This is a genomic window from [Borrelia] turdi (assembly GCF_008828755.2).
In the GTDB taxonomy this organism is placed as follows: domain Bacteria; phylum Spirochaetota; class Spirochaetia; order Borreliales; family Borreliaceae; genus Borreliella; species Borreliella turdi.
The window spans coordinates 461,374-519,044 of sequence record NZ_QBLM01000001.1; the positions used below are offsets into that span (position 1 = coordinate 461,374).

44 protein-coding genes, 2 tRNA genes and 6 rRNA genes (2 of these 52 only partly in view) are annotated in these 57,671 nt (G+C 29.7%); 28 read left to right on the forward strand and 24 right to left on the reverse strand.

From position 1 onward, the window contains the following. Positions 1 to 220 carry the 5' end (the start) of a DNA polymerase III subunit delta gene (gene holA, locus DB318_RS02155; protein ID WP_151074199.1) on the reverse strand. 770 nt of this gene lie to the left of the window's left edge, so the window shows 220 of its 990 coding nt (coding positions 1-220); it begins with the start codon at positions 218 to 220; its stop codon lies beyond the left edge, outside the window. A gap of 56 nt (positions 221 to 276) precedes the next feature. On the opposite strand from holA, the gene DB318_RS02160 reads away from it, so the two are divergent. Beyond that, positions 277 to 1,425 carry a glycosyltransferase gene (locus DB318_RS02160; RefSeq protein ID WP_151073536.1) on the forward strand — a complete coding sequence of 383 codons (1,149 nt, stop codon included), beginning with the start codon at positions 277 to 279 and terminating at the stop codon, positions 1,423 to 1,425. Here the strand turns inward: DB318_RS02160 and DB318_RS02165 are convergent. After that, on the reverse strand, positions 1,419 to 2,264 hold the full coding sequence (locus DB318_RS02165) for a mechanosensitive ion channel family protein (protein ID WP_151074200.1): 846 nt from the start codon (positions 2,262 to 2,264) through the stop codon (positions 1,419 to 1,421). The genes DB318_RS02160 and DB318_RS02165 overlap by 7 nt on opposite strands. Before the next feature lie 209 nt (positions 2,265 to 2,473). Between DB318_RS02165 and DB318_RS02170 the strand changes: the two genes are divergently transcribed. From DB318_RS02170 to aspS, 7 genes are read left to right on the forward strand one after another with little or no spacing between them, the layout of a single operon-like run. Then, positions 2,474 to 3,061 carry a chromate transporter gene (locus DB318_RS02170; protein WP_151073534.1) on the forward strand — a complete coding sequence of 196 codons (588 nt, stop codon included), beginning with the start codon at positions 2,474 to 2,476 and terminating at the stop codon, positions 3,059 to 3,061. A gap of 15 nt (positions 3,062 to 3,076) precedes the next feature. Then, a complete protein-coding gene (locus DB318_RS02175; protein WP_151060103.1) occupies positions 3,077 to 3,610 on the forward strand; it encodes a chromate transporter in 534 nt (177 codons plus the stop codon). Positions 3,611 to 3,612: 2 nt separating this feature from the next. Continuing rightward, positions 3,613 to 4,872, forward strand: coding sequence for an RNA polymerase factor sigma-54 (gene rpoN, locus DB318_RS02180; RefSeq protein WP_151060102.1), 1,260 nt, complete (start codon positions 3,613 to 3,615; stop codon positions 4,870 to 4,872). Beyond that, positions 4,862 to 5,155 carry an HPF/RaiA family ribosome-associated protein gene (locus tag DB318_RS02185; RefSeq protein ID WP_151073532.1) on the forward strand — a complete coding sequence of 98 codons (294 nt, stop codon included), beginning with the start codon at positions 4,862 to 4,864 and terminating at the stop codon, positions 5,153 to 5,155. The genes rpoN and DB318_RS02185 overlap by 11 nt, the downstream gene beginning before the upstream one ends. Positions 5,156 to 5,167: 12 nt before the next feature. Then, complete coding sequence (locus tag DB318_RS02190; RefSeq protein WP_151074201.1) at positions 5,168 to 5,449, forward strand: HPr family phosphocarrier protein; 282 nt, start codon at positions 5,168 to 5,170, stop codon at positions 5,447 to 5,449. After that, complete coding sequence (locus DB318_RS02195) at positions 5,446 to 7,551, forward strand: cation:proton antiporter domain-containing protein (protein ID WP_151074202.1); 2,106 nt, start codon at positions 5,446 to 5,448, stop codon at positions 7,549 to 7,551. The genes DB318_RS02190 and DB318_RS02195 overlap by 4 nt, the downstream gene beginning before the upstream one ends. A gap of 3 nt (positions 7,552 to 7,554) precedes the next feature. Continuing rightward, complete coding sequence (gene aspS / locus DB318_RS02200) at positions 7,555 to 9,315, forward strand: aspartate--tRNA ligase (RefSeq protein WP_151074204.1); 1,761 nt, start codon at positions 7,555 to 7,557, stop codon at positions 9,313 to 9,315. Between the two features lie 292 nt (positions 9,316 to 9,607). On the opposite strand, the gene fbaA is transcribed toward aspS, so the two are convergent. From fbaA to dnaA, 9 genes are all read right to left on the reverse strand, one after another. Continuing rightward, positions 9,608 to 10,687, reverse strand: a complete 1,080-nt coding sequence (gene fbaA, locus DB318_RS02205) for a class II fructose-bisphosphate aldolase (protein ID WP_151060097.1) — start codon at positions 10,685 to 10,687, stop codon at positions 9,608 to 9,610. Between the two features lie 162 nt (positions 10,688 to 10,849). Then, positions 10,850 to 11,917 carry an NAD-dependent epimerase gene (locus tag DB318_RS02210; protein ID WP_151074206.1) on the reverse strand — a complete coding sequence of 356 codons (1,068 nt, stop codon included), beginning with the start codon at positions 11,915 to 11,917 and terminating at the stop codon, positions 10,850 to 10,852. A gap of 44 nt (positions 11,918 to 11,961) precedes the next feature. Beyond that, on the reverse strand, positions 11,962 to 12,690 hold the full coding sequence (gene jag / locus DB318_RS02215; protein ID WP_151073528.1) for an RNA-binding cell elongation regulator Jag/EloR: 729 nt from the start codon (positions 12,688 to 12,690) through the stop codon (positions 11,962 to 11,964). 13 nt (positions 12,691 to 12,703) lie between these two features. Next, on the reverse strand, positions 12,704 to 14,338 hold the full coding sequence (gene yidC / locus DB318_RS02220) for a membrane protein insertase YidC (protein WP_151074207.1): 1,635 nt from the start codon (positions 14,336 to 14,338) through the stop codon (positions 12,704 to 12,706). A gap of 10 nt (positions 14,339 to 14,348) precedes the next feature. Beyond that, on the reverse strand, positions 14,349 to 14,684 hold the full coding sequence (gene rnpA, locus DB318_RS02225) for a ribonuclease P protein component (protein WP_151074208.1): 336 nt from the start codon (positions 14,682 to 14,684) through the stop codon (positions 14,349 to 14,351). Next, positions 14,665 to 14,820 (reverse strand): 50S ribosomal protein L34, encoded by a 156-nt coding sequence (gene rpmH, locus DB318_RS02230; RefSeq protein ID WP_004791483.1) that lies wholly within the window; start codon positions 14,818 to 14,820, stop codon positions 14,665 to 14,667. The genes rnpA and rpmH overlap by 20 nt, the downstream gene beginning before the upstream one ends. Before the next feature lie 91 nt (positions 14,821 to 14,911). After that, the gene (locus DB318_RS02235; RefSeq protein ID WP_151060092.1) at positions 14,912 to 15,211 is read right to left on the reverse strand and encodes a hypothetical protein; all 300 of its coding nucleotides are present in this window, start codon (positions 15,209 to 15,211) and stop codon (positions 14,912 to 14,914) included. Between the two features lie 59 nt (positions 15,212 to 15,270). Next, a complete protein-coding gene (gene dnaN / locus DB318_RS02240; RefSeq protein ID WP_151074210.1) occupies positions 15,271 to 16,428 on the reverse strand; it encodes a DNA polymerase III subunit beta in 1,158 nt (385 codons plus the stop codon). A gap of 237 nt (positions 16,429 to 16,665) precedes the next feature. Next, positions 16,666 to 18,111 carry a chromosomal replication initiator protein DnaA gene (gene dnaA / locus DB318_RS02245; protein WP_151074211.1) on the reverse strand — a complete coding sequence of 482 codons (1,446 nt, stop codon included), beginning with the start codon at positions 18,109 to 18,111 and terminating at the stop codon, positions 16,666 to 16,668. 186 nt (positions 18,112 to 18,297) lie between these two features. Here dnaA and gyrB point away from each other — a divergent pair, with 186 nt between their 5' ends. The 3 genes from gyrB (at position 18,298) to DB318_RS02260 (ending at position 23,549) form a co-directional block, all read left to right on the forward strand. Beyond that, positions 18,298 to 20,202, forward strand: a complete 1,905-nt coding sequence (gene gyrB, locus DB318_RS02250) for a DNA topoisomerase (ATP-hydrolyzing) subunit B (RefSeq protein WP_151074213.1) — start codon at positions 18,298 to 18,300, stop codon at positions 20,200 to 20,202. Positions 20,203 to 20,213: 11 nt separating this feature from the next. Continuing rightward, positions 20,214 to 22,646 carry a DNA topoisomerase (ATP-hydrolyzing) subunit A gene (gyrA, locus tag DB318_RS02255; RefSeq protein ID WP_151073522.1) on the forward strand — a complete coding sequence of 811 codons (2,433 nt, stop codon included), beginning with the start codon at positions 20,214 to 20,216 and terminating at the stop codon, positions 22,644 to 22,646. A gap of 120 nt (positions 22,647 to 22,766) precedes the next feature. Then, complete coding sequence (locus tag DB318_RS02260) at positions 22,767 to 23,549, forward strand: ParB/RepB/Spo0J family partition protein (RefSeq protein WP_151074215.1); 783 nt, start codon at positions 22,767 to 22,769, stop codon at positions 23,547 to 23,549. A 266-nt stretch (positions 23,550 to 23,815) separates the two neighbouring features. Here DB318_RS02260 and DB318_RS02265 read toward each other — a convergent pair whose 3' ends face one another. The 3 genes from DB318_RS02265 to DB318_RS02275 all read right to left on the reverse strand — a co-directional run bounded on the left by DB318_RS02265 (position 23,816) and on the right by DB318_RS02275 (position 25,987). Further along, a complete protein-coding gene (locus tag DB318_RS02265) occupies positions 23,816 to 24,529 on the reverse strand; it encodes a hypothetical protein (protein WP_151074217.1) in 714 nt (237 codons plus the stop codon). A 2-nt stretch (positions 24,530 to 24,531) separates the two neighbouring features. Then, entirely contained in the window at positions 24,532 to 25,284 is a 753-nt protein-coding gene (locus DB318_RS02270; RefSeq protein WP_151074218.1) for a ParA family protein, read from the reverse strand. A gap of 97 nt (positions 25,285 to 25,381) precedes the next feature. Beyond that, positions 25,382 to 25,987 (reverse strand): YigZ family protein, encoded by a 606-nt coding sequence (locus DB318_RS02275; protein ID WP_151074219.1) that lies wholly within the window; start codon positions 25,985 to 25,987, stop codon positions 25,382 to 25,384. 119 nt (positions 25,988 to 26,106) lie between these two features. Here DB318_RS02275 and DB318_RS02280 point away from each other — a divergent pair, with 119 nt between their 5' ends. Next, positions 26,107 to 26,496, forward strand: coding sequence for a DUF1893 domain-containing protein (locus tag DB318_RS02280; RefSeq protein WP_151060084.1), 390 nt, complete (start codon positions 26,107 to 26,109; stop codon positions 26,494 to 26,496). A 29-nt stretch (positions 26,497 to 26,525) separates the two neighbouring features. On the opposite strand, the gene DB318_RS02285 is transcribed toward DB318_RS02280, so the two are convergent. Continuing rightward, positions 26,526 to 26,843, reverse strand: a complete 318-nt coding sequence (locus tag DB318_RS02285; protein ID WP_151074221.1) for a hypothetical protein — start codon at positions 26,841 to 26,843, stop codon at positions 26,526 to 26,528. A gap of 225 nt (positions 26,844 to 27,068) precedes the next feature. Between DB318_RS02285 and rsmI the strand changes: the two genes are divergently transcribed. The 5 genes from rsmI to DB318_RS02310 all read left to right on the forward strand — a co-directional run bounded on the left by rsmI (position 27,069) and on the right by DB318_RS02310 (position 32,022). Beyond that, the gene (gene rsmI / locus DB318_RS02290; RefSeq protein WP_172964367.1) at positions 27,069 to 27,743 is read left to right on the forward strand and encodes a 16S rRNA (cytidine(1402)-2'-O)-methyltransferase; all 675 of its coding nucleotides are present in this window, start codon (positions 27,069 to 27,071) and stop codon (positions 27,741 to 27,743) included. A 93-nt stretch (positions 27,744 to 27,836) separates the two neighbouring features. Next, positions 27,837 to 28,385: a nucleoside 2-deoxyribosyltransferase gene (locus DB318_RS02295; RefSeq protein WP_151060081.1), complete on the forward strand. Its 549-nt coding sequence runs from the start codon at positions 27,837 to 27,839 to the stop codon at positions 28,383 to 28,385. Between the two features lie 214 nt (positions 28,386 to 28,599). Then, positions 28,600 to 30,135 (forward strand): 16S ribosomal RNA (locus DB318_RS02300). Between the two features lie 177 nt (positions 30,136 to 30,312). Next, positions 30,313 to 30,386, forward strand: a tRNA-Ala gene (locus DB318_RS02305). Positions 30,387 to 30,543: 157 nt separating this feature from the next. Further along, positions 30,544 to 32,022 (forward strand): 16S ribosomal RNA (locus tag DB318_RS02310). A gap of 260 nt (positions 32,023 to 32,282) precedes the next feature. On the opposite strand, the gene DB318_RS02315 is transcribed toward DB318_RS02310, so the two are convergent. Next, positions 32,283 to 32,356: transfer RNA gene (locus DB318_RS02315), tRNA-Ile, on the reverse strand. A 691-nt stretch (positions 32,357 to 33,047) separates the two neighbouring features. Between DB318_RS02315 and DB318_RS02320 the strand changes: the two genes are divergently transcribed. From DB318_RS02320 to DB318_RS02355, 8 genes are all read left to right on the forward strand, one after another. Beyond that, positions 33,048 to 33,608: a DNA-3-methyladenine glycosylase gene (locus tag DB318_RS02320; RefSeq protein ID WP_151060080.1), complete on the forward strand. Its 561-nt coding sequence runs from the start codon at positions 33,048 to 33,050 to the stop codon at positions 33,606 to 33,608. Positions 33,609 to 33,741: 133 nt separating this feature from the next. Continuing rightward, a complete protein-coding gene (locus DB318_RS02325) occupies positions 33,742 to 34,584 on the forward strand; it encodes a Cof-type HAD-IIB family hydrolase (RefSeq protein ID WP_151060079.1) in 843 nt (280 codons plus the stop codon). Between the two features lie 168 nt (positions 34,585 to 34,752). Then, a 23S ribosomal RNA gene (locus DB318_RS02330) occupies positions 34,753 to 37,681 on the forward strand. Between the two features lie 23 nt (positions 37,682 to 37,704). Further along, positions 37,705 to 37,815: ribosomal RNA gene (gene rrf / locus DB318_RS02335) — 5S ribosomal RNA — on the forward strand. 177 nt (positions 37,816 to 37,992) lie between these two features. Next, positions 37,993 to 40,921: ribosomal RNA gene (locus DB318_RS02340) — 23S ribosomal RNA — on the forward strand. 23 nt (positions 40,922 to 40,944) lie between these two features. Next, a 5S ribosomal RNA gene (gene rrf, locus DB318_RS02345) occupies positions 40,945 to 41,055 on the forward strand. A 96-nt stretch (positions 41,056 to 41,151) separates the two neighbouring features. Beyond that, positions 41,152 to 45,636: an ATP-binding protein gene (locus DB318_RS02350; RefSeq protein ID WP_151074222.1), complete on the forward strand. Its 4,485-nt coding sequence runs from the start codon at positions 41,152 to 41,154 to the stop codon at positions 45,634 to 45,636. 2 nt (positions 45,637 to 45,638) lie between these two features. Further along, on the forward strand, positions 45,639 to 46,562 hold the full coding sequence (locus DB318_RS02355; protein ID WP_151074224.1) for a response regulator: 924 nt from the start codon (positions 45,639 to 45,641) through the stop codon (positions 46,560 to 46,562). A gap of 19 nt (positions 46,563 to 46,581) precedes the next feature. Here DB318_RS02355 and DB318_RS02360 read toward each other — a convergent pair whose 3' ends face one another. The 5 genes from DB318_RS02360 to DB318_RS02380 are packed head-to-tail and all read right to left on the reverse strand — an operon-like array spanning position 46,582 to position 51,562. Further along, positions 46,582 to 47,607, reverse strand: coding sequence for a hypothetical protein (locus tag DB318_RS02360; RefSeq protein ID WP_151074308.1), 1,026 nt, complete (start codon positions 47,605 to 47,607; stop codon positions 46,582 to 46,584). 24 nt (positions 47,608 to 47,631) lie between these two features. After that, on the reverse strand, positions 47,632 to 48,267 hold the full coding sequence (locus tag DB318_RS02365) for an adenylate kinase (RefSeq protein ID WP_151073516.1): 636 nt from the start codon (positions 48,265 to 48,267) through the stop codon (positions 47,632 to 47,634). A gap of 38 nt (positions 48,268 to 48,305) precedes the next feature. After that, complete coding sequence (locus DB318_RS02370; RefSeq protein ID WP_151060074.1) at positions 48,306 to 49,520, reverse strand: TraB family protein; 1,215 nt, start codon at positions 49,518 to 49,520, stop codon at positions 48,306 to 48,308. A gap of 24 nt (positions 49,521 to 49,544) precedes the next feature. After that, the gene (locus DB318_RS02375; protein WP_151074226.1) at positions 49,545 to 50,672 is read right to left on the reverse strand and encodes a chemotaxis protein CheB; all 1,128 of its coding nucleotides are present in this window, start codon (positions 50,670 to 50,672) and stop codon (positions 49,545 to 49,547) included. Between the two features lie 32 nt (positions 50,673 to 50,704). Next, positions 50,705 to 51,562 carry a protein-glutamate O-methyltransferase gene (locus DB318_RS02380; protein ID WP_151060072.1) on the reverse strand — a complete coding sequence of 286 codons (858 nt, stop codon included), beginning with the start codon at positions 51,560 to 51,562 and terminating at the stop codon, positions 50,705 to 50,707. A gap of 237 nt (positions 51,563 to 51,799) precedes the next feature. Here DB318_RS02380 and DB318_RS02385 point away from each other — a divergent pair, with 237 nt between their 5' ends. After that, positions 51,800 to 52,414 carry a diacylglycerol/polyprenol kinase family protein gene (locus DB318_RS02385; protein WP_151074309.1) on the forward strand — a complete coding sequence of 205 codons (615 nt, stop codon included), beginning with the start codon at positions 51,800 to 51,802 and terminating at the stop codon, positions 52,412 to 52,414. Here the strand turns inward: DB318_RS02385 and DB318_RS02390 are convergent. The 3 genes from DB318_RS02390 to DB318_RS02400 are packed head-to-tail and all read right to left on the reverse strand — an operon-like array spanning position 52,409 to position 54,692. Further along, entirely contained in the window at positions 52,409 to 53,188 is a 780-nt protein-coding gene (locus DB318_RS02390) for a hypothetical protein (RefSeq protein ID WP_151060070.1), read from the reverse strand. The genes DB318_RS02385 and DB318_RS02390 overlap by 6 nt on opposite strands. After that, positions 53,185 to 54,066 (reverse strand): DNA/RNA non-specific endonuclease, encoded by an 882-nt coding sequence (locus tag DB318_RS02395; RefSeq protein WP_151060069.1) that lies wholly within the window; start codon positions 54,064 to 54,066, stop codon positions 53,185 to 53,187. The genes DB318_RS02390 and DB318_RS02395 overlap by 4 nt, the downstream gene beginning before the upstream one ends. Continuing rightward, positions 54,063 to 54,692 (reverse strand): hypothetical protein, encoded by a 630-nt coding sequence (locus DB318_RS02400; RefSeq protein WP_151060068.1) that lies wholly within the window; start codon positions 54,690 to 54,692, stop codon positions 54,063 to 54,065. Before DB318_RS02400 ends, DB318_RS02395 begins: the two co-directional genes overlap by 4 nt. A gap of 170 nt (positions 54,693 to 54,862) precedes the next feature. Between DB318_RS02400 and DB318_RS02405 the strand changes: the two genes are divergently transcribed. Both DB318_RS02405 and manA read left to right on the forward strand, forming a co-directional pair. Then, positions 54,863 to 56,740: a fructose-specific PTS transporter subunit EIIC gene (locus DB318_RS02405; RefSeq protein WP_151060067.1), complete on the forward strand. Its 1,878-nt coding sequence runs from the start codon at positions 54,863 to 54,865 to the stop codon at positions 56,738 to 56,740. Beyond that, positions 56,741 to 57,671 carry the 5' portion of a mannose-6-phosphate isomerase, class I gene (gene manA, locus DB318_RS02410; protein ID WP_151073510.1) on the forward strand. Its footprint extends 185 nt past the window's final position, so 931 of the gene's 1,116 nt are visible here — the first part of the coding sequence; it begins with the start codon at positions 56,741 to 56,743; its stop codon lies off the right edge, out of view.

Sequence of the window (57,671 nt, forward strand, 5' to 3'; positions counted from 1 at the left end):
CTTTTAAAAGTTCAGACTCATAAACAATAAAAATTTCCTTTTTTGAAAAAAAAGAATTGGAAAACAGTTTCTCAACAAATTCAATAGCTGAGAGTTCTGACAAAAAAATTTTAGTAACTGAAACTTCTGATTTAAAAGCATCCATCTTGACTAACAGCTCTTTTAAATAAGCTTCTTTTAGGCCCTGCTCATTACCTAACAATAAATAAACCACTTGCATTAAAGTAAATTATAATCCAAATGACAAATATATTATACTTAAGCTAGGAGGAGAATATGAAAGTTGCAATATTTACAGATACATATATCCCAGAAAAAAATGGAGTGGCAACATCAATAAAGCAAATTAAAGAAGGATTTGAAAAAAATGGCTATGAGGTTTACATATTTTGTCCAAAATCCAAAAAATCTTCAAACGAAAAAAACGTTTACAGATGCCCATCTATTCAAATAAATAAAAAACTTGATGCTGTAATAGCTTTTCCCAGCAAAAGCAAAATATCTAAAATAATAAAAAGCTATAAACCAGACATCATTCATACTCACTCCGAATTTTCTATGGGAAAAATTGGGAAACAAATTGCATTAAAACAAAACATACCAATAGTTCACACAAGCCATACAATGTGGGATTATTATTTACATTACTTAGGAATTTTTAAATATTTTATTAAACCCGATAAAATGATGCAAAAACATTATAATAAAATAAAATATTTTATTTACCCATCAAGTAAAGCAAAAGAAAGGTATTTCCAACTTTCAAATAACTCTAACTATAAAATAATTCCAAATGGAGTTGATAGAAAGCTTTTTATAAAAACTTTAAGCAAAGAAAAAAAAGACGAAATCTTTAAAAAACACAATATAAAACAAAAAGACAAGATAATCATATTTGTTGGAAGAATAAATAAAGAAAAAAACATAAATTTATTAGTAATACATTTAAAAGACCTTTTAATACAAAACAAAAATTACAAGCTTATCATTATTGGCAAAGGAGGCGAAGAAAAGGAAATAAAAAATTTTAGCATCAAGCATGGACTTGAAAAACAAATATTGTTAATAGGAACAATTCCATGGGAAGAAATATGCTATTACTACAAAATTTCCGACATCTTTACTAGTTTATCAAGAAGCGAAGTATATCCAATGACAGTAATAGAAGCATTAACTGCTGGAATACCTGCTATTTTAATAAATGACCATATCTATAAAGACGTAATAAAAGAAGGAATAAATGGATTCTTAATAAAAAAGTATGAAAACTTATCCCAGTATATAGACAAAGTAATAAAAGATGATAAAATACTAAAAACATTTAAACAAAATGCAAAAAAATCCTCTATTAAATTTTCAAGTCATTTTTTTACAAAAAAAATTGAAAGTTATTACTCAGAAATTATTGCAAGACAAAATCATTGATATACCTTATCAAAAGGTATAAAACAAATTGGAAGCTTAATTTTCATATCCAATAAAATATTTTTAATAGATTCTCCAATAAAATATTGAAAATCCCAAAAAACCTCTGTATTAATAAAAAATCGAGCCTGTACAACTATGTAATAGGGAGTATATTTTTTTACAATAAGAGTAGGAGAGCAAACCTCAACATTAAATTTTTTATTATCAAAAATTATTAAATTCTCTATTTTATCTTTTAATAAAGCAATATTCGTATCATAGGGAACTTGAAAAGAAATTACAACTCTTCTTCTAGGATTTGCCGAAAAATTAACAACAAAATTGGAAGTAAGCTTACTGTTTGGAATTTTAATAATCTCTTCGTCAAATGTTTTAAGTGTAGTAAAAAAAATTTGAACATTCTCAACCAAGCCTTCCACATCGCCACATTGAATATGATCTCCACACTTAAAAAACTTAGAATTCAAAACAATAAATCCGCTAACAAAATTAGATAAAATGCCCTGAGCAGCAAGCCCAATAGCAAGCCCTAATGATCCAAATACAGCAATAATAGATGTCGTAGGCACCCCAAGGTATGGCAATATTATTAAAACAATAATAAAATCTGTTAATATTTTAAAAAAAGATTTTAAAAAGTTAAAAACTGTAACTTCTAGCTTCTCCTCTAATCTAGACTTTTCCAAAGTCCTAAATAAAATTTTACCTATTTTCTTAACTATTAACTTTAAAAAATACCATAGGGCTATGGCTATCGAAACTTTCAAACTATAGCCTATCACACTCTCAAGGATATGATTAAAATAATCTTGAAATATAAAAAACTCCTTAAACAAACTAAACTTTCCTTTTAAGCTTAATGTAAATTAATTGAAATTATAGCACAAAAGCAAATAAAATTTTCTAATAGAAAAACTCTAGTAAACACAATAAAGAAATGTTTTAAAGTCACAATAAAGCATGTTTTAATCATCTTTATTCAACAATAAAATACGCATTACAATAATATTTGTGGTAAAATTAGTGCCAAAGGTTTTTACTAAATTTGACAAAACAAATAAATAAAAAGAAACAAAAAAGAATATATGAAATTCTGGACTTGTTTTTACTTGTCTTTAAAACAACAACACTTACAATTGGCGGAGGATTAATAATTATATCTGAGCTTAAAAAAATACTTGTCAAAAAAAGAAAAATAATGTCTGATGACGACTTTAACAAAATACTAGCAACATCAAATGTTATTCCTGGAGTTACAGCGATTAACTTTGTGTTCCTAGTAGGAAAAAAATTTGGAGGTTTCCCATGCGCACTTTTACTTGTTGTTGCTGGAATTTTGCCTTCCATTATTGCAATAATAATAGTTTTCCTTTATCTAAAGTTAGTACCGGGAAATATATATATTGAAAAATTTCTAGAAGGTGCAAAAGTCTCTTCAATTATTATAATGTCAGCAGTTGTTTTAAAATTTTCAAAAAAAATGTTGAATAATTCCATAATAAAATGGACAATATGTTTTCTTGTGGTTTTTGCAATTTTTAAATTAAAAATAAGAATATCATACATACTGCTAATTTTCTTTTTAATATACACATTAAAATATATAGCAATAAAAAAAATATTAACTAAATAAAAAAAAGGATATCGGTTGATTTTAATAAATTTATTCATTACATTTTTAAAAATCGGATTATTTAATTTAGGAGGCGGCAATGGAATTTCGGCGATAATAAACAATGAAATAATTAATAATAAACAGTGGATAACAAAAGAAGAATTTGTCAATATGATTACAATATCAAGAATAACCCCCGGGCCTATTGCCACAAACATAGCAACATACGTTGGAATGAAAATCGCAGGAATTACAGGAGCAATAATTGCAACAGTAGCACTAATAACAGCTCCAATAATAATAATGATTATAATCCTACTAATGCTACATAAAATAAGCTTTTTAAATTATTGTCTAGAAAATCTAAAACCTATTATTGTTGCACTGTGGATAATTACAATAATCATTTTGCTCGAAAGCACATATTTAAAGATAGAGAACGACAAAACAGAATTTTTAAGAACCTTGACTATTGTGGGAATTAATTTTTTTATTTTATTTTTTTATAATAACACAAGCCCCGCATTAGTAATTATACTTAGCGGATTTTTTTATATATTAATATAAATATGATTAAACAAAAGCTAAAATTATCTCAAAATTTAAACTCAATTCAAATACAAACAATAAAAATATTGAGCCTTAGCAAAAAAGAATTAACACGCCTTATACTAGAAGAATACGAAAATAACGAATGCCTAGAAATAGATTCAAATAAAATATTTTTTGAAACATTAAAAACATACAGGTTTAAAAAAAATTTTTATAAAAAAGATGGCATTATAAAAAATCAACATGACATAGCTCTTGAAAAAACACAAACAAATACTTCTTTAAAAGAACACCTTTTGCTACAATTGAGAATTCAAAGAATAGATGAAGATGAACTTAAAATAGGTGAAATATTAATAAACAATCTAAATAATAAAGGTTTTCACATAATAAATCCTTATGATCTTTTTAAAAAGGAAGAAAGAGAAAAAGTAAAAAAAATAATTGAACTTATTCAAAAATTTGATCCGATTGGAATTTGTGTGCCCAATATAATAGAATCGTTAATTTTACAAGCAAAGCATCATAAATTAGAAACCAATATTATTAAAATTCTTGAAAAAGCAGAGCTTCTTGAAAAAACTCAAGAAAAGCTAAAAAAAGAACTCAAAATAAGAAGTAAAGAATTTAACAAGGCTTTAGAAATTATCAGACAAAAACTCAACCCCAACCCAACACTTGAATTTAAAGACCCAGACGATACTAATTTCTATATTGATCCAGATATATTAATAATAAACCACAATAACAAATTTGAAATTAAAATCAAAGAGGTTAACATATTTAAAAAAGAACTTAAAAGAACAACTAAAAATCCCCAAAAACAAAAAAAAGCAAAATGGTTGATCGAATCATTACGCTATAGAGACGAAATACTTGCAAAAATAGGGATAGCTATATACACATTCCAAAAAGAATTCCTAAGAAGGGGTTTTAAAAGCTTAAGGCCAATGAACTTAAACATTTTGTCAGAAAAAATCAGTGTATCAAAATCAACAATATCAAGAGCAATAAAAAATAAATATTTAAAATGCGACTGGGGCACCATATTAATCAAAGAGCTCTTCAGCTCTGTTGGTGGAGCAAAAACAAATGAATTTTCAAAAATAAGCATTAAAGTAACAGTAAAAAAGCTGTTAGAAGTAAATAAAAAGATGTCAGATAAAGCAATTTCTGCTATACTAAAATCCAAAGGAATCTCTATTTCTAGAAGAACAGTAAATAAGTATAGGAATGAATTAAAGTCTGAGAAAGGAAAAACATATTATGGAACCTAAAATCCAAACAGTTAATTATAGCTTAAATGAGGGTGAAAAAATTTTTATTTTCAAAAAACTAGAAAAATTTGACACTCATATCAAAAAACATGTAGAAAATTTAAAAATTACAATCAAAAAAGAACATGAACTTTTTGAATTAGATGCACATGTTCACTTTAATTGGGGGAAAATAATACATATAAGAGAAGATGGGAAAATACTTCTAAGCCTTATTGATAGCACAATAGAAAAACTTTATAAAGCAACAACTAAAGAAAAAGAGAAAAAAAATAACAAATAAAATAAGTAAAAAATGCAAGAAATAGAAATTGAGACAATAAATAAAAACGGAATACATTCAGGGCCAGCAAACATCATTGCTGAATTCACAAATAAACACTCTTCGTGCGATATAGAAATAACAACAAAAGATGGTAAAAAAACTAAAGCAAAATCTATAATAGGAATTATCATATTAGGAATAGTACACAAAGAAAAAGTAAAAATAGCAGTCGTCGGGAAAAAAGAAATACCGGCAATTAAAAATTTGTCAAACTTGATAAAATATAATTTTTCAAAAGAGCTTGAAAAATGAATAAAAAAATTTTTTACATAACAATGTTACTGCATTTTCCCAATCTTCTATTTTCATACTCAATAAAATATGATATTGAAGCAAAAATGTCATATTTTGTCATGAGTCTGGCGATCATTGTAATCTCATCAATTTTACTAGGAAATATAGTAGCAAAATTAGGGATTCCAAAAGTAATAGGACAAATAACGGCAGGAATAATTCTAAGTCCGAATGCCTTTGGGAAAATTCAAATTCCTTTATTATTCCCGTTAGGGATAACTCAAATTGGAGAAAATTATTTAATAGACGAAAAAATATTCGCAATCTCTACCATAGCTTCAATAATATTGCTTTTCACAGCAGGACTTGAAACTGACTTAAAATTGTTTATCAAATTTTTGCCACGTGGAGGAATTATTGGAATAACTGAAGTTGTTGGAACCTTCACAAGTTTTGTACTAATGGCTAGCATAATTTTTAATGTTCCTCTAATAAGTCCAACCTCGCTTTTTATTGGAATAATTGGAACTCCAACATCAGCAGGAATAGCAGCAAGTATACTCTCAGCACAAAAAAAATTGAGCACTTCAGAAGGAGTTACAATAATATCAACTTCAATTATTGATGATGTACTTTCAATGCTTATGCTTACGAGTGTAATAACTATATCAAGATCTATGTCAGATCTTGATATAGCAAGCTCGATTAAAACTATAATTCAAAACATAGTAATTTGGTTATGCTTAACTTTCTCTTTAATATATGTATCAGAAACACTCTCAAGACTGTTAAAAAAATTAAACAGTGTCACCTTGGCAACCGTAATAACGCTCTCGCTAGCCTTTACTATTGCAAGCATTTTCCAAAATCTAGGAATGTCTTTTGTTGTTGGAGCTTATGTATTTGGACTTGCCATGTCAAAAACAGATATTGTATACGTAATTCAAGATAAACTAACAATCTTTGAAAGATTTTTTATCCCAATCTTTTTTACATCAATTGGGCTTATGTCAGATATTAATGAAATACTCTCAAAAGAAGTTCTTATTTTAGGAATAGCAATTAGCACAATAGCAATAATTACAAAAAGTATATTTTGTTTCATTCCCACACTCTTTTTGGGATTTAATAAACTTGGAGCCTTAAAAATTGCAACCGGAATGGTTCCAAGAGGAGAAGTTTCACTTATTATTGCAAATGTTGCATTATCTTCAGGATTTATTAGCCAAAAAATATTTGGAATCATAATAATAATGGTATTTTTGCCAACAATAGTTGCAACACCCATAATAAACTTTTTATTCAAAATAAATAAAAGCGGACTTAAAAAAGAGCTCCCAATAGACCAAAATACACACATATGCGTATCATTTGAATATGATAATTTAGCCAAAATTCTTGTATGGGACTTAAAAAATGAATTAAGAAAAGAAGGGTTTTTCACACAACAAATTAAAAATGATTCTTCACAATATATTAATGCAAGAAAAAACAATATATCCTTCTCAATCAAACGAGAGGGTAGTAAAATCACATTCGAATGCCCAAATAATCACTTAATTATAATACAAGATCTTTTTAGAGAAACAATTTTAAACCTAGAAAAAATAACCAAAGAAGTTGAAACGGTCTCTTTAAGGGCAAAAAAACTAGATTATTCAATAAATTATGATAAAATCCTTAGTAATATAAAACTAAATAAAAGAATAAAAAAAGAAAACATTATTTTAGAATTAAAAGCAAGCAATAAGGCTGATGTACTAAGAGAGCTTCTAAGCGTAATAAACATTGAAATTGACAAAGAAAGAATATTCCAAGATTTAATGGAAAGAGAAAAATTAATTACTACTGCACTAAAAGAGGGCTTTGCTATTCCCCATTTAAAAACAAACTTAATCTCAAAAATACATATTGCAATAGGAATAAGCCATGAGGGGATTGACTTTAATGCTCTTGACAAGAATTTAAGCCATGTTTTTATATTAATACTATGCCCAGCAAAAGATTACGTTAGCTACCCTAGAATTTTAGCATCTGTTGTAGGCAAAGTTGATTTATATAAAAAAGAGATTTTAAATGCAAAAACAGACAAAGAAATTTATAATATAATAGTGAGTTGAATTATGTTTAAGATTATCAAATGTAATGAATTGAATGAAAAACTAATAAACAAAAAAGTTGAAATAAATGCTTGGGTAAAAAAAATTAGGCACCACGGAAAATTTACATTTCTAAACATAAGGGACAGATATGAAAAAGCACAAGTTCTAGTAACCGAAGAAAACCTTTTAAAAATCGTAGAAAAAATAAAACTTGAATATTGCATTAAAATTCAAGGATTATTAATCAAAAGGCCTTACGACATGATAAATTCAAATATGAAAACAGGATGTTTTGAAATATTGGCAAAAAACATTGAAATTATCTCAAAATGTAATGAATTGCCATTTATGATAGAAGATGACAATAATGCAAGTGAAAACTCAAAGCTTGAATATAGATACTTAGATTTAAGAAGAGATTCATTGAAAAATAAAATTATTTTAAGATGCCAAGCTACTCATCTTATTAGAAATTTCTTAGTAAAAAGAAAGTTTTTAGAACTAGAAACTCCAACTTTTGTAAAATCAACTCCAGAAGGCGCAAGATCCTTTGTCATCCCCTCAAGGATTCACAAAGGATCTTTTTATGCCCTACCTCAATCTCCACAACTTTACAAACAACTTATAATGATAGCAGGATTTGATAAATACTTTCAAATAGCCCGTTGCTATAGAGACGAAGATTCAAGAGGAGATAGACAACCAGAGTTCACACAGCTTGATCTTGAAATGAGCTTTATCAAAAAAGAAAATATTTTTAAATTAATAGAAAATATGCTTTTTTCAATATTTAAAAATTGCCTTAATATTAACTTACCTAAAAAATTTAAAAAAATAACATATAAAAAAGCAATGAACAAATATGGAAGCGATAAACCAGATACTAGATTTGAGCTTACATTACAAGATATAAGTCGCAATCTAAAAAATTCAGAATTCAATGTATTCAAAGATACCCTAAAACACAAAGGTTCAATTAAGATTTTAATAGTGAAAGATAAAGCTGATCAGTTCTCAAGAACAAAAATAAATAATTTAGAAGAAATTGCAAATCTTTACAAAACACAAAGGTTTTATTTTACAAAAATTGAAAACAATAAATTTTCTGGAGGAATTGCAAAATTTTTAAAAACAGAAGAACAGCAATTAATAAAAGCCTATTCTCTAGAAAATAACGACATAATTTTCTTTACAGCTAATAACAAATGGGAAACTGCCTGCAAAACAATGGGCCAAATTAGAATAAAAATTGCAAACGATCTTGGACTAATAGACGAAAATAAATTTGAATTTATATGGGTCTATGACTTTCCGCTGTTTGAATATAACGAAAATACAAAAACCTATACACCAGCTCATCATATGTTCTCTCTTCCCAAAAAGCGGTATATTAACAATTTAGAAAAAAATCCAAACAAAACCATAGGCGAAATTTATGATCTTGTTTTAAATGGAGTAGAGCTTGGTTCAGGTTCAATTAGAATACACAATAAAGAACTTCAACAAAGAATTTTTAATATAATAGGATTCCAAAAAGAAAAATCAGAAGATAGGTTTGGATTTTTTCTAAAAGCATTAGAATATGGAGCTCCCAATCATGGTGGAATTGCAATTGGTATTGATAGGCTAATAATGCTAATGACAAAATCAACCTCAATAAAAGATGTAATACTCTTTCCTAAGAATTCTTTTGCAGCAAGTCCTCTTGACGATTCTCCCTCTAAGATCTCAAATGAACAACTCAAAGAGCTGGGAATCAATATTGCTGATGATGATGCTTAAATTCACAATATAATTTATACCACATACCTTTAAAATTATAAAAATCAAACAATCCATATTTCTTGGGATTTTCCAACATTCTACTATTCTTTCAAGAAATTAAATCTCAAAGCTCAAATTTAATTTTTCACAAAAAACATAAAAACCAATCCAAAACAAAATGCTTTTTTAAAATTTAAAAACAATATATTGAATAATCAATAACTTTATAATCCAATATTCTAAAACAGAATAGAACAATAAAGAAGTTATTCAAAAAGCAGTTTGCAAATAAAAATTCACTAATTTTTATTTAATTCCTATTAATATTATTAAGGTTTTTGCATGCAATCTTCACACGGTCTTTCATGGAAATTTCAGCTTCTCTTAACCAAACTCTTGGATCATAAAATTTCTTATTTGGAATATCAATGTCCTTGCCATCTCCTAATTGACTTTGCAGACGACTTTCATTTTTTTTGTAATAATTTAAAACACCCTCCCAAGCAGCCCACTGTGTATCTGTATCAATATTCATCTTTACAACCCCATAAGAAAGTGCCTCATTAATCTCATCAATTGTAGATCCAGATCCCCCATGAAAAACATAAGAAACCGGCTTAGCAACATTTACTCCTGTTTTTGATATAACATAATCTTGACCATCTTTTAACACTTTTGGAGTAAGCTTAACATTACCTGGTTTATATACTCCATGTACATTTCCAAAAGCTGCTGCAATTTGAAAATTTGGGCTAATCTTTAAAAGTTCTGAATATCCATAATAAATATCTTCGGGAGTTGAAAATAATTCATGTGAAGCTCTATCCGAATTGTCAACTCCATCTTCCTCCCCACCCGTAATTCCAAGCTCTATTTCTAAAAACATTTCAATTTTTGCCATTCTCTCTAAAAATTTTTTAGAAATTTCAATATTTTCCTTAATAGGTTCTTCTGATAAATCTAACATGTGTGAAGAAAATAATGGCCTTTTATGCTGACTATAGTATTTTTCACCATACTCTAAAAGTCCTTCAACCCAAGGAAGCAAATTTTTAGCACAATGATCAGTATGAAGAACAACGGGAACACCATAATGCTCCGCCATCAAATGAACATGCATAGCTCCAGAAATAGCTCCAACTATTGAAACCCCTTGTGATTTTTCCATCTTCAATCCTTTCCCGCAAATAAAAGCAGAACCACTATTGGAGAATTGTATCATAATAGGAGAATTAATTTCTTTTGCTGCTTCCAAAACCGCATTAATAGAATTTGTTCCTATACAATTGATAGAAGGTATGGCAAATCCTTCCTTTTTGCATATTTCATATAAAGAATGCAGCTCTTTTCCATAAACTACACCCGGTTTAATTTTATCTAAAACACCCATTTACATCACTCCTTTTTATTTTATTTTTTCTTTTATCAAATACCTATAACAAATTATACACCTAAGAAGTAAAATTGAATTTAAATAAATCAATAATTATTGAACCAATAAGCAAACATAAAATTTATTAAAATTTATCATTTTGCATAAAAAAGTTTAAAATCAAAACCTATCGGCAGACTCTAGCGTTTTATACCACTGTGAGAATTCTTTTATTCCCTCTTTAATAGAAGTTTTAGCCTCATACCCTACATCATTTTTAAGTTTTAAAATATCACAACAACTTTCCACAACATCTGCTTTTTGCATAGGCATATAATTTTTTAAAGCCTTTTTATCAAAATTAGCCTCAAGCTCTTTAATAAAATCTAACAATTTAGTTGCATGTCCAGTTCCTATGTTATATATCCTGTAAGGAAAAGACGATGTTGACGAATTTGGATTTTTAACATCAAAATTGCAATCGCTCTTAGCAGGGCTTTTCAACACTTTGCAAACACCATTTGCAATGTCCCTAACATATGTAAAATCTCTAGCCATATTCCCATCGTTAAAAATATTAATGGGCTCACCATTTTTAATTCCCTCTGAAAATAAATATAAAGCCATATCAGGTCTTCCATAAGTTCCATAAACTGTAAAAAATCTAAGCCCTGTTGTTGGAATATTAAAAGATGCGCTATAAGCATGCGCTATCATCTCATTAGATTTTTTACTAGCTGCATATAAATTTAAAGGGTGATCCGTAATAGAATCTTCGCTAGAAGGCATATTCTCATTTATACCATAAACCGATGAAGTTGAAGCATAAACAAAATGCTTGATGTTTTCTTTATAAACTCTACATACATCTAAAACATTAAAAAATCCAACAATATTTATTGAAACATAGCTATCAGGATTTTCAAGACTATCTCTAATACCGGCTTGAGCAGCTAAATGACAAACATGTGTAAACTTATGATCTTTAAAAAGTTCTAGTAGTTCATCTTTATTTAGTATATCAAGATAAGCGAAAGATAAATTATTATATTTCTCACTCTTAATAATCTTATGAGATTTAACATTCTTAAAACAAAATCCTAAAGCTTCTAATCTTTCATGCTTAAATTTTAGTTCATAATAATCATTTAATATGTCTATACCCAAAACTTCATGTCCTTCTTCTACAAGCTTTTTAGCTACATGAAACCCAATAAACCCTGCAATTCCGGTTAAAAAAATCTTCATATTATCACTCCTACTTAAAATTCAATATAAACTAACACCATCAATCATTTTTTAAAACCGAGATCTCTTTTTTGGTAACTGCGAGAATTATTACTGCTAAATCTATTATTTCTGACATAAGAAACTCTTATTCTTTTTATATTTCCATCACCCTCGCTTTCAGTTTTTATATCACTATAACGATTCAAAGTTGTATGAACAATTCTTCTTTCAAAAGGATTCATTGATGGCAATAAAATAGAACGTCTAGTCCTTTTGACTTTATGAAAAGAATTTATTGCTAAATTAATAAACCTAGATTTAAATCGTTCTCTATAATCTCCAATATCCAATATTACCCTATTAAAAGTACCAGTTTCACCAATAAGCTTGGCTGTATAAACATTTGTCAGAAGTTGTAAAGAATCTAAATTTTTACCCTCTCGCCCAATCAAAATATTTGGACTATCTGTCTCAATGGAAATTTTAATATGCCCCCCTTCTTTAGGCTCTATTGTCAAGTTTACAGAATATCCCATTTTGATTAGCATTTCTTTTACAAATTCTAAAATTTTATCACAAATTTCATCCCCAATTTTAATTTCAAAGCCACCTTTTTTAACTTCCTTTACATGAGGAGAAACCCTTATTTTGATCATTTCTTTCTTAAATAAAAATCCAACTCTTTCTTTATCTAAAATTTCTACATCAAACTCACCTTCTTTTAATTCCAGATCTCTCATTGCTTTCTTTATTGCTTCTTGTTCGGTTTTACCGTAAAATTCATAGCTCATATTATTCCCCCTTTTAAGACAAATGCATTTTTATATAGTATTGCTGCAAAATAGTAAAAATATTTGTTGTAATCCAATATATCAAAAGCCCTGATGGCATATTGTAAAGTATGAAAAAAAACATAATGGGCATTCCAAAATATAAAAACTTCTGTTGTGATCCAAGATTTCTTAAATCAATATTAGAACTAACAATTGTAGACCCCAATTGAGTAAACATCATAATAAAAGGCAAAATTCTAATATCAGTCCAAGAAATAAAATAAAGCTTATATCCAAAATGATATACGCTGTCACCAATAGACAAATCATCAATCCATCCTGGAATAAAACTAGCTCCTCTTAATAAAAACAAATTATTTACAAGCGAGTAAAGAGCAAAAAATATAGGAAGCTGCAAAATTACGGGAAGGCATCCCCCAAGAGGATTAACCCCTTCTTCTTTATAAAGCCTTCCCATCTCTTCATTTAACTTCTTAGAATCATGCTTAAACTTTACTTGAAGTTCTTTCATTTTGGGTTGAAGTTTGGAAAGCTCAGCAGTAGCTCTAAATCCCTTAAATGTTAAAGGAAATATAAGTATTCTAACAACAATTGTCAAAAAAATAATTGAAAGCCCCCAATTAGGTATAACATCATAAAAAACTTGCATTATCATTTGCATGGGCATTTGAATCAAATACCACAAACTCTTTTCTACTGACATCCCAAAAGAAATATCAGACAGACCAAAGGTATTCTCACCATTCTTATCAAAAATATCTAGGTATCTACTATCCTTAGGCCCAGCATAAATAAAAAATTCATCACTAATGTTGTTTTTATTTCTAATATTATTGACAATAAACGACTTGAGAATTCCTCTTTCCTTCTTAAACTCAACCTCCATATTCTCTTTAAAAACCAACACCTCAAAATACTTAGTGCTAGAACCAATCCATCTAGGATTAGCAATCCTTAAACCATCTTTACCATATTTAAGTTTATTGTCATAATAAATTACTTGAGGCAAATAATTACTATATTGCAACTTGGCTTTATTGCTCAGCCTTTCAATCTCAGAACTAAAAATAATTTTATAATAATCAATATCAAATAAATTACAATCCCCAACACAATTTAAAGTAACTTTAAATTTAATCAAGTATTCATTTTTCTCCGAAAATGTATACTTCTTTACATACTCATAAGTTTTGCCATTATTTTTAAAATAAGCTTTAAATTCATGATTAAAATCATCTATTTTTTTATACAAAAACAAATCCTCTACTAAATAATCTAAACTAACATCGAAAAAGATTTCATTTTTATAATCAACATTAATCAAATCTGTAGGATCTTTTTCCAAATTTAAATGATCTTTAAGCTTTAATGAAACTAAATTTCCCCTAAATGTTGAAAAAGTAGCAAAATATATCCCTGTTTCTACAACAACATTTTGAGACTTATCAATCAAGTTAAAACTATTGCTTTTACTTAAAAACATTTCATTATCATCAAAACTTTTGTTTAAATCAAACTGCACTTCCTTATTAGAAGACTTAAAGCTTAACAAGCTCGAAGAAAGAATATCATTAATAAGCATATAAAGACCTATTAAAAATAAAGACAAATAAACTGTTCTTAAAATTCTTTTATTTTGATTCACTTATGCCCCTTCACACCATTAAAACTAAACTTTTCATAAGAGATTCAATACCAAAATACGTCAAATTTAACTTGTTACAAGAAACTACAAAAATAATATCTATAGCTTTACCTTCTAGCAATTCTAATCTTTTTCTAAAAGCTTCTTTAAAAAGCCTCCTAACACGATTCCTTTTAACAGACCCTCTAAAACTCTTAGAAAAAGTAATAAGAAGTCTAGAATAAATCAAATGATTTGACTTACAAAACATTTTAAGATTAGGATTACTAAATCTAATCAGATTACCTTCTTTGAAAATTTTTTGAATTTCTATTTTTGATTTTAGACTAATATTTCTTTTTTTCATCAGAAACAGTTAATTTTATTCTTCCTTTTGCTCTTCGTCTTGCAAGAATAAGTCTTCCGCCTTTGGTTTTCATTCTAGCTCTAAACCCAAATTTTCTATTTCTTTTAACTCGACTAGGTTGATAAGTCCTTTTCAAAACGCTCCTCCATTAAAAACAATTTCCTGCTACTAAGCTGCAAATTGAACACTACCATGGTATAGTATATAAATGCGATTGTCAATAATAATTACTTTACTAAAACCTTTATATCTATTATTTCAATCCCCGTTAATTCTTTTATTGACTTTATTATCTTTGACTTATTGTTCGATATGCTATACAAAATACTTGAATTACCTACCTCAAGAAAAAGAACCTGTCCATTTTTAAAATCTAAAAATTTCACATCATCTGATAAAGTCTGAAAGATCTGATTCCATTTATCAGCAATTAATAATTTTGAACTTATATTTTTATTAACAAGCAAATTAGATTCTAAATATTCTTCAAGAACATTGCCTATTTTTTTAAAAGTAGAATTATTCATAACAATTTTTTATACCACAATTCAAAAAATAATATTAAAATAAACCTTAATAATTCACTTTAACCTAAAGACATCGGCATTATCAAGTGCATAAAATTAAAATTTTCAGGCTCACTCAATTTTAATACATTTCCGGAATTAAACTGTATTTCTATCTTTGAAGTTTCAAAAACACTGATAGCTTCAATAAAATATGAAATATTAATAGCCATAATCTCATCTAATCCATCATACAGATAATTTGGATTTTTAATAAAAAATTCACCCTTTCTTCCGGTAATCAAATCTTCTCCAAGAAGTTTTAATTGGAGCTCGGAAAAAGCTAAAACTAGCTTTTTTGACTTGTCAACATATAAATTAACTCTTGCAAGCCTATCTTTTAAAATGACTAGCGAAACCAAAGATCTATTTTTTTGTTCCTTAGGTACAATACTTTTATAATCAGGATAATTGCCATTAATTAAACTACAAGCTATTTTATAATTGTCAAATTCAACATAAAATTTTTTATCTGAAGATTTTATTTTAACCATACCTTCTCCTGACATAAGATGTTTTAAAAAATTAAATATTTTTACAGGAACTATAAAATTTACATCTTCTTCAACTATAACTTCTGCTTTACAAATAGACATTCTGTGTCCATTAGTAGAAACGAGCAATAATTTGGAATCTTCATCTTTTGTAAAATACACACCATTTAATACATTTTTGGATTCATCAAAATGTGCTGAAAAAGCTATTCTGTTTATTACTTTTTTAAAAGTTTTTTGCTTTATTTCAATTTCAAATGTGTAATCTTCATTAATCATATCATAATTGTAATTTTCTATTTCTTCGTATGAAAAGGTAGGTTCTTTTAAATGATCTTCATATTCTTCTTTCTCATCTTTCGATTCTCCCATAATTTCCAATTTGTTGTTATTCCCATCAAAAATTATTTTAATTTCCTTGTATAGACTAAACGCTTTTACTGCGTCATAAAAATTTGAAGCATTGATTAATACTTTAAAATCTGTTTTTGAAACAATTGGAATTGTACTTTCAAAAAATATATTTCTGTCTGTTGATTTAATTATAAGATTAGATCCTTTTACTTCGATTAGTAATGCACTCCAAATATCATTCATATTTCTGTTTAGTATTATTCCTTTTGCTTTTTCTATCTCACTTGTAATTTGATTTGTTTCACAAATAAAAAATGTGTTATTTATCATAATGCCTCCTTGTATATTTTATTACATTTTATCTTTGTAAACTTTTGTGGTTTTTTATTTTTAATTTTTATATATATATAATAGTAATAGTAGTAAGTCACTGTTTGATTGTTTAATTGTATTTAATACTATATAATATAAAGAAATAAATTGTTTAATTTAAGTTGGTTTTTGTTGTAGTTTTGATAAATTATTTGTTTCAATTGTTTAAAAGAATTTTTTATTTTTTAATTAAGTTTAATTTTTTTTTATTTTGTTCATAAGCTCTGTGATTAAATTGTTGATTTCTTTGTCATTATTTCTATCTCTATCTATTTTATTTATCGAATAAAGCACTGTTGAATGGGTTTTTCCTCCAATAATTTTTCCAATTTCAACTGTTGATAATTCTGTAAAATTTCTCAAAAGGTATGCATAAATATGCCTGGCTTTTGTTATCTCTGGTTTTTTACTATGCCCTTCAATGTCTTTATGTGCAATTTTAAGCTCTCTTAAAAGTATTTTTTTTATATTTTCGATATTGATTTTATTGTTTGATTTATTGATTGTTTCTTTTTCATAAATTATTATTTCTTTGATTATCTTTTCAACAATATCAATGTCAATTTCTATATTGTCTAAATCTATATATGCTTTTAGTTTTGTTACAGCAGCTTCAAGGTCTCTTATATTTGTTGTAACTTTTTGGGCAACCAGATTCAATATATTTTTAGGGACTTTTATACCATCCTCTTCTGCTTTTTTTTCAATAATAGCTACTCTGAGTTCAAAATTGGGCTTTGATATATCAACATTTAGTCCTCTTGTGAATCTGCTTTTTAGTCGATCTGTAAAATTTGTAAGTTCAGAAGGAGATCGGTCACATGTAAATACTAATTGTTTATTGTCTTCATAAAGAGCATTAAATGTATGAAAAAGCTCTTCTTGTATGCCTTCTTTTTTTTGTAAATCGTGGATATCATCTATAAGCAACATATCTAAGTATCTATATTTTTTTTTAAATTTTTTTGTTTCGTGTGTTTTTATGCTTTCTACAAACTCATTTAAAAAATTTTCAGCAGTAACGTATAATATCTTAAGGTTATGATGTAATTCTTCTGTTTTGTTTCCTATGCTTTGAAGCAAATGTGTTTTTCCAAGTCCAACTCCACCGTAAATTAAACATGGATTATATTTTTTCCCAGGATTTTTTGAGATTGCCAAGCTGGCATTGTATGCAAGTTTATTATTTGGCCCTATGATAAAATTTTCAAATGTATATCTTTTTTTAAGAAAGGGGTTTTTAAAATTTGTAGGCCCTTCTTCTTTTTTAATATACATTTTTATATGATCTTTTATATTTTTAATTGGCTCTTTAGAGGGTTTATTTTCTTCAAGTTCCCCAAAATTTAGAAAAGTGTCATTTAAAGCTGTTTGTTTGCCAAGATAGCTCTTAGGTGGTTGATTTGTAAATTCAATGACTACGGTATTGTAGCCATTTTTTGTGAGGATTTCTTTGATTTTTTTTGTAAATCTTTTTTCTATTTGATTTTTGTGAAATAAATTGGGAGTAGATATTTGGATGTTGTTACCCATTGATTCTAAAAAGTACAAATTTTCAAACCAAACATAAAATTCTTCTTCTGAGAGTTCTTTTTTTATTTCTGTTAAAATCAAGCTCCATATATTTTTTGATTTTTCCATTTTTTGTCCTTATTGGTTTTAGTACTATACTTTTAACATTATATAGTATAATGTTAAATTAGGATTCTATCTAAACCGTTTATGAATTTTTAAAAATTTTTGGGACTTTATATGTAATAGATATTATTTTTTTTTTAATGTAGAATTTATCTGTGTCTAGATTTTGATTAAATGTATGGAAGGTTTATGAATTATGTTGCTAGTAACATTCAGGTCTTAAAAGGACTTGAGGCTGTTAGGAAAAGACCTGGCATGTATATAGGCTCTGTTTCTGTTAATGGGTTGCACCATTTGGTTTATGAGGTGGTTGACAATAGCATTGATGAAGCTTTAGCTGGGTTTTGTAATAGAATAGATGTTATTATTAATTTAGATAATACCATAACTGTAATTGATAATGGGAGAGGAATTCCTACTGATATTCATGAAGAGGAAGGAATTAGTGCTCTTGAACTTGTTTTAACAAAATTACATTCTGGTGGGAAGTTTAATAAAGGTACTTATAAAGTTTCTGGAGGATTGCATGGTGTTGGAATTTCGGTTGTAAATGCCCTATCTTCGTTTTTAGAGGTTTATATTAATAGGGATGGAAAAATTTTTAGGCAAACTTTTTCAAAAGGCATTCCAACTTCTAAAGTAGAAGTTGTAGGAGAATCTTCTACAACCGGAACTAAGGTTACTTTTTTAGCAGATTCTGAAATTTTTGAAACTTTAGATTATAATTTCGATGTTCTTGAAAAAAGGCTTAAAGAACTTGCCTTTTTAAATGATAGAATATTCATTTCAATTGAAGATAAAAGATTTGGTAGAGAAAAATCTTCGAAATTTTATTTTGAAGGCGGGATAAAATCTTTTGTAGATTATTTAACTAATGACAGTAAAGCTTTTCAATCAGAACCTTATTATATTGATGGTTTTATTAATGATGTTATTGTTAATGTGGGACTTAAATGGACTGAAAGCTATTCTGATAATATTCTTTCTTTTGTTAATAATATTAATACAAGAGAAGGAGGGACCCATGTTATGGGCTTTAGAAGTGGCCTTACTAAGGCTATGAACGAAGCTTTTAAAAATTCAAAAATAAGTAAAAAAGATATTCCAAATCTTACAGGAGATGATTTTAAAGAGGGACTTACAGCTGTTATTTCTGTGAAAGTTCCAGAACCTCAATTTGAAGGGCAAACAAAGAGTAAGCTTGGTAATTCTGAGATAAAAAAAATAGTTGAGCTTATTGTATATGAACATTTATTGAAAATTATTAATTTAAATCCTTTAGAGATAGATACTATTCTTGGAAAAGCAATAAAAGCTGCTCGCGCTCGTGAAGCTGCAAGAAAAGCAAGAGAATCGGAAAGAAAAAAAAATGCATTTGAAAGTTTGGCATTGCCCGGGAAATTGGCTGATTGTACTTCTAAAAATCCCTTGGAGAGAGAAATCTATATTGTAGAAGGTGATTCTGCTGGAGGAAGTGCTAAAATGGGCAGAAATAGATTTTTTCAAGCCATTTTGCCATTATGGGGGAAAATGCTTAATGTTGAGAAAACAAGAGAAGATAAGGTAATTACCAATGATAAGCTTATTCCTATAATTGCATCTCTTGGTGCAGGAGTTGGAAAAACTTTTGACATTGCAAAACTTCGTTACCACAAAGTCATTATTATGGCAGATGCTGATGTTGATGGATCTCATATTAGAACGTTGCTTTTAGCTTTTTTCTTTAGATATATGAGGGATTTAATTGAAAATGGTTATATATATATAGCAATGCCCCCTCTTTATAAAATAAAGTATGAAAATCGTATTTATTATTTTTATGACGAGAAAGAAAAAGAAAAATTTTTAGATTCTATTGAAACTAAAAATCGCAATAGCATTTTCCTTCAAAGATATAAAGGGCTTGGGGAGATGAATCCAACCCAGCTTTGGGAAACGACTATGGATCCTGCTAGAAGAAAAATGAGATTGATAAATATAGATGATGCTGTTGCGGCTGAAAAAATTTTTGTTACTCTTATGGGAGATTTAGTTGAGCCTAGAAAAGAATTTATCGAACAGAATGCACTTAATGTAATTAATCTTGATGTGTAATTGGAGTGGTAATGGCAGTTGGAGAAAATAAAGAACAAATCTTAAATATTAAAATAGAGGATGAAATAAAAACTTCTTATTTGAATTATGCTATGTCAGTTATTGTTTCCAGGGCTCTTCCAGATGTAAGAGACGGTCTTAAACCAGTTCACAGGAGAATCCTTTATTCTATGTATGAGATGGGACTTCGTTCTGATAAAGCTTTTAAAAAATCTGGAAGAATAGTAGGGGATGTTCTTGGGAAATATCATCCTCATGGAGATCAATCAATTTATGATGCGCTTGTAAGGCTTGCTCAAGATTTTTCACTTAGATATCCTGTAATACGGGGACAGGGGAATTTTGGATCTATTGACGGAGATCCTCCTGCTGCTATGCGATATACTGAAGCTAAAATGGAAAGAATAGCAGAATATATTGTTAAGGATATAGACAAAGAGACTGTTAATTTTAAGTCTAATTATGACGATTCTTTAAGTGAGCCTGAGATTATGCCTTCATCATTTCCATTTCTTTTGGTAAATGGCTCTAGTGGGATTGCTGTTGGAATGGCTACTAACATGGCACCACATAATTTAAGAGAAATTTGTGATGCTATTGTTTATATGTTGGATAATGAGAATGCTTCTATATTTGATTTGATCAAGATAGTTAAAGGCCCTGATTTTCCAACTTTTGGAGAGATTGTTTATAATGATAATTTAATTAGAGCATATAAAACTGGCAAGGGAAGTGTTGTTATTAGGGCAAGGTATCATATTGAAGAAAGAACAGAAGATAGAAATGCTATAATTGTTACAGAAATACCTTATACAGTAAATAAATCTGTACTTCTTATGAAAGTTGCTTTTTTGGCAAAAGAAGAAAAGCTAGAAGGGCTTTTAGATATAAGAGATGAGTCTGATAGAGAAGGCATTAGAATAGTTCTTGAAGTTAAAAGAGGATTTGATCCTCATGTTATTATGAATTTGCTTTATGAATATACTGAATTTAAAAAGCATTTTAGTATAAATAATTTGGCTCTTGTTGATGGTATTCCTAAACAGTTGAATTTAGAAGAATTATTATTTGAATTTATTGAGCATAGAAAAAATATCATCAAAAGACGTATTGAATTTGACTTGAAAAAGGCAAAAGAGAAGGCACATGTTCTTGAAGGATTAAATATTGCTTTAAATAATATAGATGAGGTTATTAAGATTATTAAATCATCTAAATTAGCAAAAGATGCAAAGGAAAAACTCGTTGCGAATTTTAGCCTTTCAGAGATTCAAGCCAATTCAGTCCTTGATATGAAGTTGCAAAAACTTACAACTCTTGAGCTTTTTAAGCTTGAAGAGGAGCTTAATGTACTTTTAAGCTTAATAAAAGATTATGAAGATGTTCTCTTGAATCCAGCAAGGATTATTAATATTATAAGAGAAGAAACTATAAATTTAGGTTTAAAATTTGGCGATGAACGTCGAACTAAAATAATTTATGATGAGGAGGTTTTAAAAACTAGTATGTCGGATTTAATGCAAAAAGAAAATATTGTTGTTATGCTTACAAAGAAAGGTTTCCTTAAAAGACTTTCACAAAATGAGTATAAATTGCAAGGTGCTGGAGGAAAAGGTCTCAGTTCTTTTGATCTTAATGATGGAGATGAGATTGTTATTGCTTTGTGTGTTAATACTCATGATTATTTGTTTATGATTTCAAATGAAGGAAAGCTTTATTTAATAAATGCTTATGAAATAAAAGATTCTTCAAGAGCTTCAAAAGGGCAAAATATTAGTGAGCTTATTAATTTAGGAGATAAGGAAGAAATATTAACTATTAAAAATAGTAAGGATTTTACTAATGATTCCTACTTATTGCTTACAACTGCAAGTGGAAAAATAGCTAGATTCGAATCTACAGATTTTAAAACAGTAAAGTCACGTGGGGTTATTGTTATTAAGCTTAATGATAAAGATTTTGTTACAAGTGCAGAGATTGTTTTTAAGGATGAAAAAGTCATTTGTCTTTCTAAAAAGGGTAGTGCATTTATATTTAATTCAAGTGATGTGAGGCTTACTAATAGGGGTACCCAGGGTGTTTGTGGAATGAAATTAAAAGAAGGTGATTTGTTTGTTAAGGTTTTGGCAGTTAGAGAAAATCCTTATCTTTTGATTATTTCTGAAAATGGATATGGAAAAAGATTGAGTGTTTCTAAAATATCTGAGCTTAAAAGAGGAGCCACTGGCTATACTAGTTATAAAAAATCTGATAAAAAAGCGGGTAGTGTTGTTGATGCTATAGCAGTTTCAGAGGATGATGAAATCTTACTTGTAAGTAAACGTTCAAAAGCTTTAAGAACAGTAGCTGGAAAAGTATCTGAACAAGGTAAAGATGCTAGAGGAATTCAAGTATTATTTCTTGATAATGACAGCTTGATTTCTGTTTCAAAATTTATTAAATAAAGAATTGGTTTTTCTTATTTAAGAATGTTCTACGTGGAACATTCTTTTTTTTTTATTCTTAAATTGTAATTCAATATTATAACCTGGTAAAATTTTGTGTTGTAGGAGGGTTTAATAAATATGGATGGAGTTTTTAAAATGATAGATATTCAACTTTTAAATATTGATAATGATCAGCCAAGGAAATCTGTTAGTCTTGTTGAATTAGAAGAGTTAAGTATCTCCATAAAGGAAAATGGAATTTTGCAACCCATAATTGTTTATAAAGCAAATGAGAGATATAAAATAATAGTAGGAGAAAGAAGGTTTAGGGCCGCTAAACTTATTCAGATAACAAGTGTTCCTGTTATTGAGGTTAATATAAAAGAATCTTGTAGGGATTTTATGCCTTTAGTTGAAAATATTCAAAGAGAAAATTTTACGCCTGTTGAAGAGGCCTATGCCTATAAAAATGTAATGAATAAATATTCTTTAACTCAAAAGGATTTGTCTGAAAAAATTGGTAAAAGTAGGGCCTATATTTCAAATTTAGTTAGAATTTTAGATCTTGAACAAGAAATATTAAATGCAGTTCATAGGAAAGAAATTTCTTTTGGGCATGCTAAAGTTATTTTATCTTTAAAAGATAAGCAAGATAGGTATAATCTTTATTTAATAATACTGAAAAAAAAAATTTCTGTAAGAGACGCAGAAAAATATGTTAAAAATTTTTATAAATCTATAGCAAAAAAAAAGAAACTAGAACAAGATCCTTTTTTAAGCAGCATAAAAGAATTTTTATTTGATAAAATTCAAACAAAAATAGATATTAAAGGGAATCAAGATAAGGGAAAAATAGAAATAGAGTATTTTACATCGGGTGATTTAAAAAGAATTGTTTCTTTTTTTGGCCATATTAGTTAAATTGTTTGTATGATTTAAATTGTAAAATATTTTCTCTTAATTTCATGATAGTTTTGATTTTTTAGGCATTTTTTATAATGCGTAAATTTTTTAAGCTTGTTTTTGAATTCTTTAGTTGTTATAAAGAAATCTTAAGCTTAAATAAAGGTTAAAATTTATATTTTGTTATTTTTATTGAAATTTAAAATTTAAAAACAATCTTTTATTTTGTAAAATAAACAATAATAATATATGTTCTATTTATATTTATTTTTGCAGTTGTAAATTTAGATGGAACTATTTTTAATATATTTTATTTTTTTCTTTATTTCCGAAATGGAATGAAAAAATAATTTTAAGTTTTCTTGGTTTAATTTGTTAAATTCAATATTTTTAAATTCTTTTATATGCTTTAATATAAAATCCAATGTTTCTTTTATATCGTTTTCATATTTTTTATCTTTTTTAATTGATGATTTGTATATATTCTTTAATTGGAAATTTTTTTTATAAATAATTTTAAATTCTTTTAAAGAATTTATTTTACCATTTAAAACTTCGATTTTTAAAATAGGGGGGCAAGATTTTTTAGATATTTCATATGATAATGATAATGGTAATTTTTCTATAATGAGTTGCTTGTCGGAATTTTCGATAAGCAGCTTATATCTTGATATTAAAGCATAAACCTTGTCTTTTTTAAATCCCATACTTTTAAACCATTGATAAAAAAGTCCGTTATATTGATTATTTCCTTTTAATTTGTCTTGAGTATCTTTGAGTATCTTTCCAATTTTTGTATAAGTGTTATTAAAAATATTGAAAATTTCATATTGCTTTTTTTTTAAAAAATCAGAAATGTCTTTGTCTAGCTTATTGTAGTCAAAAGTTCTTTTTTCAATTGAAATAATTTCTTTCTTTTCGATATTTTCCAAATTATTTGAAGATGTTTCTAATTTTTTCCCCATTAAAAACATTAAAGTTTCTAAATTGTCAGGCATAGTTATTCCTCAATTTTGTTTATTATCTCTTTTGAAAGTTCTAAGAAATCTTTTGCAGCATTACTTTCTTTGTCATATTCATATACAGGCATTTTTGCTTCTTGGGATTTTGAAATGGTTATATTTTTTCTTATTTTTGTATTTAGAAGCTTTTCTTTAAAAACTTTTTTTAATGAGCTTACATATTTTTCTTTACTTTTATTTCTTATGTCGTATTTGTTTATAAAAACACCCGCAATATCTAAATTTTTATTTATTTGCTTTATGGTATTTATTGTGTCTATTAGTTGATTTATGCCTTCAAATGCAAAAAATTCTGTTTCAATTGGTATTAACAAGTAATTGCTTGCAATAAGAGCATTTATAGTTAATATTGAGAGTGTAGGAGGGCAATCGATAATAATGAAATCATATTTATCTTTTTCATACAGTGTTAATGCATTTTTTAAAAAATTTTCTCTTGAAAGTTCATTTATCAATTCTTTTTCGAGTAAGGCTAATTTAATGCTAGATGGAATTATATCTAATCTAAAATGATTTAAAGGCTTGACCTTTATTTTTTTATTAATAAGTTCATAGCTTGAGTTTTCGGGAATATATTCTGAGGTATTTGTTCCGCTAGTAGAGTTTCCTTGTGAATCAATATCTATTAGAAGAATTTTTTTATTAAGCAGAATCATTGAATAAGAAATGTTAATGGCGCTTGTAGTTTTTCCTACGCCTCCTTTTTGATTGATTACAGATATTATTTTCATATAAATTATTCTCTTTTTATTTGGTTTTGTTTTTATATTTTAAAACAAAAATGGTAAAAATAATAATACTTTAAAGTATTATTATTTAATATGTATATTATTCTTTATGAAGCTTGAAAATTTCCTGAATTAAACCATTTTTTATAAAAAATTCTGATATTTTTTGTTTATGTTTTGTTTTAAATTTAATTGAAGTGTTTATTTTGTTTAAAAAGTTTGAATCTATTATTTCTATTTCAAGTTTATTTTTCATTTTTAATAGTGAATTATATTGGTTATAATTTAAATTTAAACTTAGAATTTCTAATTCTTCTTTTTCTATTAGGGTAGTATTCTTAATAACTTCTTTGGCGGACTTGTAGTATGCTTTGATTAATCCTCCTCTACCAAGCAAAGTACCTCCAAAATATCTCAATGTGATTATTAAGGTATCAGTTAAATTATTATGTATTATGGCATCTAATGTGGGCTTTCCAGCCGTTAGATTAGGCTCCCTGTCATCACTCATTCCATTTAGAAATAAGTTCTTGTTCCCAATTCTAAATCCATAAACTATATGTGTAGCATTTTTAAATTTTATTTTATATTTTTTAATAGTTTTATTTATATCTTCTTTTTTTTTAATATTAAAAATATATGAAACAAAGATTGATTTTTTTATTTCAATTTTAGAATTACTATTGTTTTTTGGTATTAATATCATATGGCGTAAGTATACCATCTTTTTAGATATTGCAGTATTTATTGTTTATGTATATTATTAATATTGTTTGTTTTTATTATTGATTATTATAAAGTATGGTCAAAAAAAAGGGGTTTTAAATGATATCAGGATTGAATCCAACATTAAGGTTATTTAAAGATCATAAAATACTTTATTCTAACATGGAAAGGGGATTAAAGCCCCTTTTGGAAGTAGATAATTTTATTAATAAGTATATTCAGAATAAAGAAGGGCTTGAAATTTATGATAAAGTTGTAGGCAAAGCGGCGGCTATTATTATTTATAATATAGGGCTTCAAAATGTTCAGGCCGGGGTTGTTTCTCAGCCGGCAAAGGATTTTTTAGAAAGTAGAGGAATTAAAGTAGCTTATAAAAAATTGGTGGAAAAAATAAATGACAAGGCAGAAAGCTTGATTGAAAGTCTGGAAAATCCCGAAGAGGTTTATAAGTATATGATTAAAAGAGGGATTATAGTTAATAATATGTAAATTATTAAAATAATTAAGTTGTTTTTTAGCTAGCTATATGACTTTGAATATACGGTGATAATTAGGGCGATGTTGTATATCAATATTATTAAATTTCCCCAATTTAGATAAAAATTACTTTTATCATAGTTAAAGATCCAAATTCCAGCATAAACACCTAAAAATCCTCCTATAGAAGATGTAAACATAATTAAATTAGGTTCTATTGTATGTTGATTAATTTTGGTTTGATTCTCTTTGGCATCAGGTTGTTCAGTAAATTTGCTGTCAATAAAAATCATGGCAAAACCTGCAAGAGTAATACATAGAAAATAAATTGTAAATATTTTTCTAATTAATGCAAACATAAATTTTCCCTTTCTTTTAACTTCTTAATCATTAATACTTAATGATATAACTAAATGTAATACAAAAGCAAGTATTTTGATAGGCATATAAAATATAGCTTTTAGCTTACCTTGTATTTGGTTATTTAGTGAGTAGAGTATTTTAGATTTTTCTTCTTAAGAAAGATGCTTTTAATATATTTCCAATATATTAATTTTTAGGTTTTGGAGGAATTAAAAGGAGCTATGTTATACATTATTGGTACGCCAATAGGCAATTTAGAAGATATTACTTATAGGGCGATTGATGTTTTAAAATCGGTAAATGTTATCTTTGCAGAAGATACAAGAGTCACTAGCAGGCTTTTGTTGCGATATAAAATTAATAAAAAAATGATTTCTTGCAATTCTGTAACAGAAAATAAGAAGATAAGCTTACTATTGAACTATTTGGCAAAAGGAGATTCTGTTGCTTTTGTTAGTGATGCAGGTACTCCGGGACTTAGCGATCCTGGTAGTCTGTTGGTTGCTGCTGCTTTTAGAGAGGGATACAAAGTTTGTCCAATTCCTGGAGCAAGTTCTTTTAATACGATTGTAAGTGTTAATCCTTTTAGAGATAAATCAGTGCTTTTTGAAGGATTTTTACCTAACAAGGGACTTAAAAGATTTAAAAGAATTTCTGAGCTATATAAAAGAGGTGATGCATTTGTATTACTTGAATCTGGTCATAGGCTTTTAAAACTGCTTGTTGAAATTTCTTCTGTTAGTTTAGATGCGAAGATTCTTATTGGCCGAGAGATGACAAAAATTTATGAAGAATATCAAATTGGTAATCCTTTAGAATTAAAAAAATATTTTGAATCTAGCAAGGAGAAGATTAAAGGAGAATTTACTATTTTGGTCAGCAGAAGTCGTTTATAGTAAATTTTTTCTATTCAGATTTCAAACTTTATTTATTGTTTGTTTTACCCGATTGATTTATTGTGTTATACTTAAATTTTAATAGGGGTTTTTATGAAAATTTATTTAGCTTCTCCATTTTTTAACGAAGAGCAAATTAAACTGAGGGATGAGGTTTTGAAATTTCTTGAAGAGTTCAATTTAGATGTATTTTCTCCAGAACATCATGCTGTCAAAAAGATGGGATTGCTTGAAAAGGTTGATTATAAATTTGCAAATAGAGACATAAGAGAAAAAATAAGAGAAATAGATCTAAAAGAGCTGGTTAGCAGCGATATTATTTTAGCCTTGGTTAATTATGTTGATGCAGGTACTGCTTATGAGAGAGGATTTGCTTTTGCTAAGAAAATACCAAGTATAGATTTTTTTAAAGATAAACAAGATTCTGATTTTTATAATTTAATGTATAGTGATTGTAATGCATCTTTTTCTAATTACGAGGATCTTAGAGAAGGAATTTTGACATTTAAAGAGTTGTGGATTAAATTCAAAGGAGATAATGAAAATTTTAGAACTTTCTTTGATTATTTAAAAGCTAAATTAGGAAATAAGTTAAAAAAAATTCTTACAACTTTACCTGTTAATGAAAGATGTGGTTGTTAATGTTTTTATCACGGTTAATTGGTGAAATTTATTTTTTTATATTTTGTGTTAATAAAATTAATGCAAAGGTATTGACAATATGATTCTTCTTTTGTTAGAGTATTAAATGTTGAAATGATTATTGGAAGATGAGAGAAGGGAAGAGTTAAGTAAGGTTGAAAGCCAAGCAAAAGAATAAACAAAACTTGTTGATTTTTTAAAATAAAAAATAAAAATAACGAAGAGTTTGATCCTGGCTTAGAACTAACGCTGGCAGTGCGTCTTAAGCATGCAAGTCAAACGGAATGTAGCAATACATTTAGTGGCGAACGGGTGAGTAACGCGTGGATGATCTACCTATGAGATGGGGATAACTATTAGAAATAGTAGCTAATACCGAATAAGGTCAATTAATTTGTTAATTGATGAAAGGAAGCCTTTAAAGCTTCGCTTGTAGATGAGTCTGCGTCTTATTAGTTAGTTGGTGGGGTAAATGCCTACCAAGGCGATGATAAGTAACCGGCCTGAGAGGGTGAACGGTCACACTGGAACTGAGATACGGTCCAGACTCCTACGGGAGGCAGCAGCTAAGAATCTTCCGCAATGGGCGAAAGCCTGACGGAGCGACACTGCGTGAATGAAGAAGGTCGAAAGATTGTAAAATTCTTTTATAAATGAGGAATAAGCTTTGTAGGAAATGACAAAGTGATGACGTTAATTTATGAATAAGCCCCGGCTAATTACGTGCCAGCAGCCGCGGTAATACGTAAGGGGCGAGCGTTGTTCGGGATTATTGGGCGTAAAGGGTGAGTAGGCGGATATGTAAGTCTATGCATAAAATACCACAGCTCAACTGTGGAGCTATGTTGGAAACTATATATCTAGAGTCTGATAGAGGAAGTTAGAATTCCTGGTGTAAGGGTGGAATCTGTTGATATCAGGAAGAATACCGGAGGCGAAGGCGAACTTCTGGGTCAAGACTGACGCTGAGTCACGAAAGCGTAGGGAGCAAACAGGATTAGATACCCTGGTAGTCTACGCTGTAAACGATGCACACTTGGTGTTAACTAAAAGTTAGTACCGAAGCTAACGTGTTAAGTGTGCCGCCTGGGGAGTATGCTCGCAAGAGTGAAACTCAAAGGAATTGACGGGGGCCCGCACAAGCGGTGGAGCATGTGGTTTAATTCGATGATACGCGAGGAACCTTACCAGGGCTTGACATATATAGGATATAGTTAGAGATAATTATTCCCCGTTTGGGGCCTATATACAGGTGCTGCATGGTTGTCGTCAGCTCGTGCTGTGAGGTGTTGGGTTAAGTCCCGCAACGAGCGCAACCCTTGTTATCTGTTACCAGCATGTAATGGTGGGGACTCAGATAAGACTGCCGGTGATAAGTCGGAGGAAGGTGAGGATGACGTCAAATCATCATGGCCCTTATGTCCTGGGCTACACACGTGCTACAATGGCCTGTACAAAGCGAAGCGAAACAGTGATGTGAAGCAAAACGCATAAAGCAGGTCTCAGTCCGGATTGAAGTCTGAAACTCGACTTCATGAAGTTGGAATCGCTAGTAATCGTATATCAGAATGATACGGTGAATACGTTCTCGGGCCTTGTACACACCGCCCGTCACACCACCCGAGTTGAGGATACCCGAAGCTATTATTCTAACCCGTAAGGGAGGAAGGTATTTAAGGTATGTTTAGTGAGGGGGGTGAAGTCGTAACAAGGTAGCCGTACTGGAAAGTGCGGCTGGATCACCTCCTTTCTAAGAGAAAGATAGATTAAGGCTAATTCCATTAACTCTTCCCTACTCTTTTCTTTTTATAAAAGAGTTTTTGAAACTAGGATTATTTTCATAAGTTTAAGATAAATTTTTGTATTTAGTTTTTTATTAATAATATTAAAGGATTTTATTAAACTTAAGCTTAAATTTAGATTGATTGGGGGTTTAGCTCAGTTGGCTAGAGCATCGGCTTTGCAAGCCGAGGGTCAAGGGTTCGAGTCCCTTAACCTCCATTAGGTATCTTGTTTAGATTAAGGTTAAGTGGGTTGTGAGATAAGTTTTTAAAGGTTAAAATAATTGTTAGAAGAAGATAAGATAGAATAAAAGAGTTAAGTAGAATTATAAGTCAAACAAAAGAGCAATCAAGGACTGTTTATTTCTTAAATAAAAATAATGACTAGTTTAGTTCTAAGTCAGCGTTAACGTTGTTAGTTTGTTAAAGCATATAAGGCAGCAGGATTTAGTAGTGAATAGGCTAGTAACCAATTGGCGATATATTTATGAAATGGGAATAGCCACTAAAAATAGTAGCTGATATTAAGTAAGGTTAATTAGCCGGATTTATTAATCTATGAAAGGAAGCCTTTAAAGCTTTGTCTGTAAATGAGTTTATAGCTATTAGTTGTTTAGCTAAGCAATAGCTTGCTAAAGTTATGATGGAATTGATACACGATTCGGACAGATTTCTATAGGAGGCAGCAGCTAAGAATTTTCCAAAATGGGCGAAATTTTGATAGAGTGGTGCTGTGTAAATGGAGAGGGTCTACTCGTAAAGTTTTTTTATAAATAAGGAATAAGCTTTGTAGGAAATAATAAGGCGATGATGTTAATTTATGAATAAGCTCTAGCTAATTACGTGCCAGCAGCCGCGGCAATATTTGGGGCAAGCCTTGTTTGGGATTATTGGGTGTAAAGGATAAGTGGTCAGATATATAAGTCGAAGCATAAAATGCTAAAGCCCAACTGCTTTGCTATGTTGAAAATTATATGTCTAGAACTTGATAGAGAAAGTTATAATTTTTGTGTAGGGGAAATCTGTTGATATCAGGAAGAATGTCAGAGGATAAAGGGTAGGAAGCAAATAGGATTAAATTTTCCCTGTAGTTTGCGATGTAGGCGATGCACACTTTTTGCTAATTAAAAGTTAGTGCCAAGTCTAACGTGTTAAGTGTGCCGCTTGGGTAGTATACTTGCAAGAGTATAACCTAAAAGGAATTGACCGGGGGAGCTGACTTCTCTACAATTGGTAGAGCATGTGGTTTAATTCGATGATGTGTCAGGAATCTTGCCACAGCTAGATATATATATAGGATATGTTAGAGATAATTATTTCCTGTTTTTGGTCTACATACAATCGCTGCATGGTTGTTGCCTGTTTATACTTAGAGGTTTTCTAGTTTAAGTCTCACAACGGGGGCTCTATCCTTGTTTTATTTGTTGCCAGTATGTAATGGCTGGACCTTATATAAGGTTGCTTGTGATAAGTCAAAGTAATATTGGAATGACTTCAAATTAACACGCCTTTTATGTTCTGGGTTGGACTAAATACATGTTACAATGGTTTGTATAAATCGAAGCAAAACAGTGATGTGAAGCAAAATACATAAAGCAGGTCTTAGCTTGGATTAAAGTTTAGGCCCAACTTTATGAAGTTGGGATTGTTAGTAATCGCATATCAGAATGATACGGGGATATATTCTTGGGCTTTGTACGTTTTTGCCACACTATATAAGTTTATGGTATGCTTAAGGATATTATTCTAATCCGTAAGGAAAGAGGAAATTATTTAAGGTGTGTTTATTGAGGGGGGGGGTGAAGGTTGTAACAAGGTGGAGCCGTATTGGAAAGTGCTATTAGAGCGCTTCCTTTTTAAGAGAAAAATAAATTAAAGTCAATAATATTAACTTTAATTTATTTTTTTATTTTGATTAAAAAGTTTTTGGAATCAAACTAAAAATATAGTTTAAGCTTTAGAAAAAATAAATATTTAGTAAGTGTTTGGGATTATACAACTTTAAATTAAAATTATATTAGAAATATGTCTCAATTTAAAGTTGCCCAAATGTTTTATTGTTCTTATTAATTATAGATTAAGGTAACATTGCAACATTTATAATAATGGAACACATTGGGACCAGGATGAGTTGAACATCCGACCTCAGGTTTATCAGACCTGCGCTCTAACCACCTGAGCTATGATCCCTTAAGTACATTAATTCTTTACAAATTTTATTTTAATCTTTTAACTTTGTCAATATCTCTTATGTCTTTTTAAGATGTAAGAGATATTGTATATAGTTTGTAATTTTTTATATATTTATCAATATTTGCTATTTTACATAGGTGTTTTATAAGATTTTGCAATTTTATTTTTGATTATTTAAAAGATTATTGCAAATTAATATCAGGTTTTTATATTGAAATTGCAGTATTTTATTGCTTTGTTATTGTGAGCAAATTATAAAATTTTTTATAAAATATATTTTATTTTTGCTGCTTGGATATTTTAGATTAATATTTTTATATAAGCCTATTTAAGCCTGATAAGTTTGACTTTTTAATCTGAGTTTTCAAAAAATGCAAAACATTTTATTAATAGGTATTTGTAATTGGGAAAATCTATAAAAACATACTTCAAGAATTAATTTTTATTAATAGATGGTATTAGACCTTTTTGCTAATTTTATATTACCAATTGATCTTTTTAAGAATTTATTATTGAAAGTTTTTCATATAAGTAGGTCTAAAAAATATGATTTTATGCAATTTCCAATTTTTTTCTTTTTAATCAAGAGAATTTATTAACTAGCTAAGAATTTGATTAAAATATTTATTTATCGGGTGATTAAGTCATTTTGTTTTTATTATTATTATCTTGTTTTAAAATGGAATTTATGGATCGATATTTTTTTTTACAAGATGCTGCTACTGTTGCAAAGTTATTGCTTGGCAATTTATTGATTAGAAAGATCAATAAAAAGGAAATAGTTGTCAGAATTGTTGAAACGGAAGCTTATATGGGAGTAATAGATAGCGCTTGCCATTCTTATGGCGGTAAGAGAACAAATCGCACAAATGCTATGTATAGCATGGGAGGCTATTCTTATGTATATATAATATATGGCATGCACCATATGTTTAACATTGTGACTGCAGATAAAAATAATCCCCAAGCCGTTTTAATTAGGAGTGTAGAACCTATTTCTCCATTATTAGAGGATAAAAGCATCCTTACTAATGGTCCTGGCAAACTTACAAAATTTTTAAACATTGATTTAACCTTTAATGAAGTTGATCTTATTGGAAATGGTGATCTTTTTTTACAAAGAGGTTTGAATCTAGATTTTAATATAGTTTGTTCAAAAAGAATAAATATTAATTATGCGCAAGAGGTTGATATAAACAAGCTTTGGAGATTTTATATTAAAGATAATAAATTTGTTTCAAGGTATTAATTTTCATTTAAATAATGTTTTTAAAAAATTTCAAAAAAAATATTATTATAAAACTCGATTATTTTATGATTTAAGATCAATTTATTGAGAATAAATTATTTATGATATTATATCATACAAGAGAGATTTATATATGAATTCTAATTATAAAAAATATAAAATGCTAGTTTTTGATCTTGATGGCACTTTATTGAATAATAGTCATGAGATTAGTTTTCTGACTCTTGAGGTTCTTTTCACCTTGGGAAAAGATTTTAAAATAGTTATTGCAACTGGTAGAAGGTTGATTGAGCTTAGGAATATCAGGAATCAATTAAAAGAAAGCAATATTAGCGAAAATTATCTTGTAACGGCTAATGGAGCTGAAGTGTTTTTGAAAGAAAATTTAATTTTTAGATATGCAATGAGTTATGACTTAGTAAAAGAAATTCTCAAGATACAAAAAGACAATGTTGATGTTAATCTTTATGCTTTTGACACTTGGTATTCTGATTCAGATGTTAGAAGCCCTATTATGAAACATTTTATTAAGGATTTGGGCTTAAATGTTGTGATTAGAGATTTGACTAAATTAGATGTTGATTCTATTTCTAAAATTGTTTATTATTGTGACGATTTAGCAACTCTTAATAAACTTGATAATGAAATTAGGAGCAAGGATTTTCAAGACATAAGGGTGTTTTTTTCTTTTAAGGATTTATTAGAAATTACCAATATTAATGCTAATAAATATAATGCTATTAAAAATATTGCTTTTCTTGAAAACATTCCATTGTGTGATGTTTTAGCCTTTGGAGACAATAACAATGATTATGAGATGCTTAAAAATCTTGGCAAGGGGATTTTAATGAAAAATGCCAATGAATTTCTTAAAATTAATTTAGCAAATAATGAAATAACAAAATTTAGTAATAATGAGGATGGTGTTGCTAGATTTTTAATTGATTTTTTTGAGCTTGATATTAAATATAAATAATTTATATCTGAATGTTTAATGTATTTGATTTTTATCAAAATTCTCTATTTAAAATAGAAATTTATTTATTAAAATTTTAGTAAAGTATTGACATAGATTAAACAAAAATATATATTATTCTATGTTACATAAACAAATTGGCAAAGTAGAGATGGAAGATAAAAATATGGTCAAAGTAATAAGAGTCTATGGTGGATGCCTAGGAGCTTTAAGGCGAAGAAGGTCGTGGTAAGCTGCGAAAAGCTTGGGGGAGAAGCAAACATTTATTGATCCCAAGATTACCGAATGGAGTAATCCAGCTAGCAAGATGCTAGTTATCTATTATTTAAATAATAGAGGCGATACCAGGGGAAGTGAACCATCTAAGTACCCTGAGGAAAAGAAATCAAAGAGATTCCCTTAGTAGTGGCGAGCGAAAAGGGAGTAGCCCAAACTTTAAATGTGTCAAGCTGCAGAGCGTTGCATTTATGGGGTTGTAGGACGTTTAAGCTTAGTCTGTGATAAGCAAAAAAGTTACAAAATATTTATATAGAAGAATAATCTGGAAAGTTTAACCAAAGAAGGTGATAGTCCTGTAATTTAAATGTAAATATCTTTTTAAAATGTTCCTGAGTAGGACGAGGCACGAGAAACCTTGTTTGAAGCTGGGGAGACCACTCTCCAAGGCTAAATACTAAAAAGCTACCGATAGAGAAGAGTACCGTGAGGGAAAGGTGAAAAGAACCCCGGGAGGGGAGTGAAATAGAACTGAAACCGTAGACTTACAAGCAGTCAAAGCCGCGATTTATTGCGGTGATGGCGTGCCTTTTGCATAATGAACCTGCGAGTTATCATGTCTAGCAAGATTAAAGCATAGAAGTGCTGGAGTCGAAGCGAAAGCGAGGCTTAAAAGGGCGATTTAGTTAGATGTGGTAGACCCGAAGCCGAGTGATCTATTTATGGCCAGGCTGAAGCTTGGGTAAAACCAAGTGGAGGGCCGAACTCTAGTCTGTTTAAAAAGGCAGGGATGAGCTGTGAATAGGAGTGAAAGGCTAAACAAACTCGGAGATAGCTGGTTCTCCCCGAAATGGATTTAAGTTCAGCCTTATTTTAGTTTAATAGAGGTAGAGCACTAATTGAGCTAGGGCCTGTCAAAGGGTACCAAACTCAGTTAAACTCCGAATGCTATTAAATGATGAATAGGAGTGAGGCTATGGGCGATAAGGTTCATAGCCGAGAGGGAAACAACCCAGACCAACAGCTAAGGTCTCAAAAATGTGTTAAGTGGAAAAGGAGGTTTAGGTACGTAAACAGCCAGGAGGTTGGCTTAGAAGCAGCCATACCTTTAAAGAGTGCGTAATAGCTCACTGGTCGAGTACTTAAGCGCCGATAATGTAACGGGGCTAAACACATTACCGAAGCTTTGGATCTTAACGTAAGTTAAGATGGTAGGGGAGCGTTCTGTAAGCCGGTGAAGTTAAACTGTAAAGTTTGATTGAGGTATCAGAAGTGAGAATGCAGGTATGAGTAACGAAAAAATGGGTGAGATCCCCATTCGCCGAAAACCTAAGGTTTCCTGGGTAAAGGTCGTCTTCCCAGGGTTAGTCGGCCCCTAAGGCAAAACTGAAAAGTGTAGTCGATGGGAAACGGGTTAATATTCCCGTACCTCTTATAGTTTCGATGGAGTGACGCATGAGGTTAACTACTGCTAGGCGATGGTTGTCCTAGTTTAAGCATTAAGGTGATGATCTTAATAGGAAAATCCGTTAAGAGAGCTAAGATGTGATGATGAGTGTTATTTAGGTAGCATGAAATGTAGGTAGTCAAGGTGCCAAGAAACAGCTTCTAAGGTTAGGCTATAAGGGACCGTACCGCAAACCGACACAGGTAGGTGGGATGAAAATTCTAAGGCGCGCGAGAGAATCCACGTTAAGGAACTCTGCAAAATACATACGTAACTTCGGGATAAGTATGACCTAAGCAATTAGGTAGCATAAAAATGGTCCAAACGACTGTTTACCAAAAACACAGGTCTCTGCAAATCTGTAAAGAGAAGTATAGGGACTGACACCTGCCCGGTGCTGGAAGGTTAAGAGGAGATGTTAGTTTGTTCGAAGCATTGAATTTAAGCCCCAGTAAACGGCGGCCGTAACTATAACGGTCCTAAGGTAGCGAAATTCCTTGTCGGGTAAGTTCCGACCCGCACGAATGGTGTAACGATTTGGACGCTGTCTCAACGTGGAGCTCGGTGAAATTGAAGTATCGGTGAAGATGCCGATTACTTGTGGTTAGACGGAAAGACCCCGTGAACCTTTACTATAGCTTGGTATTGAGATTTGATTAAATATGTGTAGGATAGGTGGGAGACTTTGAAGCTATCTCGTTAGGGGTAGTGGAGTCAATCTTGAAATACCACCCTTGTTTAATTAGGTTTCTAACTTATAAAAATATGAGGAGAGTGCCAGGTGGGTAGTTTGACTGGGGCGGTCGCCTCCTAAAAAGTAACGGAGGTGCGCAAAGGTTACCTTAGAGTGGTTGGAAATCACTTTGTAAGTGTAAAGGCATAAGGTAGCTTAACTGTAAGACTGACAAGTCGAACAGATACGAAAGTAGGTCTTAGTGATCTGGCGGTAGCGAGTGGAAGCGCCGTCACTTAACGAATAAAAGGTACTCCGGGGATAACAGGCTTATCCTTCCCAAGAGTTCACATCGACGGAAGGGTTTGGCACCTCGATGTCGGCTCATCGCATCCTAGGGCTGAAGCAGGTCCTAAGGGTATGGCTGTTCGCCATTTAAAGCGGTACGCGAGCTGGGTTCAGAACGTCGTGAGACAGTTTGGTCCCTATCTGCCACAAGCGTTGGATATTTGAGAGGAGCTATCTTTAGTACGAGAGGACCGAGATGGACGAACCTCTAGTGTACCAGTTATCCTGCCAAGGGTAAGTGCTGGGTAGCTACGTTCGGAAAGGATAACCGCTGAAAGCATCTAAGTGGGAAGCCTTCCTCAAGATGAGATATCCTTTAAGGGTCCTGGAAGAATACCAGGTTGATAGGTTAGAAGTGTAAGTATAGTAATATATTAAGCTGACTAATACTAATTACCCGTATCTTTGGCCATATTTTTGTCTTCCTTATAAAAACCCTGGTGGTTAAAGAAAAGAGGAAACACCTGTTATCATTCCGAACACAGAAGTTAAGCTCTTATTCGCTGATGGTACTGCGAGTTCGCGGGAGAGTAAGTTATTGCCAGGGTTTTTATTTTATACTTTAAGCTCTTAATTTATTTTTTATGTTTTTTAAATATTCATTTTTTTGAATATTTAAAAAACATAAAAAATAAATTAGATATTGACATAGATTAAACAAAAATATATATTATTCTATGTTGCATAAACAAATTGGCAAAGTAGAGATGGAAGATAAAAATATGGTCAAAGTAATAAGAGTCTATGGTGGATGCCTAGGAGCTTTAAGGCGAAGAAGGTCGTGGTAAGCTGCGAAAAGCTTGGGGGAGAAGCAAACATTTATTGATCCCAAGATTACCGAATGGAGTAATCCAACTAGCAAGATGCTAGTTATCTATTATTTAAATAATAGAGGCGATACCAGGGGAAGTGAACCATCTAAGTACCCTGAGGAAAAGAAATCAAAGAGATTCCCTTAGTAGTGGCGAGCGAAAAGGGAGTAGCCCAAACTTTAAATGTGTCAAGCTGCAGAGCGTTGCATTTATGGGGTTGTAGGACGTTTAAGCTTAGTCTGTGATAAGCAAAAAAGTTACAAAATATTTATATAGAAGAATAATCTGGAAAGTTTAACCAAAGAAGGTGATAGTCCTGTAATTTAAATGTAAATATCTTTTTAAAATGTTCCTGAGTAGGACGAGGCACGAGAAACCTTGTTTGAAGCTGGGGAGACCACTCTCCAAGGCTAAATACTAAAAAGCTACCGATAGAGAAGAGTACCGTGAGGGAAAGGTGAAAAGAACCCCGGGAGGGGAGTGAAATAGAACTGAAACCGTAGACTTACAAGCAGTCAAAGCCGCGATTTATTGCGGTGATGGCGTGCCTTTTGCATAATGAACCTGCGAGTTATCATGTCTAGCAAGATTAAAGCATAGAAGTGCTGGAGTCGAAGCGAAAGCGAGTCTTAAAAGGGCGATTTAGTTAGATGTGGTAGACCCGAAGCCGAGTGATCTATTTATGGCCAGGCTGAAGCTTGGGTAAAACCAAGTGGAGGGCCGAACTCTAGTCTGTTTAAAAAGGCAGGGATGAGCTGTGAATAGGAGTGAAAGGCTAAACAAACTCGGAGATAGCTGGTTCTCCCCGAAATGGATTTAAGTTCAGCCTTATTTTAGTTTAATAGAGGTAGAGCACTAATTGAGCTAGGGCCTGTCAAAGGGTACCAAACTCAGTTAAACTCCGAATGCTATTAAATGATGAATAGGAGTGAGGCTATGGGCGATAAGGTTCATAGCCGAGAGGGAAACAACCCAGACCAACAGCTAAGGTCTCAAAAATGTGTTAAGTGGAAAAGGAGGTTTAGGTACGTAAACAGCCAGGAGGTTGGCTTAGAAGCAGCCATACCTTTAAAGAGTGCGTAATAGCTCACTGGTCGAGTACTTAAGCGCCGATAATGTAACGGGGCTAAACACATTACCGAAGCTTTGGATCTTAACGTAAGTTAAGATGGTAGGGGAGCGTTCTGTAAGCCGGTGAAGTTAAACTGTAAAGTTTGATTGAGGTATCAGAAGTGAGAATGCAGGTATGAGTAACGAAAAAATGGGTGAGATCCCCATTCGCCGAAAACCTAAGGTTTCCTGGGTAAAGGTCGTCTTCCCAGGGTTAGTCGGCCCCTAAGGCAAAACTGAAAAGTGTAGTCGATGGGAAACGGGTTAATATTCCCGTACCTCTTATAGTTTCGATGGAGTGACGCATGAGGTTAACTACTGCTAGGCGATGGTTGTCCTAGTTTAAGCATTAAGGTGATGATCTTAATAGGAAAATCCGTTAAGAGAGCTAAGATGTGATGATGAGTGTTATTTAGGTAGCATGAAATGTAGGTAGTCAAGGTGCCAAGAAACAGCTTCTAAGGTTAGGCTATAAGGGACCGTACCGCAAACCGACACAGGTAGGTGGGATGAAAATTCTAAGGCGCGCGAGAGAATCCACGTTAAGGAACTCTGCAAAATACATACGTAACTTCGGGATAAGTATGACCTAAGCAATTAGGTAGCATAAAAATGGTCCAAACGACTGTTTACCAAAAACACAGGTCTCTGCAAATCTGTAAAGAGAAGTATAGGGACTGACACCTGCCCGGTGCTGGAAGGTTAAGAGGAGATGTTAGTTTGTTCGAAGCATTGAATTTAAGCCCCAGTAAACGGCGGCCGTAACTATAACGGTCCTAAGGTAGCGAAATTCCTTGTCGGGTAAGTTCCGACCCGCACGAATGGTGTAACGATTTGGACGCTGTCTCAACGTGGAGCTCGGTGAAATTGAAGTATCGGTGAAGATGCCGATTACTTGTGGTTAGACGGAAAGACCCCGTGAACCTTTACTATAGCTTGGTATTGAGATTTGATTAAATATGTGTAGGATAGGTGGGAGACTTTGAAGCTATCTCGTTAGGGGTAGTGGAGTCAATCTTGAAATACCACCCTTGTTTAATTAGGTTTCTAACTTATAAAAATATGAGGAGAGTGCCAGGTGGGTAGTTTGACTGGGGCGGTCGCCTCCTAAAAAGTAACGGAGGTGCGCAAAGGGTACCTTAGAGTGGTTGGAAATCACTTTGTAAGTGTAAAGGCATAAGGTAGCTTAACTGTAAGACTGACAAGTCGAACAGATACGAAAGTAGGTCTTAGTGATCTGGCGGTAGCGAGTGGAAGCGCCGTCACTTAACGAATAAAAGGTACTCCGGGGATAACAGGCTTATCCTTCCCAAGAGTTCACATCGACGGAAGGGTTTGGCACCTCGATGTCGGCTCATCGCATCCTAGGGCTGAAGCAGGTCCTAAGGGTATGGCTGTTCGCCATTTAAAGCGGTACGCGAGCTGGGTTCAGAACGTCGTGAGACAGTTTGGTCCCTATCTGCCACAAGCGTTGGATATTTGAGAGGAGCTATCTTTAGTACGAGAGGACCGAGATGGACGAACCTCTAGTGTACCAGTTATCCTGCCAAGGGTAAGTGCTGGGTAGCTACGTTCGGAAAGGATAACCGCTGAAAGCATCTAAGTGGGAAGCCTTCCTCAAGATGAGATATCCTTTAAGGGTCCTGGAAGAATACCAGGTTGATAGGTTAGAAGTGTAAGTATAGTAATATATTAAGCTGACTAATACTAATTACCCGTATCTTTGGCCATATTTTTGTCTTCCTTATAAAAACCCTGGTGGTTAAAGAAAAGAGGAAACACCTGTTATCATTCCGAACACAGAAGTTAAGCTCTTATTCGCTGATGGTACTGCGAGTTCGCGGGAGAGTAAGTTATTGCCAGGGTTTTTATTTTATACTTTAAGCTTTCAATTTATCGTGTATACTTATTTTACACATTAGTAAAATTGTTATATTTTAATAAGGAAATTTTAAAATAACATGAAAAAAGCAAGCTTTTTAAGTATTAATTTTTTAATTTTGCTTTTGGTTTGCTTTGTCAATGCCAATTTATTTTCTAAAGATGCTTTTAAGTTTAAGTTTGTAGGTCAATATTTTCCTTTTTACTATAAAAATAATAAAGGAGAATATGTCGGGCTTATTTTTTCTATTTTAGATAAATGGGCAAAAGATAATAATGTTGATATTAGAATTGAACCTGTTGATAATTTAAATGAAGGGAAAATTGAAGACGAAGCAATATATTTAGGATTAACTTATAATTCAAAATTAAATGATTTTTTTTATTTTAAAAGTGAGCTTGCTAGGAGTATTTCAATTTTATTTTCTAAAAGTCCTAATAAAAAATATAAAGATACTCATTCAGCGTATTTATCTAACTTTAATATAGGAGTTGTTAAAAATACAATATATGAAGATATTTTGAGACTAAGAGGTGTTAACACCATTTTTTTGGTTGACAATGTTCAAGAGTTAGTATTAGCTTTAAAAAATAATAAAGTTGATTATATATATGGAGATTGTAAGACTTTAGCTTATATTGCAAAGGGTGTTTTAGGTGAAGATCTTGCAATTTTTAATGGAGATGTTTTTTATAGTGTCAAGAATAGAGTGGCTATTAGTAGAAATGCTCCTGAGATAATAAAGAATTTGAATTTAGATTTGTTTTCGTATTTGATGAAAATTCCTGATGAATATGTTGTTTCTTTTTTAGACAGTACTTCTAAGGGTAATTTTATTGATGTTGGGCTATATAATGATTATCCACCTTTAAGTTTTATTAATTCAAAGGGAAAGTTGTCTGGTATTTTAGTAGATTTGTGGAATCTTATTTCAAGGCAGCACATCTTTAAACCTATTTTTAAAGGATTTCCCAAAGAGGATATTAAGAAGTCATTAGATGGAAAATCAGTGGGCATTTTTGGAGGAATTATTAGCAATGATAGTGTGTTTGAAAATGTTAATTATGTAGTAAGTAAGCCAATATATCCTCTTAATTTTAAATTTTATTCTAAAGGTTTAAATAATAATATTGGCCCAATAAATTCTCAGTTTATTGATTTTGATTTTAATAATATCCAATTAAATAAGAATCAAGATATTGTTAATAACTTTATAGATATTGTTAATAATTCATATGGGTTTATAGAAAATTCAATAACAACAAAATATTTATTAAAATTAAATGGATATAACGGCAGATTAAAATCTTACGATTCGATTTTTAATAAAAATAGGTTTTTAGTATTAGCCATTGATAACAGGGTTTATAAGGTTATTAGATATATTCTTAACTCTATATTTGATGATATTTCATTTGAATCTTTACTTCAAATAGATAAAAATTGGTTGGATAAAGAAGAGATTAATAGCTCTCGAATAAATAGTTATAAAATTATGAATAAGGTTAAATTTAATATAGAAGAAAAAATTTGGCTATTAAAAAATAATAAATTAAATCTTGCTGTTAAAAATTGGTATCCAATAGATTATGTTGAAGCAAATAGTTATAAAGGAATAAATCAATTTTTGCTTGATAAGATTAGAATGTTTTCAGGTTTAGAATTTAACGTAATTGAAGCGCGTAGTATTTTGGATCTCAAAAAATTAATCAAATCTGGAAAAATTGATATGCTAAATACTAATGCGCTCGATTCAGATTTAGATAATGTTTTTAATATAAAATTAAATTCTAGAATTCCGCTTTTTATTTTTTCAAATAAAAAAAGGGTGCTTCCATCTAGATCTTTAAAGGGGTTTGCTATACTTAATTTTTTATATAGTAAAAATTTGGTTTCTAACATTAAATCAAAGCTTATTCTGGTAAGTAGTTTTAAAGAAGCCCTACTTCTTCTTTATAAGGGAAAGATAGATGGGATTATTAGTGATGAGTATACAGCTACTGCTGTTTTTGAAGAATTAAATATTGTCGATGTTGAAAAACTTCCTACTTTTAGAGATTTGGTTTTTGATTTGAGTCTTGCTATTTATAATCAGGATTATATCTTAAAAGAAATTATTCAAAAAGTTGTTATGCGCTCGAATGCTGATAGTCAAATATATTTAAATGATTGGAAATTTGATGTTTATTATAAATCTAAAGGTAGTAGATTTAAAAATCTCAAATTTTTGGTTTTAACAGTCATTATATTTTATTTTACTTTTTTAGGGTTTGTAATAATTTTTCTATTCAGGTTATCATTTGAACAGAAAAGAGAATATTCTTTTATAATGAATAAAAAAAAGATTGCAGAAGCTGCTAATACTGCTAAAACTATTTTTATAGCAAACATTAGCCATGATATTCGTACGCCCATTAATGGAATAATGGCAGCTACGGAGCTTTTGGACACCACTATTCTTACGGATGTTCAAAAAGACTATGTTAGGATGATAAATTATTCATCTGATTCTTTACTCTCTTTAATTGATGATATATTGTATTTGTCTCAAATAGATGTCAACGAGTTACATATTGATAGTCAAGAGATTGATTTAGAGAGTGAAATGGAAACGGTTTTAAAAACTTTTCAATCTCAATGTGCAAAGAAAAATATTGATTTATTCTCTTATTCTAAATCTATTTTTAATAATTATATAAAAGGTGATATTGTAAAAATTAAACAAGTTTTAATTAATTTAATAGGAAATGCTTTTAAGTTTACAGATGATGGTGTTATTGTTTTGAACTACGAAGAAGTATATAGAACAAGAGTTGATGGTAATAGGGTATTGGTTACCGTTGAATTTAAAGTAATAGATACAGGCAAAGGTATTAAAAGAGAGAATCTTTCTAAGATATTTGAAATATTCAAACAAGAGGATGATTCTTCTTCAAGAGTTCATGAGGGTGCGGGATTAGGATTGTCAATATCTAAAGAACTTATAAGGCTAATGGGTGGACTTGGTATTGCTGTTGATAGTAAGGTAGGTGAGGGTACAACTTTTTCATTTATGTTGCCGTTTTTTTTGGGTGGTGAGCTTAAAAGTAAAAATTTATCAATCAATAGATTTCAATCAGTGGATAGCAATAATAAAGTATTGAATGTGCTCTTGAGTCAAAAATCTATTAAAATTTTTGAGCATTGTTCGGCTTTGTTAGGCTATTCTTCTAATTTACACTATGTGGCGTCTTTTAAGGATGCTTATAAATTTTTTAAAGAATACTCTTTTTATAATTTTGTTTGTATAAATGTAAATAACGATAATATTGAAGAGAGTATTCGATTTGCTAATGATATTGAAATATTAAACTCTAATATACAAATTGTTTTTTTATTTTATTATTTGGATAATAAAGCGTTAAAAAATTTAAAATATATTCACGTTAAAAAGCCTTTAATGGGGCTTAGCATATCTTCTATTCTTTCTAAAAAAGAGTTTAAAACAGAAATAAATTTTGAAGATTTAGTTCCAATAGATAGTGCTTTTAAGATAAAAGATCCTATTAATGTGTTAATAGCTGAAGATAATCAAGTAAATCAAAAAGTGTTGAAAGATATTCTTGTTGTAATAGGTATTAATGAAAATTTTATTGATATTGTAGATGATGGGGTAAAGGCTTTACAATCTTTAAAAGATAAAAAATATGATATTGCTTTTGTTGATATACGAATGCCCAGATATGATGGATTTTCGGTGGCTAAAGAAATCAGAAAATTTGAAAAGGCAAAGAATTTAAAGGCATGTGTTTTGGTTGCTGTAACAGCGCATGCTTTGAAAGAGTATAAAGAGAAGTGTTTTGAAAGTGGGATGGACGATTATATTTCAAAGCCAATACACATAAGTTCAATTAAAATTATATTAAAAAAATATTTAGAGTTTGAAGTTGATGATATTTGGGAAAATAAAGATTTAAATAAACTTGTTAAGTTTCCCAATTTAGATGTTAATAGGGCTTTAAAAGAATTAAATCTTTCATATGCATCATATTCCGAATTATGTAGGGGGCTTGTTGATTTTATCTCTATTAATATTGTTGATTTAGAAAAAGCTTTTGATGATGAAAATTTATCTTTAATTAGGGACATATCTCATTCAATATCTGGAGCTCTTTCTAATATGCGTAGCAAATTGTATAAAGATTTTAAAAAAATTGAAACAAGCAAAGATTCAATTTATGAACTTAAGAAAATGTATTCTTTTGTAAAAAATGATTTATTGCAACTAATAAGCGACATAAAGGAGAATGTTTTGTTTGAGTCTGAGATTGTTAGCGAGAATAAGCTATACTTTAAAAATAATGATCAATTTTTAAACCTTCTCAATAAACTTTTAATTGGTATTAAAACTAGAAAGCCAAGAGAATATAAAGAAATTCTTAAAAGCATTGACAAGTATGTTTTAGATGATAATATTCAAGTATTATTTAGTGATCTTCGCAGGAACTTAAGATTATATAAATTTGTTGAGAGCTCTAAAATTCTTAAAGAGATTATTGAGATATTTAGCAATAAGAGATATTAGTAGTGGAAATGATAATTAAAGATAAAGCTTTTGAAGTAGAAAATCAAAAGCTTTTAATTGTGGATGATTCTCCAACCAATTTAGATTTATTGGTAAATATATTACAAGATTCTTATGAGGTTGAAGTTGCAACAAACGGACTTGATGCTTTAAAGCAGGTTGAAAAAGATAGTCCTGATCTTGTACTCCTTGATATAGGCCTTCCAGATATTAATGGTTATGAAGTATGTAGAAAGCTAAAAAGCGATCCTGATACTAAAGACATTCCTGTAATTTTCATTAGTTCAAGAAGTTCTACAGATGCTCAACTTGAAGGATTTAATGTTGGCGGAGTAGATTATATCTTAAAGCCTTTTAATAGTCGAATAATTGACGCTAGGGTTAAAACTCATCTTGAATTAAAACGATTAAGAGATTATTTTAAAAGCTTATCTAGAATTGATGGGCTTACTCAAATTCCAAACAGAAGATTTTTTATGGATAAATTTTCTAAGTCGTGGATTAAAGCCATAGATAATAAAGAAATAATAATTGTTGGGATGTTAGATATTGATAATTTTAAAAATTACAATGATAATTATGGCCATACCAATGGTGATGAGTGTCTTAAATTAATTGCTAAAGCCTTATATAAGGTTTCTTTAAAATATAAAATAGACGTTGCTCGATACGGAGGAGAAGAATTTATTTTTTTTTCTGTTAATAAGAGTCTAGATGAAATGATTAGTGTTATTAAAGCAATGATTAATGATATAAAGTGTTTAAGAATAGCTCATGAGTATAGTAGTATTTCTAGCATTGTAACTGTTTCAATTGGGCTTGCTCAAGAAATTCCTATTGATAATAATTTTACTAATATCATAAAGCTTGCTGACAGCAAGCTTTATGAGGCTAAAGTTTCTGGAAGAAATCAGTTTAGATATTAAATTTTATATTTATTAGACTTTAGTATTTATAAGTTACAGAGATTCCAATAGAATCGTAGTAAAAGTAAGAATTCCCAGTTGCTATTCTTTTTGAAATATCAGCTAGTCCGGCTGTATTGCTTGTATATATGGGATTTGTAGATAATTTTAATTGAAGGCCAATTGTTAAAGGTTTGACAACTTCAAAATTAGCAATAAGAGAAATATTGTGATAAAAAATGTCGCTTCCCCAACCTTTGTTTTTCCACGAGCTTATGTTTCTTTCTTTGCCAATTTGCGTTTTCCCTTCATAAAGTAGACCTATGGTGTTAAGGGGTATTGGCATTTTGTAAGCTAAAAGAGCATAAGGCTTTATTAGCATTCCATTTATATTTTTACCATCGTCTGCTTTATATTTCCAAAGTTGATCTTTATTTGCATGAGGATTGATTAAGTATGTAAAATCATTGCCAATAACCGTAATAATGTGTGTCCATTCCCCTTGAAAAATAGCGTTTAAATCAAATTGGAATCGCCCCCCTGCTGTTATTTCTGAATAAAATTCAATAGTATTTGAATATTTTCCGTTTTTAATGTGTACACCAATTCCCTTAAATCCAAAAGCTTCCCAACCCATACCAATTTCGTTTGATGCATATAAATTTAAAAAAGCAATAGGAGTAAAACTTAGTATGCTTTTAAATGAGATGCTTACAGGAGACAATCCGATATTTAAGTCAACGTCTATGCCATTGTTTTTAAAAAACATAGAATTAGGATTGTGTAAGACTTTAAAATTTTTATAGTATCCTAAGTATGATATTAATTTTATTCCTCCCCAATAATTTTCTGTAATTTTTAAACTTGGTTCAATATTTTGGAAGTTAGGATGTCTAAAGCTTTGTGAGAAGTTTCCTCCATTTGTTCCTAGCTCGTGAGGAGGATAATAAGCAGCTTGAAAATTAAAGTAAAAATATTTATTATTGAATTCTAAGTCTTGATCTTGGGCAAGAATTATTCCTGCTTGCAAAAATAATAAGCAAAAGTATTTTTTTTTTAACAACATTTTCATTTTAAATGCCCTTTCCATTTAATTTTTTCTAAACATTATTCTAATTATTTTTTTTCTGATTTCATCAATTTTAACAGATGCATCAATATTATTAATTCTAGAGCATTTTGAGTAAAATTCTATTAGTGGTTTTGTTTGCAATTTATATTCTTTAAGTCTTGTTTTTAGGCATTCTTCTTTATCGTCTTCTCGTTGGTAAAGATCACCTCCGCAAACGTCGCAAATGTTATTGGTTTTTGTAGCTAGGGTATATATATTGAAAATATTATTACAAGATTTACAGATTCTTCTTCCCGAGAGTCTTTTTATTACTAATTCTTCATTAATTAAAAAGTTTATTATTTTTACATTTGGCAAAAATTTGTCAAGAGCTCTTGCTTGACAAATATTACGCGGGAATCCATCTAAAATAAAATTTTTGTTTTTTTCAATAGCTTTAATTTTGTCTTCTACTATTTTGATTGTAATTAGGTCGGGGACCAGTTCTCCTTTCTCAACAATTTTTTTTATTTCTTTTCCAAGAGCTGTAGAATTTAAAATGTTTTCTCTAAATAAATCTCCTGTTGAAATGTGATGGTATTTAAATTCGTTAGAAATAATTTTTGAAATAGTTCCCTTTCCAGAACCTGGAGGACCTAAAAATACAAGTCCCATATATGTACTCCTGTTTATATATTTATTATTTTAAGGGTTTATTTGAAAACATTTAATAAAAATTTAAGCCCCACAATTGTTCCAACTGTAGATCCAAGGTTTACAAAGAGCACTATTAATAGAATTCTTGTAACTTTGTTTTTGAAATATCCTTTTGTTGTTGATAGTTCTTCTTGCAGATTTTCAAAATCTTTGACCTTTGGTTTATTTATGTAAGCTTCAACAAGTCCTGCTACCATACCTGTTCCTATAAATGGTATTAAGGAGAATATTGGAGAACCTATAATAGCTGTTAAAATTGTTAAAGGGTGAGATTTTAATAAGATGGATGCAATACCTGAAAAAAAAGAGTTAGATATTATCCAAAGCTTTAAATTTTTAAAAGCAAAATCAAATCCTTTAAAGTAAAAAGAGCTTACTATTAGTAAAATTATTGAAATTGCAATCAAATAAGATAGCGCTTTGCTAAATGAAAAATGTTTTTTAGGTATTCTGTCGAGCTCTTCAATATTTATTATTTTTTTATTTTGGCTTATGTCTTTTAGAGTTCTAATTATTCCTTTGACGTGGCCTGCGCCTACAATAGCCAGAATAATGCCGTTTCCTTCAAGTATTTTATTTGTAATAAATTCGTCTCTTTCGTCAATTAAAACTTTTTTTACTTTTGGAATTTCTTTGGAAAGTTCTTCCATTACTTTTGAAAGAGCGTCTTGTTCTTTAAGTTTTTCAATTTCATCTTTTGTAATTTTTGTATCTGTTAGGGAAAAAAGGCTTGAGATTATTTTTATTTTTTCAAATATTGGAATAGATATCCAGGCTCTTTTTAGAGTTGTTTCAATTTTTCTGTCAGAAAGAATTAGTGGAATATTATGCTCTTTAGCTTTTAAAATAGCTGTTTTCATTTCTTCTCCAGGGTTTATTCCCTGTTCTTTTGCTAATTTTTTTTGAAAATTAGAAAGAATTATATTTATTATGAGAAAGAAAGCTTTTCCTTGTTTTAATGCTTTATCTATATCTAAGTTTCTCCATTTTTCATTTTCATCGGTGTTTAAGATTGAATGATAGCGAGCTTCATCAAGTTCAACGGCAATATAGTTTGGCTTTAAGATTTCTATTAAATTTGCAGTATCTTCTGAGCTTTTTTTTGACACGTGAGCAGTTCCAAGTATATATATTGTTTTATTTTGTATATTAAATTTACTTACATGAGAAAAGCAGTCTTCTGTCTTGGTGGTTTCTTTTTTGTTATCCAAAAAAATATTCCTTGTTTAAAAAATTTAGCTATTAGTTAGTATAGCTTTTAATAATTTTACCATATGGTTTAGTGGAACTATATAGTCTATATTGTTTTCTTTTATCGCTATTTTTGGCATTCCAAAAACCATAGAACTTTCTTTATCTTGTGCAATAGTTAGCCCGCCAGCTTTTTTTATATCGCCAATTTCTCTTGATCCGTCATTTCCCATTCCAGTCATTATTAAGGCAATTGCTTTTTCTTTTGCGATCTCTGCAATAGATTGAAATAATACCCCAATAGATGGTTTGTGGCCATTTATGTGTTTGCCATCGAAGGTTTGTATTTGATAATTTCCATCTATTTTTTTGATTTTCGTATGATATCCACCCGAGCTTATGTATGCATGCCCTTGTTTTAATATTTCTTTATTGGCGGTTTCTTTTACGCATATTTTGCAAAGATTATTAAGATTTTTTGCAAATTCTTCTGTAAATCCTTTAGGCATATGTTGAACAATTATTATTGGTGGAAAGCTTTCAGGTATTTCTGGCAATATTGATTTCAAGGCCACAGGCCCCCCTGCTGATACTCCAATTGCTATTATGTCAAATCTTCTCAGTTTAAGTTTTTTTATTTCTTTTTCATTTAATATTTTTTCTTTTGTATATTCTTCGACTTGAGTTAATGAGAAAATGTCATTTTTGTGATTTAAAAAAAAGTTAGCTCTTTCATAGTTACTTGTTTTCATATCCTTATTGCAGATAATTTTGTTTTTTATAGATATTGATCCATAGGTTAAAAGAGAATTAATAATTTGTTCTTTTTTATTTTCATGTGATTTTTTATTTTTAGATACTAGTATAAGATCATCAGCGCCCTTTAAAGCTGCAATATTTATTAGGTTTTGATTTGAAGATGTGACGACAATTGGTATTGTTTTGTTTATATTGTTTTTTTTCTCCAAAAAGAGAATATCTTTAATATTGTTTTCTTCTAAATTCATTAATATTACTTCAGGGTTATGTTTTTTAAGTTTATTTGTTGCGAATTTACCATTAGAAGCAGTTGCAATGACTTGAAGTTTAGGAGACGAATTAATAAGGTCTGATATAAGCTTTCTCTTTACAGCAAAGTATTCTATGATGAGTACAGAAATTTTTGTTTCCACTGTTACTTTTTTCCTATTTAACTCTTGTTAAATTATAACTTATATTTATTTTGTAATTTAAATTTTTCTTTTTGGCAGCTAGTATCTTTTTTTTCATATATTATTGCCCATGGTGTTTTTAAAAATTTAAAAGGAAGGTTAAGTCCAAAAAGTGATTCTGAATGTCCTATAAACAAATAACCGTTTTTAGACATGTTATTGTAAAATTTTTTAAGTACTTTAATTTTTGATTTTTCATCAAAGTATATTAATACATTTCTACAAAAAATGACATCAATTTGTGAAAAATTACTTTCAAAGTTTAGGTTATGATAATCAAATCTTATGTGATTTTTAATTTCATTTTTAATTTTATATCCGTTTGAGTAAGAATATATATAGTGTCGGTATTCTTTAGGAATATTTTCACATTTATTTGATGAGTAATATCCTTCTTTTGCTATCATTAAAGACTTTAAACTTAAATCAGAAGCAATAATGACAAAATCTATTTCTTTTGGAAGTTTTGATTTGAGTACAAATGCTAATGAATAAGGCTCTTCTCCTGTTGAGCATCCTGCAGACCAGACAACGATTCTATTTTTTTCTTCTATGGTTTTAATATTAATTAAATTAGGAATTACAAATTTTTCAAAAGTTTGAAAATGGAGTGAATTTCTAAAAAATCTTGTTAAATTAGTTGTTACTAAATCTAAAAAATATTCTTTTTTAAATTTTTCACTAATTATTAAATCGTAAAGTTGTGATGGACTTTCAAGAGCAAGTTCTCGTACTGCGTCATTAATTCTGCTTTGAAGAACAAATTTATTTTTTTCGTCAAAACGCATTCCGCTGTTGTTGTATATAAAGTTACAAAATTTTAAAAATAGTTTATTTTCAATTTCCAGCATTCTTGGGAACCTGCTTAATTATTCTCTTTATAATAAGTATTGCCTATTTATAATAAATCTCTAGGTAAGAATATTTTTTTTTAAAAAAAAATTGTAAAATTAATATAAATAATTTTATTATAAGACTTAGATTTATAAAAAGGTTTTTGTGTATTTTAATTTATTTTCACTAGTAAATAAGAAATTGATAGGTGCTAGAAAAAATTTACAAATGCCAATTAATATAAAGATTGAATGATGTTTAATGGGCTTAAAAGAACAATCTTTAGAGAAGATGTTAAGTATGAAATTTTTAGAAAATTTTTTCATATTTTCAGTTTAATATTTTTATTTTTTTATGGAATAAATTTTTGGACAGGATTTGTTTTAAATATATTATTGATGATTTTATATTTAACTTCTGAAGTTTTTAGAATTACTAAAAAAAAACTATTTTTCTTTAAAAATATTTCAGACATAATATTAAAATCAAGAAAAATATTGCCCAATAAAATATCTTTTTCTCCTGTTTTTTTGTTTTTAAGTATATTGATATCATATTGTTTTATTATGGAGCCCTTTAATTATATTGGAATATTCTCAGTATGTCTTGGCGATGGATTTGCAAGTCTTGCTGGAAAGTTAATTCCTTCTTTTAGGCTTGTAAACGATAAAACGATTTCTGGCAGCCTTGTAGTATTTTGTGCTACTTTTTTTTCATATTATTATTTTTTTCCTTATTTAACAACAGCTTTAATTCTTGGAATTTTAGCAGTATTTGTAGAACTTTTTGATGCCGCTAATTATGATAATTTATTTTTACCACTTGCTGTTTCAACTTCTTCTTATTTTTTGACTTTCTTTTTTTTATAGCCAGTAAAAGAAAATTTTTCCTGATTTTTTTAAGTAGATTGGTATCCCAATTGAAATTGGGATAAAAGCATAAGGTATTTTTAGCAAATTCAAGTAAATTCCACTTAATATTAAAAGCATTGAAACAAAAAGTAAAAAATAGTCAAAGTTTTTTTTTCTTAAAAAGGCTACCATGAAGTTTATTAAAATAAGCAACAAAAATGCATCTATGTAAAATTTTATACTTTCGATTTTAAAAATGCCGTAGTTTTGACTATTTTCGTACGAATTAATAGGCATTGTGTAGCTATATATGCATGCAAAGGTCAAAATAATATAAATTGTATAATGTATTGATTTTATTTTGAAATCGCATATATATAGACTTAGAAAAAATAAATTTAATAATGAAAAAGTATTTACAAAAAGGATAAATTTTGTAAATAAGTAATAACTTGAATTTAAGTTATTACTTAAAAAAAAATCTTCAGAGATCAAAATAGGCTCTAATGTATATGAACTAATAAAACAATAGAAAAGTATAAATTGTATATTATTAGTTCTTTTGTAGTTAATATATGACCATAGTGAGCCTATTATTCCAGCAATAAAGATGGCGAATTTATTAATCAATATTATAAAATTATTATTGTAAATTTCTAGAAAATAATTTTGATAATTTTCATTATATTTTATTTTATAATAGAAAATCAGGATAACTAGTGTTGCTAAAAGAAAAATTATAAAGAGAAAAAGATTAATAGAAGCGTTTAATTTTGTAAATATTTTTTTCATTTAAACCCCCAAGAATGCGTATTTTGTATTTTTTTGATCTTTTTTTTAATTTTTGAATCAAGTTTTTCAAAAAAATCTATTTTTGTTTTTTTCTCAATTGAATCTACGCTAACAACGTAATTTTTCAAATTTAAGTCTTTTGCTTTTTCATTTGGGATAATAAAAGAGATTATGTCATAAAAATTGTTATTATTAATTGCTAATACTATTTTATAAAAATTTTTAGGTATCAAAATTTTGTTTTTACCGATAAATCCTTTATTTTCCGTTAAAATTCCGGCACTAATGATATATATATATCCTTTTGAGATTGCCCATTCTCTTACTAGTTTTTCAAGTTTTAGCCAAATTCCAGAATTAAATTCGCTTTTTTGAGGTGATATATTTGATAAAAAATATGTATCTTTCATTGCATTTTCAGAAAAAGACATGTCCGCAGAACTTACTATATGCCCTCTGTCATAACCGCTTTTAAAGTAATCTTCAAGTTTTGGAAAGGTACCTTTAATGTTGGTGTCTTCAAAGAATTTAAGACTTCTTTTTATTTTTTTTGATTTTAACAAAGTCAATGCTAGCTCTACCATTTCTCTTTTAAGCGGATAAGCAGCCCATTCGGATTGTCTTGCGCTTTCAGCATATCCCAAGGTATAGTGTTTTTTGTTTATTATTTGGGTAGTAAGATATCCTTTTGGAATTAATTGGGATTCTTTTATTGGAATAACTTTTGTAATGTTAATATATTTATTTTCTATTATCTCTAAATAGTCATAAATTTTGTGTTTGATTTGTTTTAGGAGTTTTGGATTTAAGGAAAAAAATAAAAATCCTGTTAGACATAAAATATAACAGTATAGAAAAAATTTTGATCTTTTTTTCATGTTTTTATCTCTTTTTCGTCCTTAAAATTATATCTAATGGTGAAATTAAAAGAAATGTTAAATGTATCTAAAAATAAAAAATCAATTTTAAAGTCTAATCCCATTAAAGGTATTGCATTTTTTGTAGAAATTTCAATAAACATATAAGGCTCTATTACATAAGGCAATTTTTCATAAAATTGGATGTCTCCTATAAAGTTTGTAGACAAGTAAAAACGACTGCCTATGCCAATAGTAGAAGAAAAATATTTTGTTTTTTTAATTAAGTTTGCAATGTGCCAGTTTATTCCTCCCCCAATATAAGATTTAAAGTATTGCATTTTTTGAAGAATATTAAGATTTTCTTTTGTTAATATCATAGCAATTATTAAAAAATCAAAAGTATTATTAGAGAATATGTAGTAAGGTCTAAAAATAAGATGTTTAATATTTGAGTTTAGGAAAAATCCAATTCCAATTCCAATCCCTGTTGAATATGTAAACCCTCTTTCTGGGCTAAAAAAATTAGAGCTTTGTTCGGATTTGTTATTTTTTTCATTAGTATTACTTTCTTCATTGGCTATCACATTTAAAGTGGAAATGATGAGTAGTGTTAAGGAAATATAGATGTTTGGATTTTTTTTCATAAACAGATTATTTTAAATGATATAAAAATTGCGCTGTCTTTTCAATATTACAATATGTATGTGGTGGAAATTTTACTGTTTGGTGTAAAAAAATTTTTATATTAGGTGGCTGTAATATGCTATTTTATTGTATATTATACAATATGTTTAATTGCTAGGAGACGACATTTATGTTTTTTAATTTTTTAAAAAAAGATCTTGTATTTATTTTGCCAGAAATAAATACAAAAGAAGATGTAATTGATTTTTTAGTTGAAAAAATCAATGATAAAGGATATGTAGATAGTAAAAAAGAGTTTCTTAAAGGAATTCTTGATAGAGAGAAAATAGGCGATACTTCTTGGGAAAATGGGGTTGCAATTCCTCATTTTATAGGAGATGTTGTTAAGACCAGTTTTATTTCATTGCTTTACATTAAAGGTCCTGGAGTTAAGTGGTCTGAAGATAACCCCCCTGTTAATTTGATATTTTTGATTTGTATGTCAAAAAAACAACAAGGTGATGAACATCTTAAGGCGATTGCGTTTATAGCTAAACTTTTTGAAGATAATGCTTTTCAAAAGGCTTTAAGTGGGATCGTTACTGCTGATGACATTTATTATTATATGGAGAATATTCAGAGAAAAGCCAAAGAAGAGGTTTTTGGAGCTACAAAAACAGAGAAGATAGTGGCTGTAACTGCTTGTCCTGTTGGAGTTGCTCATACATATATTGCAGCAAAGAAAATTGAAAATGAAGCTAAAAAGCAGGGTTACAACATTAAAGTTGAAACCCAAGGATCTATTGGTATTGAAAATGCCTTAACAGAAGAAGAAATTAGGAATGCAGCTGTTGTAATACTTGCTGTTGATAAGGATGTTGATGAAAAGAGATTTGAAGGCAAGAGAGTTTATAAAGTTTCAACTGTAAAAGCGATAAACAATACGGAGAATATTATTAAGGAAGCGTTTAATGCTCCGGTATTTTTTTGTAAAGACTCTAGTGTTAATAGCAGTTCTAAAGGCCCGATTGCAACAGGCAAAGGTAGTTTTTATAAATATTTAATGAGTGGAGTATCTCCAATGATTCCTGTTGTTGCGACAGGGGGGATTTTAATTGCCCTTAGTATTGCTTTTGTTGGGATTGGACCCGATGGGCCAAATTTTTCTGAGCATCCATTTTATAAGCAAATCTCAGATATTGGTTCTGTGGCTTTTGGAATGATGTTGCCCGTGCTTGCTGGTTTTATTTCAATGGCAATTGCCGATAAGCCTGGTCTTGCGCCTGGTCTTGTTGGTGGAGTAATGTCTGGAAATGTAAAAGCAGGTTTCTTAGGTGCAATATTTGCAGGATTTCTTGCAGGCTATATTGCAAGGTTTTTGGCAAAAAGGTCTGTTCCTGAGTGGTTGAGGCCTGTTATGCCTATATTTGTGATTCCATTAATAAGCACTATTGTTGTTGGCTTTTTTATGTTGTATGTCGGTGTTTATATCGGAGAATTTATGGGGGTGCTTGAGGGTGGGCTTAAATCTTTGCAGAATAATTCAGAAACGTTTGGTGTGTTGGGTAAAATTTTTTTGGGTTTAGTATTAGGTTCAATGATTACTGTTGATATGGGTGGGCCTTTTAATAAGGTGGCATTTCTTTTTGGTGTAGGTCTAATCCCTCAGGTGCCAGAAATAATGGGGATGGTAGCAGTAGCAATTCCTGTCCCCCCTATGGCCATGGGGCTTGCAACTTTTTTAGCGCCTAAATTATTTGAAAATGAAGAGAAAGAATCTGGCAAAATAGCCTTTTTAATTTCATTTATTGGTATTAGCGAAGGTGCTATCCCTTTTGCTGCTAGTGATCCTGGAAGGGTAATTCCTTCGATAGTAGCAGGAGGAGCCGTGGCAAGCATTATTGCTGCTTTTTTAGGTGTTGCTAATCATGCTCCACACGGAGGGCCAATAGTGCTTCCTGTTGTTGATAATAAATTTGAGTTTATTATTGCAATTGCTGTTGGAGTTGCAGTTGCAACAGCTTTGGTAATTTTTTTGAAATCTTTAAAATCAAAGGAATCTGAATGAATGAATGAAGATAATATTTATTTAATGCAAAATAATATTAAAGAATATGATTGGGGAGGGATTAGTTTTATTCCCAATCTTTTGGGCAATAAGATTGATGGAAGGCCTAAGGCTGAAATGTGGCTTGGAGCACACAAGACATTTTCTAGTAAGATTTTACATAATAATGAATATGTGTTTTTAAGCGATTTTTTAGAAGAGCATAAAGAGCTTTTGGGCTGTAGTGACGAATTTCCTTTTTTATTTAAAGTATTATCTGCAAATAAGCCTTTATCTATTCAAATTCATCCTTCTAAAGATATTGCCTTAAAAGGATATGAATTAGAGAATAATAAAGGAATAGATATTGATGATCCTAAAAGAATATATAAAGACAAAAATCCCAAAATTGAACTTATTTATGCTTTAAGCGATTTTTATGCACTTAAAGGCTTTTTGCCTTTGAGTGAGATTAAAAAAATTTGTGAAATTCTGAAATTAAATTTCGACTTTCAATCGCATAAAGACTTTGTAAAGACTATTTTTGATTTGCAAACCCATGAACTTGAGAGGAGTATTGAAAAAATTTTAAAAAATTTGAATCTTATTGATAGTTTTAGAGGTTATTGGTTTAATGAAATTTACAATATTTATGGTGTGGATGTGGGTCTTTTGGTATTTTTGGGCATGAATATTTTAAAACTAAGACCAGGAGAAGTTGTTTATACTAATAGCCAAGAGGTGCATGCATATCTTAAGGGAGACTGTATTGAGCTTATGACCAATTCAGATAATGTTATTAGAGCTGGACTTACTAGTAAGTATATTGATAAAGAAGAGATGTTAAGAGTTGGTCAATTCGAGGAAGGAAAGGTGTCATTTTTAAATCCAGATGTTCAAAATGTTTTTACTGTATTTAGACTTCCAAATACTAATTTGAAACTAATTCAAA

Coding starts and splice junctions, on each gene's coding strand:
- DB318_RS02160 (WP_151073536.1), top strand. CDS start 277: ATGAAAGTTGCAATATTTACAGATACATATATCCCAGAAAAAAATGGA.
- rpoN (WP_151060102.1), top strand. CDS start 3,613: ATGATTAAACAAAAGCTAAAATTATCTCAAAATTTAAACTCAATTCAA.
- DB318_RS02185 (WP_151073532.1), top strand. CDS start 4,862: ATGGAACCTAAAATCCAAACAGTTAATTATAGCTTAAATGAGGGTGAA.
- DB318_RS02190 (WP_151074201.1), top strand. CDS start 5,168: ATGCAAGAAATAGAAATTGAGACAATAAATAAAAACGGAATACATTCA.
- DB318_RS02195 (WP_151074202.1), top strand. CDS start 5,446: ATGAATAAAAAAATTTTTTACATAACAATGTTACTGCATTTTCCCAAT.
- aspS (WP_151074204.1), top strand. CDS start 7,555: ATGTTTAAGATTATCAAATGTAATGAATTGAATGAAAAACTAATAAAC.
- fbaA (WP_151060097.1), bottom strand. CDS start 10,687: ATGGGTGTTTTAGATAAAATTAAACCGGGTGTAGTTTATGGAAAAGAG.
- DB318_RS02210 (WP_151074206.1), bottom strand. CDS start 11,917: ATGAAGATTTTTTTAACCGGAATTGCAGGGTTTATTGGGTTTCATGTA.
- jag (WP_151073528.1), bottom strand. CDS start 12,690: ATGAGCTATGAATTTTACGGTAAAACCGAACAAGAAGCAATAAAGAAA.
- rnpA (WP_151074208.1), bottom strand. CDS start 14,684: ATGAAAAAAAGAAATATTAGTCTAAAATCAAAAATAGAAATTCAAAAA.
- DB318_RS02235 (WP_151060092.1), bottom strand. CDS start 15,211: ATGAATAATTCTACTTTTAAAAAAATAGGCAATGTTCTTGAAGAATAT.
- dnaN (WP_151074210.1), bottom strand. CDS start 16,428: ATGATAAATAACACATTTTTTATTTGTGAAACAAATCAAATTACAAGT.
- dnaA (WP_151074211.1), bottom strand. CDS start 18,111: ATGGAAAAATCAAAAAATATATGGAGCTTGATTTTAACAGAAATAAAA.
- gyrB (WP_151074213.1), top strand. CDS start 18,298: ATGAATTATGTTGCTAGTAACATTCAGGTCTTAAAAGGACTTGAGGCT.
- gyrA (WP_151073522.1), top strand. CDS start 20,214: ATGGCAGTTGGAGAAAATAAAGAACAAATCTTAAATATTAAAATAGAG.
- DB318_RS02260 (WP_151074215.1), top strand. CDS start 22,767: ATGGATGGAGTTTTTAAAATGATAGATATTCAACTTTTAAATATTGAT.
- DB318_RS02265 (WP_151074217.1), bottom strand. CDS start 24,529: ATGCCTGACAATTTAGAAACTTTAATGTTTTTAATGGGGAAAAAATTA.
- DB318_RS02270 (WP_151074218.1), bottom strand. CDS start 25,284: ATGAAAATAATATCTGTAATCAATCAAAAAGGAGGCGTAGGAAAAACT.
- DB318_RS02275 (WP_151074219.1), bottom strand. CDS start 25,987: ATGATATTAATACCAAAAAACAATAGTAATTCTAAAATTGAAATAAAA.
- DB318_RS02280 (WP_151060084.1), top strand. CDS start 26,107: ATGATATCAGGATTGAATCCAACATTAAGGTTATTTAAAGATCATAAA.
- DB318_RS02285 (WP_151074221.1), bottom strand. CDS start 26,843: ATGTTTGCATTAATTAGAAAAATATTTACAATTTATTTTCTATGTATT.
- rsmI (WP_172964367.1), top strand. CDS start 27,069: ATGTTATACATTATTGGTACGCCAATAGGCAATTTAGAAGATATTACT.
- DB318_RS02295 (WP_151060081.1), top strand. CDS start 27,837: ATGAAAATTTATTTAGCTTCTCCATTTTTTAACGAAGAGCAAATTAAA.
- DB318_RS02320 (WP_151060080.1), top strand. CDS start 33,048: ATGGATCGATATTTTTTTTTACAAGATGCTGCTACTGTTGCAAAGTTA.
- DB318_RS02325 (WP_151060079.1), top strand. CDS start 33,742: ATGAATTCTAATTATAAAAAATATAAAATGCTAGTTTTTGATCTTGAT.
- DB318_RS02350 (WP_151074222.1), top strand. CDS start 41,152: ATGAAAAAAGCAAGCTTTTTAAGTATTAATTTTTTAATTTTGCTTTTG.
- DB318_RS02360 (WP_151074308.1), bottom strand. CDS start 47,607: ATGTTGTTAAAAAAAAAATACTTTTGCTTATTATTTTTGCAAGCAGGA.
- DB318_RS02365 (WP_151073516.1), bottom strand. CDS start 48,267: ATGGGACTTGTATTTTTAGGTCCTCCAGGTTCTGGAAAGGGAACTATT.
- DB318_RS02380 (WP_151060072.1), bottom strand. CDS start 51,562: ATGCTGGAAATTGAAAATAAACTATTTTTAAAATTTTGTAACTTTATA.
- DB318_RS02385 (WP_151074309.1), top strand. CDS start 51,800: ATGTTTAATGGGCTTAAAAGAACAATCTTTAGAGAAGATGTTAAGTAT.
- DB318_RS02390 (WP_151060070.1), bottom strand. CDS start 53,188: ATGAAAAAAATATTTACAAAATTAAACGCTTCTATTAATCTTTTTCTC.
- DB318_RS02395 (WP_151060069.1), bottom strand. CDS start 54,066: ATGAAAAAAAGATCAAAATTTTTTCTATACTGTTATATTTTATGTCTA.
- DB318_RS02400 (WP_151060068.1), bottom strand. CDS start 54,692: ATGAAAAAAAATCCAAACATCTATATTTCCTTAACACTACTCATCATT.
- DB318_RS02405 (WP_151060067.1), top strand. CDS start 54,863: ATGTTTTTTAATTTTTTAAAAAAAGATCTTGTATTTATTTTGCCAGAA.